This is a genomic window from Pseudomonas sp. FR229a (assembly GCF_030209115.1).
In the GTDB taxonomy this organism is placed as follows: Bacteria; Pseudomonadota; Gammaproteobacteria; order Pseudomonadales; family Pseudomonadaceae; genus Aquipseudomonas; species Aquipseudomonas moraviensis_A.
The window spans coordinates 168638-224708 of record NZ_JARVSP010000012.1 but is presented as its reverse complement, the minus strand read 5'-3'; the positions used below and the strand labels follow the sequence as shown (position 1 = coordinate 224708).

Annotated in this window: 58 protein-coding genes (2 of these 58 cut by a window edge); 49 read left to right on the top strand and 9 right to left on the bottom strand. The window is 60.3% G+C overall.

Going from position 1 to position 56071, the window contains the following annotated elements; all coding sequences use genetic code 11:
- Positions 1-71, top strand: the 3' end of a protein-coding gene (locus QRN33_RS11585) for a nucleotidyltransferase family protein (RefSeq protein WP_285408650.1). It extends 526 nt beyond the left edge of the window; 71 of the gene's 597 nt are visible here — the last part of the coding sequence; its start codon lies beyond the left edge, outside the window; it ends in the stop codon at positions 69-71.
- A 191-nt stretch (positions 72-262) separates the two neighbouring features.
- On the opposite strand, the gene rne is transcribed toward QRN33_RS11585, so the two are convergent.
- Positions 263-3550, bottom strand: coding sequence for a ribonuclease E (gene rne, locus QRN33_RS11580; RefSeq protein ID WP_285408649.1), 3288 nt, complete (start codon positions 3548-3550; stop codon positions 263-265).
- 699 nt (positions 3551-4249) lie between these two features.
- On the opposite strand from rne, the gene rluC reads away from it, so the two are divergent.
- Genes rluC through sppA form a run of 3 tightly spaced genes read left to right on the top strand, consistent with a single transcriptional unit; the run spans position 4250 to position 6872 of the window.
- Entirely contained in the window at positions 4250-5209 is a 960-nt protein-coding gene (gene rluC, locus QRN33_RS11575; protein ID WP_064361456.1) for a 23S rRNA pseudouridine(955/2504/2580) synthase RluC, read from the top strand.
- A complete protein-coding gene (locus tag QRN33_RS11570) occupies positions 5196-5858 on the top strand; it encodes an HAD-IA family hydrolase (RefSeq protein ID WP_083352208.1) in 663 nt (220 codons plus the stop codon). The genes rluC and QRN33_RS11570 overlap by 14 nt, the downstream gene beginning before the upstream one ends.
- A gap of 24 nt (positions 5859-5882) precedes the next feature.
- Positions 5883-6872, top strand: coding sequence for a signal peptide peptidase SppA (sppA, locus tag QRN33_RS11565; RefSeq protein WP_083352209.1), 990 nt, complete (start codon positions 5883-5885; stop codon positions 6870-6872).
- Positions 6873-6992: 120 nt separating this feature from the next.
- On the opposite strand, the gene QRN33_RS11560 is transcribed toward sppA, so the two are convergent.
- Positions 6993-7571: a Maf family protein gene (locus tag QRN33_RS11560; RefSeq protein WP_285408648.1), complete on the bottom strand. Its 579-nt coding sequence runs from the start codon at positions 7569-7571 to the stop codon at positions 6993-6995.
- A 105-nt stretch (positions 7572-7676) separates the two neighbouring features.
- On the opposite strand from QRN33_RS11560, the gene QRN33_RS11555 reads away from it, so the two are divergent.
- From QRN33_RS11555 to QRN33_RS11425, 27 genes are all read left to right on the top strand, one after another.
- Positions 7677-8204 carry a YceD family protein gene (locus tag QRN33_RS11555; protein WP_003204262.1) on the top strand — a complete coding sequence of 176 codons (528 nt, stop codon included), beginning with the start codon at positions 7677-7679 and terminating at the stop codon, positions 8202-8204.
- Positions 8205-8217: 13 nt separating this feature from the next.
- Positions 8218-8400, top strand: a complete 183-nt coding sequence (gene rpmF / locus QRN33_RS11550; RefSeq protein ID WP_003179396.1) for a 50S ribosomal protein L32 — start codon at positions 8218-8220, stop codon at positions 8398-8400.
- Between the two features lie 4 nt (positions 8401-8404).
- Positions 8405-9415, top strand: coding sequence for a phosphate acyltransferase PlsX (gene plsX / locus QRN33_RS11545; protein WP_285408647.1), 1011 nt, complete (start codon positions 8405-8407; stop codon positions 9413-9415).
- Between the two features lie 123 nt (positions 9416-9538).
- Positions 9539-10477, top strand: coding sequence for an ACP S-malonyltransferase (gene fabD, locus QRN33_RS11540; RefSeq protein ID WP_285408646.1), 939 nt, complete (start codon positions 9539-9541; stop codon positions 10475-10477).
- 16 nt (positions 10478-10493) lie between these two features.
- The gene (gene fabG, locus QRN33_RS11535; protein ID WP_016770989.1) at positions 10494-11237 is read left to right on the top strand and encodes a 3-oxoacyl-ACP reductase FabG; all 744 of its coding nucleotides are present in this window, start codon (positions 10494-10496) and stop codon (positions 11235-11237) included.
- Positions 11238-11433: 196 nt separating this feature from the next.
- A complete protein-coding gene (gene acpP, locus QRN33_RS11530; RefSeq protein ID WP_003175607.1) occupies positions 11434-11670 on the top strand; it encodes an acyl carrier protein in 237 nt (78 codons plus the stop codon).
- Between the two features lie 108 nt (positions 11671-11778).
- On the top strand, positions 11779-13023 hold the full coding sequence (gene fabF, locus QRN33_RS11525; RefSeq protein ID WP_285408645.1) for a beta-ketoacyl-ACP synthase II: 1245 nt from the start codon (positions 11779-11781) through the stop codon (positions 13021-13023).
- Positions 13023-13838: an aminodeoxychorismate lyase gene (pabC, locus tag QRN33_RS11520; RefSeq protein ID WP_064361461.1), complete on the top strand. Its 816-nt coding sequence runs from the start codon at positions 13023-13025 to the stop codon at positions 13836-13838. Before fabF ends, pabC begins: the two co-directional genes overlap by 1 nt.
- A gap of 3 nt (positions 13839-13841) precedes the next feature.
- Entirely contained in the window at positions 13842-15035 is a 1194-nt protein-coding gene (mltG, locus tag QRN33_RS11515; protein WP_285408644.1) for an endolytic transglycosylase MltG, read from the top strand.
- Between the two features lie 19 nt (positions 15036-15054).
- Positions 15055-15687: a dTMP kinase gene (gene tmk, locus QRN33_RS11510; protein ID WP_042610705.1), complete on the top strand. Its 633-nt coding sequence runs from the start codon at positions 15055-15057 to the stop codon at positions 15685-15687.
- Positions 15680-16663, top strand: coding sequence for a DNA polymerase III subunit delta' (locus tag QRN33_RS11505; RefSeq protein ID WP_285408643.1), 984 nt, complete (start codon positions 15680-15682; stop codon positions 16661-16663). Before tmk ends, QRN33_RS11505 begins: the two co-directional genes overlap by 8 nt.
- 42 nt (positions 16664-16705) lie before the next feature.
- Entirely contained in the window at positions 16706-17062 is a 357-nt protein-coding gene (locus tag QRN33_RS11500; protein WP_016770983.1) for a PilZ domain-containing protein, read from the top strand.
- A 15-nt stretch (positions 17063-17077) separates the two neighbouring features.
- Positions 17078-17869, top strand: a complete 792-nt coding sequence (locus QRN33_RS11495) for a TatD family hydrolase (RefSeq protein WP_285408642.1) — start codon at positions 17078-17080, stop codon at positions 17867-17869.
- 351 nt (positions 17870-18220) lie between these two features.
- On the top strand, positions 18221-18859 hold the full coding sequence (locus tag QRN33_RS11490; protein ID WP_016770981.1) for a TetR/AcrR family transcriptional regulator: 639 nt from the start codon (positions 18221-18223) through the stop codon (positions 18857-18859).
- 138 nt (positions 18860-18997) lie between these two features.
- Positions 18998-19966, top strand: coding sequence for a GTP 3',8-cyclase MoaA (locus QRN33_RS11485; protein ID WP_285408641.1), 969 nt, complete (start codon positions 18998-19000; stop codon positions 19964-19966).
- Positions 19967-20131: 165 nt separating this feature from the next.
- Complete coding sequence (locus QRN33_RS11480; protein WP_024013915.1) at positions 20132-20737, top strand: DUF4823 domain-containing protein; 606 nt, start codon at positions 20132-20134, stop codon at positions 20735-20737.
- Between the two features lie 14 nt (positions 20738-20751).
- On the top strand, positions 20752-21312 hold the full coding sequence (locus tag QRN33_RS11475) for a DUF1285 domain-containing protein (protein WP_285408640.1): 561 nt from the start codon (positions 20752-20754) through the stop codon (positions 21310-21312).
- Positions 21313-21503: 191 nt separating this feature from the next.
- Positions 21504-22220: a FadR/GntR family transcriptional regulator gene (locus QRN33_RS11470; RefSeq protein ID WP_285408639.1), complete on the top strand. Its 717-nt coding sequence runs from the start codon at positions 21504-21506 to the stop codon at positions 22218-22220.
- A 134-nt stretch (positions 22221-22354) separates the two neighbouring features.
- Complete coding sequence (locus tag QRN33_RS11465; RefSeq protein ID WP_285408638.1) at positions 22355-23230, top strand: SMP-30/gluconolactonase/LRE family protein; 876 nt, start codon at positions 22355-22357, stop codon at positions 23228-23230.
- A 269-nt stretch (positions 23231-23499) separates the two neighbouring features.
- Entirely contained in the window at positions 23500-24318 is an 819-nt protein-coding gene (locus tag QRN33_RS11460; RefSeq protein ID WP_285408637.1) for an SDR family oxidoreductase, read from the top strand.
- 278 nt (positions 24319-24596) lie between these two features.
- Complete coding sequence (locus tag QRN33_RS11455; protein WP_285408636.1) at positions 24597-25601, top strand: substrate-binding domain-containing protein; 1005 nt, start codon at positions 24597-24599, stop codon at positions 25599-25601.
- Positions 25602-25654: 53 nt separating this feature from the next.
- Complete coding sequence (gene araG, locus QRN33_RS11450) at positions 25655-27205, top strand: L-arabinose ABC transporter ATP-binding protein AraG (RefSeq protein ID WP_042610712.1); 1551 nt, start codon at positions 25655-25657, stop codon at positions 27203-27205.
- Between the two features lie 12 nt (positions 27206-27217).
- Positions 27218-28186, top strand: a complete 969-nt coding sequence (gene araH / locus QRN33_RS11445; RefSeq protein WP_039760239.1) for an L-arabinose ABC transporter permease AraH — start codon at positions 27218-27220, stop codon at positions 28184-28186.
- 404 nt (positions 28187-28590) lie between these two features.
- Positions 28591-29304 (top strand): GntR family transcriptional regulator, encoded by a 714-nt coding sequence (locus QRN33_RS11440; protein ID WP_042610713.1) that lies wholly within the window; start codon positions 28591-28593, stop codon positions 29302-29304.
- A complete protein-coding gene (locus QRN33_RS11435) occupies positions 29301-30299 on the top strand; it encodes an ADP-ribosylglycohydrolase family protein (RefSeq protein WP_285408633.1) in 999 nt (332 codons plus the stop codon). The genes QRN33_RS11440 and QRN33_RS11435 overlap by 4 nt, the downstream gene beginning before the upstream one ends.
- 202 nt (positions 30300-30501) lie before the next feature.
- Positions 30502-31968, top strand: a complete 1467-nt coding sequence (locus QRN33_RS11430; protein ID WP_042610715.1) for a purine-cytosine permease family protein — start codon at positions 30502-30504, stop codon at positions 31966-31968.
- Positions 31961-32890, top strand: a complete 930-nt coding sequence (locus QRN33_RS11425) for a PfkB family carbohydrate kinase (RefSeq protein WP_285408631.1) — start codon at positions 31961-31963, stop codon at positions 32888-32890. Before QRN33_RS11430 ends, QRN33_RS11425 begins: the two co-directional genes overlap by 8 nt.
- A 44-nt stretch (positions 32891-32934) precedes the next feature.
- On the opposite strand, the gene QRN33_RS11420 is transcribed toward QRN33_RS11425, so the two are convergent.
- The 4 genes from QRN33_RS11420 to QRN33_RS11405 all read right to left on the bottom strand — a co-directional run bounded on the left by QRN33_RS11420 (position 32935) and on the right by QRN33_RS11405 (position 34824).
- Positions 32935-33315 carry a Rho termination factor N-terminal domain-containing protein gene (locus tag QRN33_RS11420; protein WP_064361470.1) on the bottom strand — a complete coding sequence of 127 codons (381 nt, stop codon included), beginning with the start codon at positions 33313-33315 and terminating at the stop codon, positions 32935-32937.
- 104 nt (positions 33316-33419) lie between these two features.
- Complete coding sequence (locus QRN33_RS11415) at positions 33420-33674, bottom strand: hypothetical protein (RefSeq protein ID WP_041479421.1); 255 nt, start codon at positions 33672-33674, stop codon at positions 33420-33422.
- Positions 33675-33718: 44 nt separating this feature from the next.
- Complete coding sequence (locus tag QRN33_RS11410) at positions 33719-34063, bottom strand: hypothetical protein (protein WP_042610718.1); 345 nt, start codon at positions 34061-34063, stop codon at positions 33719-33721.
- A gap of 107 nt (positions 34064-34170) precedes the next feature.
- Positions 34171-34824 (bottom strand): HD domain-containing protein, encoded by a 654-nt coding sequence (locus QRN33_RS11405; RefSeq protein WP_065616835.1) that lies wholly within the window; start codon positions 34822-34824, stop codon positions 34171-34173.
- Between the two features lie 225 nt (positions 34825-35049).
- On the opposite strand from QRN33_RS11405, the gene QRN33_RS11400 reads away from it, so the two are divergent.
- From QRN33_RS11400 to QRN33_RS11375, 6 genes are all read left to right on the top strand, one after another.
- On the top strand, positions 35050-35532 hold the full coding sequence (locus QRN33_RS11400; RefSeq protein ID WP_042610720.1) for a GNAT family N-acetyltransferase: 483 nt from the start codon (positions 35050-35052) through the stop codon (positions 35530-35532).
- Positions 35533-35705: 173 nt separating this feature from the next.
- Positions 35706-36695 carry a 2-dehydro-3-deoxygalactonokinase gene (locus tag QRN33_RS11395; RefSeq protein ID WP_285408625.1) on the top strand — a complete coding sequence of 330 codons (990 nt, stop codon included), beginning with the start codon at positions 35706-35708 and terminating at the stop codon, positions 36693-36695.
- Positions 36696-36714: 19 nt separating this feature from the next.
- Positions 36715-37335: a 2-dehydro-3-deoxy-6-phosphogalactonate aldolase gene (locus QRN33_RS11390; protein ID WP_285408624.1), complete on the top strand. Its 621-nt coding sequence runs from the start codon at positions 36715-36717 to the stop codon at positions 37333-37335.
- Positions 37336-37397: 62 nt separating this feature from the next.
- The gene (gene dgoD / locus QRN33_RS11385; protein ID WP_016770960.1) at positions 37398-38546 is read left to right on the top strand and encodes a galactonate dehydratase; all 1149 of its coding nucleotides are present in this window, start codon (positions 37398-37400) and stop codon (positions 38544-38546) included.
- 171 nt (positions 38547-38717) lie between these two features.
- On the top strand, positions 38718-40028 hold the full coding sequence (locus QRN33_RS11380; RefSeq protein ID WP_064361478.1) for an MFS transporter: 1311 nt from the start codon (positions 38718-38720) through the stop codon (positions 40026-40028).
- A gap of 62 nt (positions 40029-40090) precedes the next feature.
- Positions 40091-40894: an IclR family transcriptional regulator gene (locus QRN33_RS11375; RefSeq protein WP_042610724.1), complete on the top strand. Its 804-nt coding sequence runs from the start codon at positions 40091-40093 to the stop codon at positions 40892-40894.
- Positions 40895-40905: 11 nt separating this feature from the next.
- Here the strand turns inward: QRN33_RS11375 and QRN33_RS11370 are convergent, their stop codons facing one another.
- On the bottom strand, positions 40906-41958 hold the full coding sequence (locus tag QRN33_RS11370) for an NAD(P)-dependent alcohol dehydrogenase (RefSeq protein WP_039760107.1): 1053 nt from the start codon (positions 41956-41958) through the stop codon (positions 40906-40908).
- 191 nt (positions 41959-42149) lie between these two features.
- Here QRN33_RS11370 and QRN33_RS11365 point away from each other — a divergent pair, with 191 nt between their 5' ends.
- Positions 42150-43040: an AraC family transcriptional regulator gene (locus QRN33_RS11365; RefSeq protein WP_016770956.1), complete on the top strand. Its 891-nt coding sequence runs from the start codon at positions 42150-42152 to the stop codon at positions 43038-43040.
- A gap of 184 nt (positions 43041-43224) precedes the next feature.
- Here QRN33_RS11365 and QRN33_RS11360 read toward each other — a convergent pair whose 3' ends face one another.
- Complete coding sequence (locus QRN33_RS11360; protein WP_064361479.1) at positions 43225-44889, bottom strand: electron transfer flavoprotein-ubiquinone oxidoreductase; 1665 nt, start codon at positions 44887-44889, stop codon at positions 43225-43227.
- A gap of 550 nt (positions 44890-45439) precedes the next feature.
- Between QRN33_RS11360 and QRN33_RS11355 the strand changes: the two genes are divergently transcribed.
- The 10 genes from QRN33_RS11355 to QRN33_RS11310 all read left to right on the top strand — a co-directional run bounded on the left by QRN33_RS11355 (position 45440) and on the right by QRN33_RS11310 (position 54870).
- Complete coding sequence (locus QRN33_RS11355) at positions 45440-46189, top strand: electron transfer flavoprotein subunit beta/FixA family protein (RefSeq protein ID WP_007908338.1); 750 nt, start codon at positions 45440-45442, stop codon at positions 46187-46189.
- Between the two features lie 2 nt (positions 46190-46191).
- Positions 46192-47121 carry an electron transfer flavoprotein subunit alpha/FixB family protein gene (locus QRN33_RS11350; RefSeq protein WP_042610727.1) on the top strand — a complete coding sequence of 310 codons (930 nt, stop codon included), beginning with the start codon at positions 46192-46194 and terminating at the stop codon, positions 47119-47121.
- Positions 47122-47202: 81 nt separating this feature from the next.
- Positions 47203-48024, top strand: coding sequence for a substrate-binding periplasmic protein (locus QRN33_RS11345; RefSeq protein ID WP_159245573.1), 822 nt, complete (start codon positions 47203-47205; stop codon positions 48022-48024).
- Positions 48025-48033: 9 nt separating this feature from the next.
- A complete protein-coding gene (locus QRN33_RS11340; protein ID WP_172667940.1) occupies positions 48034-48396 on the top strand; it encodes a DUF4398 domain-containing protein in 363 nt (120 codons plus the stop codon).
- Entirely contained in the window at positions 48393-49205 is an 813-nt protein-coding gene (locus QRN33_RS11335; RefSeq protein WP_285408614.1) for an OmpA family protein, read from the top strand. The genes QRN33_RS11340 and QRN33_RS11335 overlap by 4 nt, the downstream gene beginning before the upstream one ends.
- Positions 49206-49406: 201 nt before the next feature.
- On the top strand, positions 49407-50846 hold the full coding sequence (locus tag QRN33_RS11330) for an aminotransferase-like domain-containing protein (RefSeq protein WP_024013893.1): 1440 nt from the start codon (positions 49407-49409) through the stop codon (positions 50844-50846).
- Between the two features lie 78 nt (positions 50847-50924).
- Positions 50925-51398 (top strand): translation initiation factor 2, encoded by a 474-nt coding sequence (locus QRN33_RS11325; RefSeq protein WP_258638818.1) that lies wholly within the window; start codon positions 50925-50927, stop codon positions 51396-51398.
- 163 nt (positions 51399-51561) lie between these two features.
- Positions 51562-51816: a YkgJ family cysteine cluster protein gene (locus QRN33_RS11320; RefSeq protein WP_042610732.1), complete on the top strand. Its 255-nt coding sequence runs from the start codon at positions 51562-51564 to the stop codon at positions 51814-51816.
- A gap of 40 nt (positions 51817-51856) precedes the next feature.
- Positions 51857-52462 (top strand): START domain-containing protein, encoded by a 606-nt coding sequence (locus QRN33_RS11315; protein ID WP_285408609.1) that lies wholly within the window; start codon positions 51857-51859, stop codon positions 52460-52462.
- 314 nt (positions 52463-52776) lie between these two features.
- Complete coding sequence (locus QRN33_RS11310; RefSeq protein ID WP_065616846.1) at positions 52777-54870, top strand: LTA synthase family protein; 2094 nt, start codon at positions 52777-52779, stop codon at positions 54868-54870.
- Between the two features lie 72 nt (positions 54871-54942).
- On the opposite strand, the gene QRN33_RS11305 is transcribed toward QRN33_RS11310, so the two are convergent.
- Positions 54943-55095: a DUF3309 family protein gene (locus tag QRN33_RS11305; protein WP_003183939.1), complete on the bottom strand. Its 153-nt coding sequence runs from the start codon at positions 55093-55095 to the stop codon at positions 54943-54945.
- A gap of 331 nt (positions 55096-55426) precedes the next feature.
- Between QRN33_RS11305 and QRN33_RS11300 the strand changes: the two genes are divergently transcribed.
- Positions 55427-56071: the 5' portion of an SDR family oxidoreductase gene (locus QRN33_RS11300; RefSeq protein ID WP_281923300.1), read on the top strand. The gene runs 171 nt beyond the window's last position; 645 of the gene's 816 nt are visible here — the first part of the coding sequence; the start codon lies at positions 55427-55429; its stop codon lies beyond the right edge, outside the window.

Genomic DNA, 56071 nt, shown 5'->3' with positions numbered 1-56071 from the left:
TGGCGGTGGAAGATCCTGGTGTATTGTGGGATATCGATGTGCCTGAATCTTTGGTATTTCCTCATTCCTGAGCCATGCACAAATCCCCTGTAGGAGTGAGCCTGCTCGCGATAGCGGTCGTTCAGCTAAATGTGTGCTGACTGACACACCGCTATCGCGAGCAGGCTCACTCCTACAATGAACATCGGTGCGGCCTGAATCGCAGTCAATAAAAAGCCCCGCCAGGCTTTCACCTGGCGGGGCTTTTTAATGGCTTCAGGAATTACACGAGTGGTTTAGGCTCGTGCTGTTTTTCCTGGGCTTCTTCGCGCTGTTCAACCGCGTCCTGAACGGAGCGTGGTGCTTCAGCGATCACCGCTTCAACCGATGCTTCTTCCGCGATCGGGGCAGGGGCTGCCTCGACCACTTCAGCCGCAGCGGCTGGTTCGGCAGCCACTGGCGCCGCAGCGGCAGCCAGTTCGGCTTCCTTCTGCAGACGCTCGGCTTCACGCTTGCGACGACGCACTTCACGCGGGTCGTTTGGCGCGCGGCCGTTTGGCGTCAGGGCGCTGACCGGAGCCGGTGCTTCAACCACTGGGGCAGGCGCTTCGACTACGGCTGGTGCTTCTTCAACCTGAGCTTTCGCAACCGGTGCTTCGACAGCTGGTGCTTCAACCACTGGCTCTGGAGCCGGTTCGGCCGCTGCAACTACTGGCTCGGAAGCCATGGCCTGCGGCACTTCGACTTCAGCGACTGGCGCTGGCGCTTCGGTGACGGCTGGCTCGGCAACCCAGTTGAACGCAGTCTGCTCTTCGCGAACTTCACGCACGGTTTTGGTCACGTCTTCAGTGACGGTTTCAACCGCTGGCTCAGTGACGGCAGCTGGCGCTTCAACGGTAGCTTCTGGTTCAGCCGCCGCTTCAGCCTGAGGTTGGGCTTCGCGAACCGGGGCCACTTCGATTTCCGGTGCAGCGGTCACTTCCACAGGGGTGGTGGCTTCGACAATCGGCGCTTCGACTGGAGCAGTTTCCAGTGTGGCGGCGGTGGCGCGTTCAGCCTGCTCGTGGGCCTGGGCTTCAGCCGGCGCGCTGATGGTGCTGCTGGCAACGGCGGCGGTGACGGCCAGGCCAGCGGCCAGATCGGCAGTGCTTGGCTCACCAGCGTTTTCAGCGGACTCGGACTCTTCCGAACCTTCGATCACGTTGCCGTTGGCATCACGCTGACGCTCGCGACGGTTGCTGCGACGACGCTGACCACGGGAGCGACGACGTGGACGATCGCCTTCGGCGCTGTCCTGACCGTCTTCCGGCAGTTGCTCTTCGTTATGGGTGCTCACTTCTTCTTCAGCGACGGCAGCAGCGGCTTGTTCGGCGCGCGGTTGACGTTCTTCACGCGGCGGACGCGGAGCGCGTTCCTCGCGTGGCTGACGGGCCGGACGCTCTTCAGCCGACACGGCAGCGGTGGCTGCGGCTGCGACTGGCGCGGCGTCCAGTGGCTCGCGCAGTTCACGTACGCGTTCTTCACGCTCGCCACGCGGCTTGCGATCTTCACGCGGTGCGCGCGGTGCACGTTCTTCACGCGGGGCACGTGGTGCGCGCTCTTCGCGGGCAACCGGTGCTTCGCTGCGAGCTTCACGGGGCTCACGGACTTCACGTGGCTGACGCTCTTCACGCGGTTCGCGCGGCGCACGCTCTTCACGTGGAGCACGTTCTTCGCGCGGCTTGCGTTCTTCATCGCGGCGACCGTTACGGTTGCGGCTCTGCTGACGACCGTTGCGACGCTCTTCGTTACGCGCTGGACGCTCGGTGGCAGCCGGTTTCGCAGCGGCGACCGGTGCGGCTGGCTCTTCCTTGGTGGCGAACAGGCTGACCAGCGATTTCACCAGACCTTTGAACAGGCTCGGCTCAGGCGCGGCAACCGGTGCCGGAGCAGGGGCGGCAGGGGCAACTTCAGTCGGCACCGGCGCGTTGGCGCGGGGCGGCGCAGTCTTCACCGCAGCTTCCTGGCGAACCAAAGTACGGGTGGCAGCGGCTGGCTGGACTTCTTCGACTTCGGCAGCTGCCGCAGCGATTTCGTAGCTGGACTGGTTGGTTGCGGCTTCCGGGCTGTCATCACGCAGACGCTGAACTTCGAAGTGCGGCGTTTCGAGGTGATCGTTCGGCAGAATGACGATGCGGGCACGGGTGCGCAGTTCGATCTTGGTGATCGAGTTGCGTTTTTCGTTGAGCAGGAACGCGGCGACCGGGATCGGCACTTGCGCGCGAACTTCGGCGGTGCGGTCCTTCAGGGCTTCTTCTTCGATCAGGCGCAGGATGGCCAGCGACAGCGATTCAACGTCACGGATGATGCCGGTGCCGTTGCAACGCGGGCAGACGATGCCGCTGCTTTCGCCAAGCGATGGACGCAGGCGCTGACGGGACATTTCCAGCAGGCCGAAGCGCGAGATGCGACCGATCTGCACACGGGCGCGGTCGGCTTCCAGGCATTCACGGACTTTTTCTTCCACGGCGCGCTGGTTCTTGGCCGGGGTCATGTCGATGAAGTCGATGACGATCAGGCCGCCGATGTCGCGCAGGCGCAACTGACGGGCGATTTCTTCGGCGGCTTCAAGGTTGGTCTGCAGGGCGGTTTCTTCGATGTCGCTGCCTTTGGTGGCGCGCGCCGAGTTGATGTCGATGGACACCAGGGCTTCGGTCGGATCGATGACGATGGAGCCGCCGGAAGGCAGTTCCACGACGCGCTGGAACGCGGTCTCGATCTGGCTTTCGATCTGGAAACGGTTGAACAGCGGCACGCTGTCTTCGTACAGCTTGATCTTGCTGGCGTACTGCGGCATCACCTGGCGGATGAAGGTCAGGGCTTCGTCCTGGGCTTCAACGCTGTCGATCAGTACTTCGCCGATGTCCTGGCGCAGGTAATCGCGGATGGCGCGGATGATCACGTTGCTTTCCTGGTAGATCAGGAATGGCGCGGAGCGATCCAGCGAAGCTTCTTTGATGGCGGTCCACAGTTGCAGCAGGTAGTCGAGGTCCCACTGCATTTCTTCGCTGCTGCGGCCCAGGCCGGCAGTGCGCACGATCAGACCCATGTCGGCCGGAGCGACCAGGCCGTTCAGCGCTTCACGCAGTTCGTTGCGCTCTTCGCCTTCGATGCGACGGGAGATGCCGCCGGCACGCGGGTTGTTCGGCATCAGCACGAGGTAACGACCGGCCAGGCTGATGAAAGTGGTGAGGGCGGCGCCCTTATTGCCACGTTCTTCTTTCTCGACCTGAACGATGACTTCCTGGCCTTCGCTCAGGACGTCCTTGATGTTGACGCGGCCTTCGGGGGCTTTCTTGAAGTATTCGCGGGAGATTTCTTTGAGGGGCAGGAAGCCGTGGCGCTCGGAGCCGAAATCGACAAAGGCAGCCTCAAGGCTTGGTTCGATGCGAGTGATGCGGCCTTTATAGATGTTGGCCTTCTTCTGCTCGCGTGCACCGGATTCGATGTCCAGGTCGTAGAGGCGCTGGCCATCTACCAGTGCAACACGCAACTCTTCGGGTTGAGTTGCGTTAATCAGCATTCTTTTCATGTAGTACCGTCGGTTTCCGGGCTGCCGGAAACGGCGTTCGGCACACACGACTTCTCACGGTCGGTGTCAGGTGCGTCGGGAGTGGTTGGCCATTCCCGTGTCCAGCGATGTCCGGCCAATTGGGCCGATACCGCGACGTACGCGTCCTGCTTGCTGTGGCTACTTAAGCACTCAGTCAGGAGGAGGAATCAACCAGCGGCTGTGGACGAGATGAAGCGTCTTGATCAAAGCTTGTTGCTACACAGTCCGGCGGTTGTGCATCTCCACCCTACACGTATCCCTGATAATTCGGGTGCTGCCGCGCGCAGAATCCGCAGCGGGTTGGCATTTACCGTGAGCTCCGAAAGGGGAGGTCACGCATCATGGCTAATTCAGGCGATGTTTCCGAAACATTCGCTCGGGGTCATTCGCAGTCGACTGCACTTTGTGAACTGGCCTCGAATGTTGCCTGCCGGGCGAGTGAGAACTCTGCTCGGCGGTGTAATTCAGGCCTCATGTCACCTGCGCTCGTTACAACCGCAAACTCCACCGTTACGTAGCGAAAGCCCCGTAGGACGGCCTCGCGCCCTGGTGAATTGCGTTGGTCAGGGCCGGTCTTTGACCGTGGTTCCGCTGTCCAGGCCGCTTTTGGCGGCGTTCGCGACTATAGCAGCAATGATTAAGTGCTTCAATTCCATAAAAATTGTTATCATCCGCGGCATGACAACTACTGCCCCTTCGACTCCAGGCGTTCAACTGCTTGAAGTCTCGCCGGAGTATGCCGGCCAACGAATCGACAACTTTCTCCTCGCCCGGCTCAAAGGCGTGCCCAAGACCTTGATTTACCGCATTTTGCGCAAAGGCGAAGTGCGCGTGAACAAAGGTCGGATCAAGCCCGAATACAAGCTCCAGGCCGGCGATATCGTGCGCGTGCCGCCGGTTCGCGTGCCTGAGCGCGACGAGCCGGTGCCCCTGGCCCAAGGGCTGCTGCAGCGGCTGGAAGCGTCGATTGTCTACGAAGACAAAGCCCTGATCGTGATCAACAAGCCCGCCGGCATTGCGGTTCACGGCGGCAGCGGGCTGAATTTCGGGGTGATCGAAGCCTTTCGTCAGTTGCGTCCCGATGCCAAGGAGCTGGAACTGGTTCACCGTCTCGACCGTGACACCTCCGGCCTGCTGATGATCGCCAAGAAGCGCAGCATGTTGCGCCACTTGCACGAGCAACTGCGCGGCGACGGCGTCGACAAGCGCTACATGGCACTGGTCCGCGGCAACTGGGCAACATCGATCAAGCAAGTCCGTGCGCCATTGCTCAAGAGCAATCTGCGTTCCGGCGAGCGCATGGTTGAAGTCAACGATGAAGGCAAGGAGGCTCTGACCGTGTTCAAGGTGCTGCGCCGCTTCGGCGACTTTGCCACCATGGTCGAGGCCAAACCGGTTACCGGGCGTACCCACCAGATTCGTGTGCACACCCTGCACGCCGGGCATTGCATCGCCGGCGACAGCAAGTACGGCGACGACGATTTCACTAGGGAAATCCGCGATCTGGGTGGCAAGCGCTTGTTCCTGCACGCCTACATGCTGACTGTGCCGCTGCCCGATGGCGGCAAGCTGACCCTTCAGGCACCGGTTGACGAAATGTGGGCCAAGACCGTGGAGCGATTGAGTGCGCCCATCTGATTACAAGCTGCTGATTTTCGACTGGGACGGCACCCTCGCCGATTCCATTCACCGGATCGTCGAGGCCATGCATTCGGCGTCCGGCCGTTCCGGGTTCGAGCTGCGCGATGACTTCGCCGTAAAAGGCATCATCGGTCTCGGCTTGCCGGAAGCGATTCGCACCCTGTACCCCGAAATCAGCGACGCAGAACTGCTCGCGTTTCGCGAGTACTACGCCGATCACTACATCGCTGCCGAAGCCGTGCCTTCGCCGCTATTCGAAGGCGTGGTCGAGTCGATGGCGTCGTTTCGCGAACAGGGCTATCACCTGGCGGTGGCGACCGGCAAAAACCGGCGCGGACTGGATCGTGTGCTCAAGGCCAATGGCTGGGAAGATTATTTCGATATCACCCGTGCCGCCGATGAAACTGCCAGCAAGCCGCACCCTCTGATGCTTGAGCAGATCGTCAGCCACTGCGGCGTGCGCCCGGAGCAGGCGTTGATGGTCGGTGATTCGTCGTTCGATCTGCTGATGGCGCGCAATGCGGGAATGGATTCGGTGGCGGTCAGTTATGGCGCGCAATCGATCGAGTCCCTGCAGCAGTTTGAGCCGCGGCTGTCGATCGACCGTTTTTCTGAATTGCATGCCTGGCTGGGTCAGCGGGCTTAATACGTTTTTGCTGGGGTAGATGGCATGACCGACGAATGGAAAGCACCGGCCAAGGCAAGTGCCGACGACGGTGACGCGAAAAGCTGGAAGCTGTTGGAAAAAACTCTGCTGGCTGGTGTGCAGGAACAACGCCGTTCGCGGCGCTGGGGGATTTTCTTCAAGCTGCTGACGTTTGTTTATCTGTTTGTTGCGCTGCTGCTGTTCACGCCGCTGATGGACATGGAAAAAAGCGCCACCCGCGGCCCGAACTACACGGCGTTGATCGAGATCGACGGCGTAATCGCCGACAAGGAGCCAGCCAGCGCCGACAATATCGTGGGCAGCCTGCGCGCGGCGTTCGAAGACAAAAAGGTCAAGGGCGTGATCCTGCGCATCAACAGCCCGGGCGGCAGTCCGGTGCAGTCGGGTTATGTCTATGACGAGATCAAGCGTCTGCGTGCTCTGCACCCGGAGATCAAGCTCTACGCAGTGATTTCCGATCTAGGTGCCTCCGGTGCTTACTACATCGCCAGCGCGGCGGACCAGATTTACGCCGACAAGGCCAGTCTGGTGGGCTCGATCGGCGTGACAGCGGCGGGTTACGGTTTCGTCGGCACCATGGAAAAACTGGGTGTTGAGCGTCGCACCTACACCTCCGGCGAGCACAAGGCGTTTCTCGACCCGTTCCAGCCGCAAAAGCCTGAAGAAACCGCGTTCTGGCAAGGCGTGCTCGACACTACGCACAAGCAGTTCATCAACAGCGTCAAGCAGGGTCGTGGCGAACGCCTGAAAGACAAAGAACATCCGGAGCTGTTTTCCGGGCTGGTCTGGTCGGGTGAGCAGGCGCTGCCGCTGGGCCTGATCGACGGCCTGGGCAGTGCCAGTTCGGTGGCGCGTGATGTGATTGGCGAGAAGGAACTGGTGGACTTCACTGTGCAGGAATCGCCGTTCGATCGTTTCTCGAAGAAGCTTGGTGCCAGCGTGGCGGAGCAATTGGCGATGTGGATGGGTTTCCACGGGCCTTCGTTGCGGTAAATTGCCGGTAGATCAAAAGATCGCAGCCTGCGGCAGTTCTTACAGGATTAATGTTCACTCGCTTTTTTTTGCGGTGACGCCGATTCTGTAGGAGCTGCCGAAGGCTGCGATCTTTTGCTTTTAAGGGATTTGCACACCTTCGGCCAGCAACATATCGATCAGGCGAATCAGCGGCAGGCCGATCAGGCTGGTGGCGTCCGGACCTTCGGTCGATTGAAACAGGCTTACACCCAAGCCTTCGGCCTTGAAGCTGCCGGCGCAGTCGTACGGCTGCTCAATGCGCAGGTAGCGCTCGATGCGCGCCTGATCCAGCTGACGCATGTGCACGGTGAACGGCACGCAGTCGACCTGGCATTGCCCGGTCTGGCTGTTGAGCAGCGCCAGGCCGGTGAGGAAGGTCACGCTCGCGCCGCTGGCGGCCATCAGCTGATCGCGGGCCTTTTCGAAGGTGTGCGGCTTGCCGATGATCTGTTCGCCGAGGACGGCGACCTGATCCGAGCCAATGATCAGATGAGCAGGGTGGCTGTCCGCCAAGGCCCGGGCTTTTTCCTCGGCAAGACGTTTGACCAGGCCGAGCGCGGACTCGCCCGGGCGATGACTTTCATCGATGTCCGGTGAGCTGCAGACGAACGGCAGGTGCAGGCGGGCGAGCAATTGGCGGCGATAAGTCGAGCTTGAAGCGAGTAATAAAGGCAGCATGGACGTCTCCTGGGGCAGGTGCGGATTCTAGCGGAGGCGCGCAAGTGACGGACAGGGCACAATTTCCTTTGACATGGGTGGGTGCATCCCTATAATGCTGCGCCTATGTTGAATGACCCGATTCCACCTCACGTTGACCCGCGCAAATTGGCTGACCGTGGCACCACCCTTCAAGGTGAACTGCTGCTGGCCGATTTGAAGAGACTCTGCGACCCGCTTTCCGACGATGTCGGTACGGTGCAGGCCAAATTCGTTTTTGAACGAGATGAACGTAAGTCTGTGGTCATCCACAGCTTTATCGACACCGAAGTCAAAATGGTTTGCCAGCGTTGTCTTGAGCTGGTCACCCTGCCGATCCACAGCGAATGCAGTTACGCGGTGGTGAAGGAGGGTGCGAATACCCAGTCGTTGCCGAAAGGTTATGACGTGCTGGAACTGGGCGAAGATCCATTGGATCTGCAGTCACTGATCGAGGAGGAGCTTCTGCTCGCCTTGCCCATTGTGCCTGCTCATCATCCGGAAGAATGCCAGCAGCCGGCGGGAGCAGATGAGCCCGAACCGAGCGAGGACGAGGTAACGCGGTCCAACCCGTTCAGTGTATTGGCGCAGTTAAAGCGTGACCCAAACGTTTAGGAGTTAATCAATTATGGCTGTTCAGCAGAACAAAAAATCCCGCTCTGCCCGTGACATGCGCCGTTCGCACGACGCTCTCGAGGCTAGCACCCTGTCTGTAGAAAAAACCACCGGTGAAGTTCACCTGCGTCACCACGTATCGCCAGAAGGCGTATACCGTGGCCGTAAAGTGATCGACAAGGGCGCTGACGAGTAATCACTTGTCCGCTCAAGTCATCGCGATTGACGCAATGGGCGGGGACTTCGGTCCCCGCAGCATTGTTCAGGCCAGTCTCGCTTGCCTGTCTGCTACGCCCTCGTTGCACCTGACCCTCGTCGGTCAACCCTCCCTTCTTGAAGAACTGATCCACGGCCAATCGGCTGCCGATCGCGCGCGCCTGACGATTGTTGCGGCCAGCGAAGTCATCACCATGGACGAAAAACCTGCTCAGGCCCTGCGTGGCAAGCCGGATTCGTCGATGCGTGTCGCCCTCGAATTGCTCCGCGATGGCAAGGTGCAGGCCTGTGTCAGTGCCGGCAATACCGGGGCGTTGATGGCGTTGTCGCGTTTTGTCCTGAAGACGCTGCCCGGCATTGATCGTCCGGCCATGGTGGCGGCGATTCCGACGCAGACCGGTTATTGCCAGTTGCTCGATCTTGGCGCCAACGTCGATTGCAGTGCCGAGCACCTGTTGCAGTTCGCTGTGATGGGTTCGGTGGCTGCGCAGACCTTGGGGATTGCCCGTCCGCGTGTGGCGTTGCTGAACATCGGCACCGAAGACATCAAGGGCAATCAGCAGGTCAAGCTGGCGGCGACGCTGTTGCAGGCTGCGCGCGGGATCAACTACATCGGCTTCATCGAAGGCGACGGCTTGTATCGCGGCGAGGCCGATGTGGTGGTCTGTGACGGTTTCGTCGGCAATATTCTGCTCAAATCCAGCGAGGGGCTGGCGACGATGATCGCGGCGCGCATCGAGGCTCTGTTCAAGAAAAACCTGGCTTCTCGCGCTGTAGGTGCGCTCGCGATGCCGTTGATGAAGCGTCTGCAGGCCGATCTGGCCCCGGCGCGACATAATGGCGCAAGCTTTCTCGGCTTGCAGGGCATCGTCGTGAAAAGTCACGGATCGGCCGGGGTGCAGGGCTTTCAGAGTGCGATTCAGCGCGCGCTGATCGAGATTCAGGAGAACCTGCCCGAGCGCCTCCACGGTCGTCTGGAGGATCTGTTGTCTTAGGCGTTTTCGTCGGACAATGCTTAAATGTGACCGCCCGGTTCAAAGGGCCATCCAAACTGTCAGTTTCTCCCGTCCCGAGCGGGACGTTATTTTCCGACGACAAGATCATTAGGGGCTTGTTACATGTCTGCTTCCCTCGCATTCGTCTTTCCAGGACAGGGTTCGCAGTCCCTCGGCATGCTGGCCGAGCTGGGCGCGCAACATCCGCTGATCCTCGAAACATTTCAAGAAGCCTCTGCTGCGCTGGGCTATGACCTGTGGGCATTGACCCAGCAGGGGCCGGAAGAGCTGCTCAATCAAACTGATAAAACCCAGCCGGCCATTCTGACCGCATCGATCGCCCTGTGGCGTCTGTGGCTGGCTGAAGGTGGCGCGCGTCCGGCATTCGTCGCCGGTCATAGCCTGGGTGAGTACAGTGCCTTGGTCGCCGCCGGTAGCCTGACCCTGGCTGACGCGGTCAAGCTCGTCGAGCGCCGTGGCCAGTTGATGCAGGAAGCGGTGCCGGCCGGGCAGGGCGGCATGGCCGCGATTCTCGGTCTGGAAGATGCCGATGTGCTGGCAGCCTGCGCCGAAGCGGCGCAAGGCGAAGTCGTCAGCGCGGTGAACTTCAACTCGCCAGGCCAAGTGGTGATCGCCGGCGCCAAGGCAGCCGTCGAGCGCGCCATCGAAGGCTGCAAGGCCCGTGGTGCCAAACGCGCCATGCCGTTGCCGGTGAGCGTGCCATCGCACTGTGAACTGATGCGTCCGGCTGCCGAGCGCTTCGCTGAGTCGATCGCTGCCATCGACTGGCAGGCGCCGCAGATCCCGGTCGTCCAGAACGTCAGCGCACAAGTGCCGGCCGATCTGGAAACCCTCAAGCGTGATCTGTTGGAACAACTCTACAAGCCAGTGCGCTGGGTTGAATCGGTGCAGACCCTGGCGGGCAAGGACGCCACGAATCTGGTCGAATGCGGCCCGGGCAAAGTCCTGGCCGGCCTGAACAAACGTTGCGCCGAAGGCGTTTCGACTTCCAATCTCAATACCCCAGACGCCTTCGCTGCCGCTCGTGCAGCGCAGGCCTGAATCAGGAGAAACTTGCATGAGTCTGCAAGGTAAAGTTGCACTGGTCACCGGTGCAAGCCGCGGTATCGGCCAGGCCATCGCACTGGAACTGGGTCGTCAGGGCGCCATCGTTGTTGGCACCGCGACCTCCGCGTCGGGCGCCGAGCGCATTGCTGCGACCCTGAAGGAAAACGGCATTCAGGGTGCCGGTTTCGAACTCAACGTCACCAGCGACGAGTCGGTCAGCGCCGTGCTGGCGGGCATTCAGGAGCAGTTCGGTGCGCCGGTGGCGATTCTGGTCAATAATGCCGGTATCACCCGCGATAACCTGATGATGCGCATGAAAGACGACGAATGGTACGACGTGATCGATACCAACCTGAACAGTCTGTATCGCCTGTCCAAGGGCGTTCTGCGCGGCATGACCAAGGCACGTTGGGGTCGAATTATCAGTATTGGCTCGGTGGTGGGTGCCATGGGCAACGCCGGCCAAGTAAACTATGCAGCCGCCAAGGCCGGTCTGGAAGGTTTCAGCCGGGCGATGGCGCGTGAAGTCGGTTCGCGTTCGATTACGGTCAACTCGGTAACCCCAGGGTTCATCGACACCGATATGACCCGCGAGCTGCCTGAAGCACAGCGTGAAGCCTTGCAGACGCAGATTCCGCTGGGTCGTCTGGGACAAGCTCAAGAGATCGCGTCCGTGGTCGCTTTTCTTGCATCCGACGGTGCGGCATACGTTACCGGGGCTACAATCCCGGTGAACGGTGGGATGTACATGTAAGTAAAATGTGACGGATTGCTTCAAAAAAATGTCATACGAGCTGTCTAAAATCCGTTATAAAGCTGCAATCTATTTATAGGCAGAGGGTCGCAGGGTTTGAGGAGTGAAGCTTTCAGTTGAAAAGCTGAAAAGTCTTTCTATACACTTACCCACTGGCCAGCTGCCTGAATTTGTCCATTAGGAGTGAAAACAAGGTATGAGCACCATCGAAGAGCGCGTCAAGAAAATCGTTGCCGAGCAACTGGGTGTTAAAGAAGAAGAAGTGGTCAACACCGCTTCCTTCGTAGAAGACCTGGGTGCCGACTCCCTTGACACCGTTGAGCTGGTGATGGCTCTGGAAGAGGAATTCGAGACCGAAATCCCTGACGAAGAAGCTGAAAAGATCACTACTGTACAAGCTGCAATCGACTACGTTACCAGCCACCAGGCGTAATAGTTTGTAATCGTTGCTTGCTGTCATGGAAAAACCGCACTGCCATCATGGCGTGCGGTTTTTTCTTTAGGCCTGATGCAAAGTCGTCATTTGAAAAAGGAGAGTGCTGTGTCGCGTAGACGCGTCGTAGTCACCGGTATGGGTATGTTGTCGCCACTGGGCACGGATGTGCCGAGCAGTTGGCAGGGCATTATGGCTGGCCGCAGTGGCATTGGTCTGATCGAACACACCGACCTTTCTGCCTATTCGACCCGCTTTGGCGGTTCGGTCAAAGGCTTCAATGTCGAGGAGTACCTGTCGGTCAAGGAAGCGCGCAAGCTCGACCTGTTCATTCAGTACGGCCTCGCCGCAGGTTTTCAAGCCGTGCGCAACGCCGGTCTGGAAGTCACCGACGCCAACCGTGAGCGCATTGGCGTGGCCATGGGTTCGGGTATCGGCGGTCTGACCAACATCGAAGAAACCAGTCGCACCCTGCACGAGACCGGTCCGCGACGGATCTCGCCGTTCTTTGTGCCTGGCTCGATCATCAATATGATTTCCGGTTTCCTGTCGATCCATCTGGGCGCACAGGGACCCAACTACGCTATCGCCACCGCGTGCACCACCGGTACGCACTGTATCGGCATGGCCGCGCGCAACATCATGTATGACGAAGCCGACGTGATGATTGCCGGCGGTGCGGAAATGGCCGCTTGCGGCCTGGGCATGGGCGGCTTCGGCGCGTCCCGTGCGCTGTCGACCCGCAACGACGAGCCGACCCGCGCCAGTCGTCCATGGGACAAAGGCCGTGATGGCTTCGTCCTGTCCGACGGCGCCGGTGCGCTGGTTCTTGAAGAACTCGAACACGCCAAGGCGCGCGGCGCGACGATCTACGCCGAGCTGATCGGTTTCGGCACCAGTGGCGATGCGTTCCACATGACCTCGCCACCCGCCGACGGCGCCGGTGCCGCGCGCTGCATCACCAATGCCCTGCGCGATGCGAAGATCAATGTCGATCAAGTGCAGTACATCAACGCTCACGGAACTTCGACCCCGGCCGGTGACCTTGCCGAAGCCAACGCGATCAAGTCGGTGTTCGGCGATCACGCCTACAAGCTGGCGGTCAGCTCGACCAAGTCGATGACCGGTCACCTGCTGGGTGCAGCGGGCGCCGTCGAGGCGATCTTCAGCGTGCTGGCGATCAACAGCCAGGTAGCACCGCCCACCATCAACCTCGATGAGCCGGACGAAGGCTGCGATCTCGATTTCGTCGCGCACACTGCGCGCAACATGGATATCGATGTCGTGCTGTCCAACTCCTTCGGTTTTGGCGGCACCAACGGCACTCTGGCGTTCCGCCGGTTCGCGGGCTGATGGAGAGCTGGGTCGACGGTCAACCGGCTGACGCGCTGTCGCTGAAAGATCGCGGCCTGGCTTACGGCGATGGTCTGTTCGAGACCATTGCTGTGCGCAGTGGTCGGCCGATCCTGCTGGATCGGCACCTGACGCGTCTGGCCGAGGGCTGTATGCGTCTGGCCATCTCTACCGATATCGAGCTGATTCGCCACGAGCTGCTGAGCTATGCGACAGCGATGGGCGAGGGCGTGCTCAAGCTCATCCTCACTCGCGGTGACGGTCTGCGCGGTTATGCGCCCGACCCTGCGGCGCAGGGCCGACGCATTCTGCAAGGCAATCCGCCGGCGGCTTATCCCGCTGCCCATGCCGAGCACGGCATCCGCCTCTTTCCCTGCAACACCCGCTTGTCTACGCAGCCTTTGTTGGCTGGACTCAAACATCTGAATCGACTCGAGCAGGTGCTTGCCCGCGCCGAGTGGCAGGACAGCGAGCATGCCGAAGGCTTGATGCTCGATCAGGCCGGGCGCGTCGTCGAAGGCGTGTTCAGCAATATTTTCCTGGTGCGCGACGGTGGTCTGATCACGCCCGACTTGAAGCGCTGCGGCGTCGCTGGTGTGATGCGCGGGGAAATATTGTTTCAGGCCGAGTCACTGGCCATCCCTGCGCAAATCGCCGATATCAGCCTCGATCACCTGCAATGGGCTGATGAAGTGTTTGTCTGCAACAGCGTTTATGGCGTCTGGCCGGTACGCGCCTGTGCCGCACTGAGCTGGCCGGTTGGCCCGCTCACCCGTAAACTGCAAACCATTGCCCGCGCGCTACTGGATGCTTGATTCGTGAGACGTAAACTTTTGCTGCTGCTGGAAACCGGACTGGTTCTGGCAGGGCTGCTGTTGGGCGCCAGCGCCTGGAAAATTCATTCGGCACTGGAACAGCCCCTGAACATCACGCAGGAGCAACTGCTGGATGTGCCGAAAGGCTCCACTCCGACCCGTACCTTCCTTGAACTCGAGACCGATGGCGTCATCAAGGACGCGTTCTGGCTGCGCGTCTACTGGCGCTTCAACCTCGCCGGCACGCCGATTCACAGCGGCGAGTACCGCATGCAGCCGGGCATGACCGTCAACGGTCTGATCGATTCGTGGAAGCGCGGCGACGTGGTTCAGTACAGCCTGACCCTGGTCGAAGGCTGGACTTTCCATCAAGTGCGCGCCGCCCTGGCCAAGGACGACAAGCTCGAGCAGACCCTCAACGGTCTGAGCGACGGCGACGTCATGGCCAAGATTGGCCATAAGGGCTTGTTCCCTGAAGGCCGGTTCTTCCCGGACACCTATCGTTTCGTGCGCGGCATGTCCGATGCCGAGCTGCTGAAGAAGGCCTTTGACCGCCTCGACGAAGTGCTTGCCAAAGAGTGGGCGCAGCGTTCCGCCGATGTGCCTTACACCGAACCCTATCAAGCGCTGATCATGGCTTCACTGGTCGAGAAGGAAACCGGCGTACCGCAGGAACGCGGCCAGATTGCCGGCGTCTTTGTGCGGCGGATGGCGCTGGGCATGCAGTTGCAGACCGACCCGACGGTGATTTATGGCCTCGGTGATCGCTACACCGGCAAACTGACCCGCGCGCATTTGAAAGAGCCGACGCCTTACAACACGTACGTGATTCCCGGCTTGCCGCCGACGCCGATTGCGATGGTCGGACGCGAAGCGATTCACGCTGCGCTCAATCCGGTAGACGGCAGCAGCCTGTATTTCGTCGCTCGTGGCGATGGCAGCCATGTGTTTTCCGATGATCTGGATGCGCACAACAACGCAGTGCGCGAGTACCAGCTCAAACGCCGTGCCGATTACCGTTCCAGCCCGGCGCCAGTGAACGCGCCCGAAACGGCGCCGGCCACCGATGAGGCGATTCCGGCCGCTTCGCCGAACACCGCGCCCGAGGCGCTGCCCGAAGTGCCATCGAAAGCGCCGCCGCAAGATCCGGCGCCAGCCCAAGAACCGGACGCCGCTGCACCGCAGAACGCGCGATGACTTTGATGAAGGACTGCCTGTGACTGGCTTGTTTATTACCCTGGAAGGCCCGGAAGGCGCGGGCAAGAGCACCAATCGCGAATACCTCGCCGAGCGCCTGCGCGCCGCCGGTATCGAAGTGGTGCTCACCCGTGAGCCGGGTGGCACGCCACTGGCCGAGCGGATTCGCGAGGTGTTGCTGACACCGGCCGACGAAGTGATGCACCCGGACGCCGAGTTGTTGCTGGTATTCGCCGCACGCGCGCAGCATCTGGCAGAGGTGATTCGCCCGGCGCTGGCCCGTGGCGCGGTGGTGCTGTGTGATCGCTTCACCGATTCGACGTACGCCTATCAGGGCGGCGGTCGGGGTTTGTCGCTGGAGCGCATCGCCACTCTGGAGACTTTCGTGCAGGGCGACTTGCGTCCCGATCTGACGCTGATTTTCGATCTGCCCGTGGAAATCGGTCTGGCCCGTGCCAGTGCCCGTGGTCGACTGGACCGTTTCGAACTGGAAGGGCGGGCGTTTTTCGAAAGCGTGCGCAATGCGTTCCTGAAACGCGCCGAAGCCGACCCTTCGCGCTATGTGCGCATCGATGCCGGTCAGCCATTGGCCAAGGTCCAGCAATCGCTGGACACCTTGCTGCCGAATCTGCTGGAGCTGGCCCGTGGCTGAGGCCTATCCATGGCAGGACAACCTCTGGCAGCAACTGGCCGGACGCAGTCAGCACGCCCACGCGTATCTGCTGCACGGCCCTGCCGGGATCGGCAAACGTGCGCTTGCCGAACGTCTGATGGCCAGCCTGCTGTGCCAGCGGCCAACCCCCGAGGCCTGTGGCGAGTGCAAATCCTGCCTGCTGCTCAAGGCCGGCAGTCACCCGGACAATTACATTCTGCAGCCGGAAGAAGCGGACAAGGCGATCAAGGTCGATCAGGTTCGTGATCTGGTCAGTTTCGTCGTGCAGACCGCGCAGCTCGGCGGGCGCAAAGTGGTGCTGATCGAGCCGGTCGAGTCGATGAACATCAACGCTGCCAACGCCTTGCTGAAAAGCCTCGAAGAGCCCTCAGGGGATACCGTGCTGCTGTTGGTCAGCCATCAGCCGAGCCGTTTGTTGCCGACCATCAAGAGCCGTTGCGTGCAGCAGGCCTGCCCGCTGCCGGGTGAGGCGATGAGCCTGGAGTGGCTGGCTCAGGCGCTGCCGGATCGCGCCGAAGAAGAACGCGTCGAACTGCTGACCCTCGCCGCCGGCTCGCCGCTGATGGCGGTCAGCCTGCAAGCCCAGGGCGTGCGTGAACAGCGCGCGCTAGTGGTCGAAGGCGTGAAGAAGTTGCTCAAAGGGCAGCAATCGCCGACGCAGCTGGCGGAAGAGTGGAAAAGCATTCCGATGCTGCGTCTGTTCGACTGGTTCTGCGACTGGTCGAGCCTGATCCTGCGCTATCAGTTGACCCAGGACGAAGCCGGCCTTGGCCTGGCCGATATGCGCAAGGTTGTGCAATATCTGGCGCAGAAAAGCGCGCAGGGCAAAGTGCTGGAGATTCAGGACTGGATTCTCGCCCAACGGCAGAAAGTCCTGAGCAAGGCCAACCTCAATCCGGCGCTGTTGCTGGAAGCGTTGTTGGTGCAATGGGTGGGATTGCCTGGTCAAAGATAAGAATGTGTACCTAGACTCTGAAGATCAGCAGTGGAGGTGAACATGATTGAACCTGTCAGCCCGGGGCCGCGTAACGGCATCCTGTCCCTGACCATCAAGGACAAGTCGGTGCTTTACGCCGCGTATATGCCGTTCATCAAGAACGGTGGTCTGTTCATCCCGACCAACAAAAGCTACAGGTTGGGCGACGAGGTGTTCATGCTTTTGCACCTGATGGATGAAGCGGAAAAAATTCCGGTCGCCGGCAAGGTCGCCTGGATCACCCCCAAAGGCGCGCAAGGCAATCGCGCCGCCGGCGTCGGCGTGCAATTCAACGACGGCGACGACACCGCGCGCAGTCGCATCGAAACTCATCTGGCCGGAGCGCTGAAATCCGACCGTCCCACTCATACGATGTAAGTTGCAGTCTTTTTTATGCTCGTAGATTCCCATTGTCACCTTGATCGCCTCGACCTCGCCGCCCATGACGGCTCGCTGGATGCCGCACTTGCTGCGGCCCGTGAGCGCGGGGTCGGACATTTTCTGTGCATCGGCGTCAGTGCCGACAACGCCGCCGACGTCAAAGCCCTCGCCGAGCGTTATGCCGACGTCGACTGTTCGGTGGGCGTGCATCCGCTGGATGTGCATCCGGGCGCGGCACCGGCGCTTGACTGGTTGTTGCACGAACTCAACCACCCGAAAGTGGTGGCAATCGGCGAGACCGGCCTCGACTATCACTACGAGCCGGAAGCCGCCGAATTGCAGCAGGAGTCGTTTCGCCTGCATCTGCAGGCGGCGCAGCAGACCGGTAAGCCGGTGATCATCCACACTCGCGGCGCGCGTGCCGACACCCTCGAACTGCTGCGCGAAGCGGCGTTGCCCCAGGCCGGTGTGTTGCATTGTTTCACCGAAGACTGGGACATGGCGAAAGCGGCGCTGGACATGGGCTATTACATTTCCCTGTCAGGCATCGTTACGTTCCGCAACGCCGACGCGCTGCGCGATGTGGCGAGCAAAGTGCCGGCCGATCGCCTGCTGGTGGAAACCGATTCGCCGTATCTGGCGCCGATTCCTTATCGCGGCAAGCCGAACCTGCCGCAGTACGTGCGCGAAGTCGCGGAGTTTCTGGCGATGCTGCGTGGTGAGAACTACGAGCGCTTTGCCGAGCAGACCACAGAAAATTTCAAGCGTCTGTTCCCGCTGGCGAGTGTTAAATCTGCCCTGTGACGGCTGACCAAATCGCAGGCAAAAAAAACCCGGGTTCTGGGGGGTGAATCCGGGTTAAGACCATTAGGAGTAAAACAAAGGCACGCGGTCCGTTGGTACCTTTACCGGCGCGACACTTGGGGGAGATGTCGGCCGACAGTTCAAGTATTGATCAGTCTGGCGTTCAGTCCAGTGAGCCGGTCGGGGTTTTTAAACAAATTTGGAATACGTTTGCTTCAGTTGAGTTCTCATTGCACTCAAATCGTTCTCGACATGAACAAGAAACACAGATTTGGTCGATGAACCGTGCTTTTTTGTGCAAGTTAGGCATAATACGCGGCTTCGAATTTTGACCCTTCAGACCTTTTTCTTATGCATAAAGAACCTCGTAAGGTCCGTGAATTTCGTCGCCGCGAGCAGGAAATTCTCGATACCGCGCTCAAGCTGTTCCTCGACCAGGGTGAAGACAGTGTCACCGTCGAGATGATTGCTGATGCCGTGGGTATCGGCAAAGGCACGATCTACAAGCACTTCAAATCCAAGGCCGAGATCTACTTGCGCCTGATGCTCGATTACGAGCGCGATCTGAACGAGCTGCTGCATTCGGCCGATGTCGACAAGGACAAGGAAGCGCTGTCTCGCGCCTACTTCGAATTCCGCATGCGCGACCCGCAGCGCTATCGCCTGTTTGACCGCCTCGAAGAGAAAGTGGTCAAGGGCAATCAGGTGCCGGAGATGGTCGAGGAACTGCACAAGATCCGTGCCTCGAACTTCGAACGCCTGACCCTGCTCATCAAGGGTCGCATCAGCGAAGGCAAGCTCGAAGACGTGCCGCCTTACTTCCACTACTGCGCATCCTGGGCGTTGGTGCACGGCGCGGTGGCGCTGTATCACTCGCCGTTCTGGAGCAATGTGCTGGAAGATCAGGAAGGCTTCTTCCAGTTCCTGATGGACATCGGCGTGCGCATGGGCAACAAGCGCAAGCGCGACCCGGAAACGCCGAGCACTTGAGCCATTCAGCGATCTGATTGCGCCATGTTTTCGCTACATGGCGCAGTAGCGCAGGAATATACTCAGGCATAGGGCTTGCTAAAACCTGATTTCTCAGTCAAGTTTTGCGCGCTCGACTTTCTTTCGCCGGAGTGTTTCATGATCGTTGACCGTCAAGGCAGGCGTTTTCGCAATCTGCGCATCAGCCTGACCTCTGCCTGCAACTATGCCTGTACCTACTGCGTGCCTAACGGCAAGCGGTTGGTCGCTGCGCAGGATGAACTGTCGGCCGAAGCCATGGCGCGGGGCGTCGAATACCTGATCGAGGCGGCCGGCATCGAGCGCCTGCGCATCACCGGCGGCGAGCCGCTGGTCAGCCCCAAGCTCGAATCGTTCATGACTGCCGTCGGCCAGATGGGCCTCGACGACATCAGCCTGACCACCAACGGTCAACTTCTTGCGAAAAAACTGCCGCTGCTGGTGGATGCCGGTCTGCGTCGAATCAACGTTTCCCTCGATACTCTTGATGCCGCTGCTTTTCGCAGCATCGCTCGTGGCGGCGATCTGGCCAGCGTGCTCGATGGTATGGATAAGGCTGCCGCCGCCGGGATGAAGATCAAGGTCAACATGGTGCCGTTGCGCGGGCAGAACCTCGATCAGGTCATGCCGCTGCTCGATTATTGTCTGGAACGCGGCTTTGAACTGCGTTTCATCGAGTTGATGCGCATGGGCCACCTGGCCAAAGACTCGAACGCCTTCCTGCAGCAGTTCGTCAGCCTTGAGCAGTTGCTCGGTCTGATCGGCGAACGTTATGAATACGCCCAGACCGACGCGCCTGTGGATGCCACGGCCGTACGCTACGCGATTCCCGGTCGCGGCACCTTCGGCGTGATCGCCAATGAAAGCGTGCCGTTCTGCCGCACCTGTTCGCGCTTGCGCCTGTCGTCGACCGGTTGGCTGCATGGCTGCCTGTCGTCGAGCAACCGTCACTACGTCGGCGATTTGCTCGACAAGCCGCGGCATCAGGCGTTGCCGGCGCTGCAGGGTTTGCTGGTCAAGGCGTTGGGTGACAAGCAAGAGGTGGCTTTCTCTGGCGGCGCTACGGTCATGAAGATTATTGGCGGCTGATCTACCGCTTTCGCGAACAAGCTCGCTCCCACCTTGAAAATGCATTTCCCTGTGTGAGCGAGCCTGCTCGCGAATGCCTCTGTCACCGAATTGGCCGAGCTGGCGCAAAAGCTGCATCCAACGGCCATTCGCCGGTTTTCCGACACCGGCTTCTGGAGGAATAGGATGCGTAGCCTGGTTTTGCTGCTGGCCGTTTTGGCGCTTGGCGGCTGCATGAATGTCAGCGACATGGCCGAAGGCACTCGCTATCACATGAGCGATGCGGGACTTCTGGACCATAGCGACAGCCGCCGGGTGAACAATATCCGCATTCAGCCGGACTCGTTCATCTTCATCGCCCAGGGCGCATTCGCGCCGCCGGGTGGTTCCTATCCACGGCCGAATGTGGTCGCCGAAGAAGCCTTCAAGGGCTTCGTCGAATACTTCCCGATGGTCCGCCGCGCCCGTGCGCCGGAAGGCCTCGACCAGGCCATGGGCGAAGCCCGCGACGCCGGCGCGCATTACCTGCTCTACACACGTTTCGCCAAGGCAGACGACCGCATCGGCAACTCCGACGAGTGGCTGGATCAGGAAGCGGTGGATCGCCTCGGTATCGACGGCGGCGTGATTCAGATCATGTTGATCGAGACCAGCACCCAGTATTTGATTGATACTGCACGGATCAAGAGTCGTGGCGGTTTACTGACGTTCCATGACTCCAAACCCGAAGACCTCATCGGTCCGCCGCTGGCGCAGTACGCACGCAGCCTGCTGGGGATCGGCGACCAGTAATCAAGGAGTACGCCATGAGTGACCCGCAAACAGCCAATGACCTGCTGGGACAGATTCCCAAGACCAAAGGCCTGCCACCGGTGCATTTGTGGAACCCGGATTTCTGCGGCGACATCGACATGCGCATCGCCCGCGATGGCACCTGGTACTACCTGGGCACGCCGATCGGGCGCAAGCCCATGGTCAAATTGTTCTCCACCATCATCCGCCGCGATGGCGATGATTACTTCCTGATTACCCCGGTCGAGAAGGTCGGCATCAAGGTCGATGACGCGCCGTTTGTGGCGGTTGCGGTGGAAGTGCAAGGCGAGGGCGAGACGCAGCTTTTGCGCTTTACTACCAATGTCGAGGAAACCACCGAAGCGGGACCCGAGCATCCGATTCGCGTCGAGATTGATCCTGAGACCCAGGAGCCTGCGCCCTATGTGCATGTGCGCAGCAATCTGGAAGCGCTGATTCACCGCAATGTGTTTTATCAACTGGTGGAACTGGCGGTGAGCCGCGAGATCGATGGTCAGCGCTGGCTCGGCATGTGGAGCGGCGGCGAGTTCTTTCGCATCGGTCTCGAACCCTGAATAAATCCCCTGTAGGAGTGAGCCTGCTGGCGATGGCGGTATGACGGTTGATATTTGCATTGACTGGTACACCGCTATCGCGAGCAGGCTCACTCCTACATCTGTTTCGTGTTCCAGCGGAAAATCCCGGTTGACTGTTATTCGTATGATGATTAGCGTAGTCACCCATCGCGATTCGCCTTGAGGTGTCCATGTCCAGCAGCTTTCATGCGTCGACCGTTGACTGGCTGGGCAGCTGGATTGCCGCTGGCCAGGTCAAACCTGGGCAGACCATCAAGGTCGAGGCGGATCTGGGCGAGCAACTCGGTGTCAGCCGTACGGTGATTCGCGAAGCGATCAAAACCCTCGTCGCCAAAGGCATGCTCGAAGTCGGGCCGAAAGTCGGCACGCGGGTATTGCCGGTGCGGCGCTGGAATCTGTTCGATCCGCAAGTGGTGGGTTGGCTGTCGCGCAATGGCTTGCCGGAAAATTTCGTCGATGACTTGCTGGATTTGCGCCGCACCATTGAGCCGATGGCGGTGTGCTGGGCCTGTGAACGGGCGACCCCGGAGCAGATCGAAGCGGTGCAACTGGCCTTCAATGCGCTGGAGCGTGCGGTCGACAGTGGCATCGATTACAACCGCGCCGACCAGGCTTTCCACGAATGCATCCTGGCCGCCAGCCATAATCAGTTCATCGAACAAATGGTACCGGCCCTCGGCGCGTTGCTGGCGGTGTCGTTCGAAGTCTCCGCCGCCGACCCCGATGAACTGCGTCGCACCTTGCCGATCCATAAAGACATGGCCGACGCCATCGCCGCACGGGATTCGACCCGTGGCGTGTGGGCGTGCATGACCTTGATCGACAATGCCGATCTGGCGATAAAACGCTTTTACCCGAAAGTCATGGCCGACCGGAAAGCCAGCTGAACACCGAGATCCCCTGTAGGAGTGAGCCTGCTCGCGATAGCGGTGGTTCACTACCAATGATGTCGACTGATACACCGCTATCGCGAGCAGGCTCACTCCTACAATGCGAACAACAAGAACATGAAGGATTCCAGATGACCTGCACCGCCCTGACCCAACACCGCGCGCTACTCGGCGAAGGCCCGTTCTGGGATGCGCCGACCCAGGCGTTGTACTGGGTCGACATCGCTGGCAAACAAGCATTACGCCTGATTGGCCAGAACGTGCAGATCTGGCAAATGCCCGAGCACATCTCTGCCTTCATTCCCTGCGCCAGCGGCGATGCGCTGGTCACGTTGAGCAGCGGCGTGTATCGACTGGATCTCGATTCTCCCGGGCTCGAGCCACGCTTGACCCTGTTCTGCGTTGCCGACCCGCAACCGGGCAATCGGCCCAACGAAGCCCGCTGTGATGCGCTGGGCCGCTTGTGGCTCGGCACCATGCAGAACAACATCGGCGAGCACGGCGAGGATCTGCCGATCGTGCGGCGTTCCGGTGGCCTGTTCCGCGTCGATCCCGATCAGCGCGTCACGCCGCTGCTGCTCGGTCTGGGCATTCCCAACACCCTGCTGTGGAGCGACGACGGCACCACGCTGCTGTTCGGCGAAAGTCTCGACAGCACGCTCAATCGATATTTCATCCGCACCGACGGCAGTCTCGATGCGCCACAGGTTTTCTACTCATCCGATCAGCACGGCGGCCCCGACGGCTCAGCCATGGATGCCGAAGGCTATGTGTGGAATGCGCGCTGGGACGGCAGTTGCCTGTTGCGCCTGACGCCGGACGGGCAAGTGGATCGCAGAATCGATCTGCCGGTCAGTCGCCCGACCAGTTGCGTATTCGGTGGTGAAGACCTGAAAACCTTGTACATCACCAGTGCAAAAAGTCCGCTCAACCATCCACTTGATGGTGCGGTGCTGAGCATGGGCGTCGATGTTGCAGGAAAACTCTGTACGCGTTTTGCCGGTTAAATCCCAAAATATGGGATGCAAAATTATATATTGAGATTATTTGCGGGTCGGGTTTATAGTCGGCTCCAGCAGTAACACGCACTCACACTTAAAAGAACAAAACAGGTGAAGTGATGCAGCGAATTCTTGTCGCCCGCTTAGGCGGGATCCGCCTTTCGTCACGGCTCAATGCCGTTGGCGACGCTTGCCTGTTTCTTTTCCCAAGCCGTGAAAACCGGACATCGACCGATGCCCGGTTTTTTTGCGTCTGCGCGCGGGAGGCCTGAATCATGGTTGAAGCGCTCACATTGCCTGCCGTGCCGCCACCGCCAAAAGGCGAACGCCTGAAAAACAAGGTTGTGCTGCTGACTGGCGCCGCTCAGGGCATTGGCGAAGCGATCGTTGCCGCCTTCGCCTCACAGCAGGCCAGGCTGCTGATCAGCGATATCCAGGCTGACAAGGTCGAGCAGGTCGCCGCCCATTGGCGTGCACGAGGCCATGACGTGCACGCACTGAAGGTCGATGTGTCGAATCAGCAGGATCTGCATGCCCTTGCCAGACGCGCCGTGGAATTGCATGGCCGCATCGACGTGCTGGTCAACTGCGCTGGGGTCAATGTGTTCCGCGATCCGCTGCAGATGACCGAGGAAGACTGGCACCGTTGCTTCGCCATTGATCTGGATGGCGCCTGGTATGGCTGCAAAGCCGTGCTGCCGCAAATGATCGAGCAGGGCGTCGGCAGCATCATCAACATCGCCTCGACCCATTCCAGCCACATTATTCCTGGCTGCTTTCCGTACCCGGTGGCCAAGCACGGCTTGCTCGGCCTGACCCGCGCCCTCGGCATCGAATATGCGGCCAAAGGCATTCGCGTCAACGCCATCGCCCCGGGCTACATCGAAACCCAACTGAACGTCGATTACTGGAACGGCTTTGCCGATCCCCACGCCGAGCGGCAGCGCGCCTTCGACCTGCATCCGCCCAAGCGCATCGGCCAGCCGATCGAAGTGGCGATGACCGCAGTGTTTCTGGCCAGCGATGAAGCACCGTTTATCAACGCCTCGTGCATCACCATCGATGGTGGTCGCTCGGTGATGTACCACGACTGAACAGAACGGATTTCCAGCGCTGAACTACGCTTGAAATCCAATCATCATACGATATGACTATTTTCAAACAGCTTCGCAGCAGCACGTGTCACGCCACCACACCTGTGGCGAGGGAGGTCGCTCTCGCTCGGCTGCCTAGCAGTCGTAAATTCGGGCTATGCGGTGTGTCTGATTGACCGAGGTAACCGGTTTTAGGGCCGCTTCGCAGCCCAGCGGGAGCAAGCTCCCTCGCCACAAGCTGTTTAATTTGCTCAAAAAAAATAACAAGGAGTCATCTGATGAAACGTCGTTTCGGGATTCGTACCCTGTGCAGCACTGCCCTGGCGGTCACTGCGTTCAGCCTGAGCAGTGCGCTGCTCGCCGCCGACGCGGTGAAGATCGGTTTTCTGGTCAAGCAGGCCGAAGAACCGTGGTTCCAGACCGAATGGGCTTTTGCCGAGAAAGCCGCCAAGGACAAGGGCTTCGAACTGATCAAGATTGCTGTGCCCGATGGCGAAAAAACTCTTTCGGCCATCGACAGCCTGGCTGCCAACGGCGCCAAGGGCTTCGTGATTTGCCCGCCGGACGTGTCCCTCGGCCCGGCCATCATGGCCAAGGCCAAGATCAACGATCTGAAAGTGATTGCCGTCGACGACCGTTTCGTCGACGCCAACGGCAAATTCATGGAAGACGTGCCGTACCTGGGCATGGCCGCGTTCGAAGTCGGCCAGAAGCAGGGCGCCGCCATGGCTGCCGAAGCGAAAAAGCGTAACTGGGACTGGAAAGACACCTACGCGGTGGTCAATACCTACAACGAACTCGACACCGGCAAGAAACGCACCGACGGTTCGGTCGATGCCCTGAAGAAGGCCGGCATGCCGGAAGACCACATCCTCTTCGCCGCGCTGAAAACCCTCGACGTACCAGGCAGCATGGACGCCACCAACTCGGCGCTGGTGAAACTGCCGGGTGCGGCGAAAAACCTGATCATCGGCGGCATGAACGACAACACCGTGCTTGGCGGCGTGCGTGCTACCGAAGCGGCCGGGTTTGCCGCGAGCAACGTAATCGGCATCGGCATCAACGGCACCGACGCCATTGGAGAGTTGAAGAAACCTAACAGCGGCTTCTTCGGTTCGATGCTGCCTAGTCCGCACATCGAAGGCTACAAAACCGCCGAGATGATGTACGAGTGGATCACCACCGGCAAAGAACCGCCGAAGTACACCGCCATGGATGACGTCACCCTGATCACCCGCGAAAACTTCAAGCAAGAGCTGGAAAAAATCGGCTTGTGGAACTGAGGCAGCGACGGCCCGGGCAGCCGGGCCGTTTTTCGGTGTGAAGAGGTGGCTTTATGCACGCGCAAGTACAGACACAAGAACAACAACATGGCGCCAGCGGCAGCCTGCGTTTCAACGGGATCGGCAAGACCTTTCCCGGGGTAAAAGCGCTCGATGGCATCAGCTTCGTCGCCCACCCCGGCCAGGTTCATGCCTTGATGGGCGAGAATGGTGCGGGCAAGTCGACGCTGCTGAAAATCCTCGGTGGCGCCTATATTCCGAGCAGCGGCGAACTGCAGATCGGCGAGCAGGCGATGGCGTTCAAGTCGACTGCCGACAGCATTGGCAGCGGTGTCGCGGTGATTCACCAGGAACTGCATCTGGTTCCGGAAATGACCGTCGCCGAGAACCTGTTTCTCGGTCATCTGCCGGCCAGTTTCGGTTTGATCAATCGCAGCGAACTGCGCCAGAAAGCCTTGAATTGCCTGAAAGGCCTGGCCGACGAAATCGATCCGCAAACCAAAGTCGGGCGCTTGTCGCTGGGCCAGCGCCAATTGGTGGAAATCGCCAAAGCGTTGTCTCGTGGTGCTCACGTCATCGCTTTCGACGAACCGACCAGCAGCCTCTCGGCACGCGAGATCGATCGCTTGATGGCGATCATCGGGCGCCTGCGCGATGAGGGCAAAGTCGTGCTCTACGTGTCCCATCGCATGGAAGAAGTGTTCCGCATTTGCGACGCCGTGACGGTGTTCAAGGACGGCCGCTACGTGCGCACGTTTGAAGACATGAGCCAGCTGACCCACGATCAACTGGTGACCTGCATGGTCGGTCGCGACATTCAGGACATCTACGATTACCGCCATCGCCCCCGTGGCGCCGTGGCGTTGAAAGTCGACGGTTTACTTGGCCCGGGCCTGCGCGAGCCAATCAGTTTCGAAGCGCACAAGGGCGAAATCCTTGGCTTGTTCGGCCTGGTGGGGGCAGGGCGCACCGAGCTGTTTCGTCTGCTCAGTGGCCTGGAGCGCAACACCGCCGGACGCCTCGAATTGCGTGGTCACGAACTGAAACTGCGCTCGCCCCGTGACGCGATTGCCGCCGGCATTCTGCTTTGCCCGGAAGACCGCAAGAAGGAAGGCATTATCCCGCTGGCCAGCGTCGCCGAGAACATCAACATCAGTGCCCGTGGTGCGCATTCCGGGCTTGGCTGCCTGATCCGTGGCCTGTGGGAAAAGGGCAACGCCGACAAGCAGATCAAGGCCCTGAAAGTGAAAACCCCGCACGCCGGCCAGCAGATCAAGTTCCTTTCCGGCGGCAACCAGCAGAAGGCCATTCTCGGCCGCTGGCTGTCGATGCCGATGAAGGTTTTGCTGCTCGACGAACCGACCCGTGGCATCGACATCGGCGCCAAGGCCGAGATCTACCAGATCATCCACAACCTCGCCGCCGACGGCATTTCGGTGATCGTGGTGTCCAGCGATCTGATGGAAGTGATGGGCATTTCCGACCGCATCCTGGTGCTGTGCGAAGGCGCCCTGCGTGGCGAAGTCAGCCGCGACCAGGCCAATGAATCCAACCTGCTGCAACTGGCTTTGCCACGCCACCGCGCTGACGGCGTGGCGAACTGAGAGGTGACTATGATGACTACCCAAAACGAAACCCTGCCGACCGAGCGCAAACCGCTGGACCTGCGGCGCTTCCTTGATGACTGGGTCATGCTGCTGGCGGCGATCGGCATCTTTGTCGCCTGCACGCTGCTGATCGACAACTTCCTCTCGCCGCTGAACATGCGCGGTCTGGGCCTGGCGATTTCCACCACCGGCATCGCCGCGTGCACCATGCTTTACTGCCTGGCGTCGGGACACTTCGACCTCTCGGTTGGTTCGGTGATTGCCTGTGCCGGCGTGGTCGCGGCAGTGGTGATGCGTGACACCAACAGCGTGTTTCTCGGGGTCAGTGCGGCGCTGGTGATGGGCCTGATCGTCGGGCTGATCAACGGCATCGTGATTGCCAAGTTGCGCGTCAATGCGTTGATCACGACGCTGGCGACCATGCAGATCGTTCGCGGTCTGGCTTATATCTTTGCCAACGGCAAAGCGGTCGGCGTCTCGCAGGAATCCTTCTTCGTCTTCGGTAACGGCCAGTTGTTCGGCGTGCCGGTGCCGATCCTGATCACCATTGTCTGCTTCCTGTTTTTCGGCTGGCTGCTGAATTACACCACCTATGGGCGCAACACCATGGCCATCGGTGGCAACCAGGAAGCGGCACTGTTGGCGGGCGTCAACGTCGACCGCACCAAGATCATCATCTTCGCCGTGCACGGTGTGATCGGCGCGCTGGCGGGGGTGATCCTGGCCTCGCGGATGACTTCCGGGCAGCCAATGATTGGTCAGGGTTTTGAACTGACGGTGATCTCGGCTTGCGTGCTGGGCGGGGTTTCGCTGAGCGGCGGCATCGGCATGATCCGCCATGTGATTGCCGGGGTGTTGATTCTGGCGATCATCGAGAACGCGATGAACCTGAAGAACATCGATACGTTTTATCAGTATGTGATTCGGGGTTCGATCCTGTTGCTGGCCGTGGTCATTGACCGCCTGAAACAACGCTAACGTCAAGAACTACCCTCACCCCAGCCCTCTCCCGGAGGGAAAGGGGGCCGACCGAGGTGTCTTGCGGTCTACATCGACCTGGAAGGTTGGGTCGATTGTGGATTCGCTAAAGCAATATCAGGTCGGCGTATCTCCTGAGCATCCCTCTCCCTCTCCCTTTCCCTCCGGGAGAGGGAGAGGGGGCCGACCGAGGTGTCTTGCGTAATCCGTCGACCTGAAAGCTCTCGTCGATTATGGATTCGGCGAAGCACTTTCAGGTCGGCATACCTCTTGAGCATCCCCCATTCAGTCCCCTCTCCCTCCGGGAGAGGGCTAGGGTGAGGGTGCTTTTGACTTTCAACCTTCTGTCTCTTCCCCGAGATTTTCCTTGCTCGCCCGCACCCGTTTCGGTTATCAATTTGTACATGATTAGACAGGTACGATTCGACAAGAAACAAAGGGTGGTCGACGAGCTCGTCCGACGCATCGAAAGCGGCCTCATGGAGGACGGCTTTCTGTTGCCCGGCGAACATCAGTTGGCTCAAGAATTCCAGGTCAGCCGTGGCACCTTGCGTGAGGCGCTGGCCGAGCTGAAGCGGCGCAAGTACATCGCCACGCAAAGTGGGGTCGGTTCGATCGTGACCTTCGACGGTGTCGCGCTGGATCAGCGCAGCGGCTGGGCGCAGGCGCTGGCCGACAGCGGGGCGCTGATCAACACCGAAGTGTTGCGCCTCGAAGCCGTAACCCGACCTGATCTGCTGGTGCGTTTCGGCACCGATCAATTCATCACCCTCGACCGTCGCCGGCGCGCCACCGACGGTACGCTGGTGTCTCTGGAACGTGCATTGATGCCGGCCAACGGCGGCCTGGAAAGCCTGCCGCGTGTCGGTCTGATCGACAATTCTCTGACCATCACCCTGGCCGCCTACGGCTACATCGGCGAACGCGGCGATCAGTGGATCGGCGCCGAGCCGCTGAGTGCCGAAGACGCCGAGTTGCTCGGTCGCCCGGCCGGCACGGTGTTCCTCAAGGCGCTGCGCACCACCTACGACCGACAGAACCGTTTCATGGAGCAGGTCGAAAGCCTGCTCGATCCAGTGCACTTTCGTCTGCACCTGCAATTTGGAGAATCGAAATGACCGCGCTCAACCGTGCGCTTGGCGCTTTCTACGGTCTGGCCCTGGGTGATGCGCTGGGCATGCCGACGCAGTCGCTCGATCGTGAAACGATCAAGGCGCGCTTCGGCCAGATCACCGATCTGCAGGATGCCGGTCCCTTGCAACCGATCGCTGCGAACATGCCCAAGGGCTCAATCACCGATGACACCGAACAGGCGATTCTGGTCGGCGAGTTGCTGGTCGAAGGTCAGGGCCGCATCGAACCCGCCGTGCTTGCCCAACGCTTGATCGAATGGGAAGCACAGATGCAGGCCAAAGGCTCGCAGGACTTGCTCGGCCCGTCGACCAAACGCGCCATTGAAATGATCCTCGCCGGGCATTCCCCGGAAGAAGCCGGGCGCTACGGCACTACCAACGGCGCGGCGATGCGCATCACCCCGGTGGGAATAGCTGCGAACGTGGCCGATCCGCAGCGTTTCATTGCGGCGGTGGTGCAAGCCTGTCAGGTGACCCACAACACCACGTTGGGGATTTCCAGCGCGGCGGCGGTGGCGGCGGTGGTCTCGGCCGGGATCAATGGCGTCGATCTGGGCGAGGCGCTGAACCTCGGCCAGCAGATTGCCCAGCAAGCCGAAGTCCACGGGCACTGGGTCGCCGGTGGGCGCATCGCCTCACGGATCAGTTGGGCGCGCAGCATCAGTGTCGACAGTGACAAAACATTGCTCGCCGATCTGCTCTATGACGTGATCGGTACATCGGTGGCGTCGCAGGAGTCGGTGGTGGTTTCATTCGCGCTGGCGCAACAAGTGGCCATTGGCGAGATGAGCGCTTTTGATGCGGTGTGCATGGCCGCCAGCCTGGGTGGCGACACCGATACCATTGCGGCGATTCTCGGTGCCATGCTCGGGGCTTGCCTGGGGCTTGAGTGCTGGCCGGTACAGATGATCGAGACGGTGAAAGCGGTTAATCAACTCGAGCTCGAGCCATTGGTGCATGGGCTTTTGGCCTTGCGTTGACTGGCTGGCCTCTTCGCGAGCAGGCTCGCTCCCACAATTGGAATGCATTTCCTTGTGGGAGCGAGCCTGCTCGCGAAAGGGGCGGCGCATTTCTAAAGAATTCACACAGCAATGGATCGCACAGACAGGCCTCGGAAGGCCGGTTGTCTTGTCGTTTTGCATCATTGCCACAACCACAAAAAAGGCAAACAGGAGCATCTTCATGAGTTCATCAACCGCCGGGCAAAGCGTCGGGCAACTGGAAACCCGCGGCATCGAGCCGGTGCCGGAAGCCGAGTGCAACGGTCATCCGCTGCAGCTGTTCTGGGTCTGGTTTGCCGCCAATATTTCCATTCTCGGCCTGCCGCTGGGCGCCACGCTGGTGGCGTTTCGCGGGCTGGCGATCTGGCAGGCGATCATCGTCGCGATCCTCGGTGCCGCCGGTTCGTTTGCGGTGGTCGGCATCATTTCGATTGCCGGACGTCGTGGCCGCGCGCCGAGCCTGACGCTGTCGCGGGCGATCTTCGGCGTACGCGGCAACATCGGCCCGACACTGGTTTCGCTGATGTCGCGTCTGGGTTGGGAAACCGTCAACACCACCACCGCGGCGTTCGTACTGCTGTCGCTGTGTTCGATCCTGTTCGGCTCGCCGGTCGAGGCGAAGAGTGCGCCGGTACTGACGCTGATCTTTATCGCCATCTTCGTCCTGCTGACGTTGGCGGTGTCCGGGCTCGGCCACGCGACACTGCTGGTGATCCAGAAGTGGGCGACCTACGTGTTCGGTGCGCTGAACATTCTCGTCGGCGGCTTCCTCTGCGCGACCATCGACTGGAGTGCGGTGTTTAACGCCACGCCGGCGCCGCTGAGCGCGATGATCATCGGTATCGGCACCATGGCTGCCGGCACCGGCATCGGCTGGGCCAACGCCGGCGCCGACATGTCGCGCTATCAGCACCGCAGCGTCAAGGCTGTGCGTCTGGTGGCGTCGGCGGCATTCGGCGCGGGCATTCCGCTGGTGCTGCTGATCACCCTCGGCGGCTTGCTCTCGGTGGGCAACAATGACCTGGCTTCGGCGACTGACCCGATCGTGGCGATCCGCGACATGCTGCCCACCTGGATGGCCGTGCCGTACCTGATCACCGCGTTCGGCGGCCTGCTGCTGTCGAACAACCTGTCGGTGTACTCGGCCGGCCTGACCACGCTGACGCTGGGCCTCAAGGTCAAACGCGTCTACGCGGTGGTGGTCGACATCGTCGCGATCTTCGCCGGCTCGATCTACTTCATGCTGATCGCCGACAGTTTCTACGGCCCGTTCATCACCTTCATTTCCCTGCTGGCGGTGCCGATCACTGCGTGGGTGGGGATCTTCGTGGTCGACCTGATTCACCGTCACTACTACAGCCCCAAAGACCTGCTCGACGTCAGCCCGAGCAGCGCCTACTGGTATCGCGGCGGCATCGAGTGGCGCGCGTTCGGCGCCTGGGCGATTGCCATCGTGCTCGGCTTCAGCTTCACCACCATCGGCACCACGGCGGAAAACGTCTGGTTCAAGGGCTTTCTGTCCGACTCCTGGCTGGGCCACAACGGCCTCGGCTGGATCGTGACCTTCGTCGTCGCCGGTGGCCTTTACCTGATACTCGGCGGCGCGAAAGATCGCCGCGCCGCGCAACCCGAGAATGCTCATGCCTAAGATGTTGCACACCGGCCAGGTCATCATCGACCTGGTCATGGCCGTGGATAAATTGCCGCAGATTGGCGGCGACGTACTGGCGCAGTCGGCGGGATTCGAAGCCGGTGGCGGTTTCAACGTGATGGCGGCGGCGGTGCGTAACGGCTTGCCGGTGGCCTATCTCGGTCGCCATGGTAGCGGGCGCTTCGGCGATCTGGCACGCCAAGCGATGCAGGCGGAAGGTATCTGCATTGGCATCCGCGAACCGGCCGAGCGCGACACCGGGTTGTGTGTGGCGCTGACCGATGCCTCGGCCGAACGCAGTTTCATTTCCTACATCGGCGCCGAAGGCGAGGTGACCGAGGAGGATTTGAACAGCGTGCCGGCCGAGGCCGGCGATTACGTTTATCTGAGTGGTTACAGCCTGCTACACGAGGGCAAGGCGCAGGCGTTGCTCGACTGGACACTGGCGCTGCCGGGATCGGTCAATGTGGTGTTCGACCCGGGACCGCTGGTGGAATCGCCGGATGCGCCGATGATGCAAGCGTTGCTGCCGCGCATCGATGTGTGGACCAGCAACAGTGTCGAGGCGCTGCGCTTTACCGGCGCTGATGAGATTGGCGTGGCAATGGATCGTCTGGCGAAATTTTTGCCTGGAGATGTGCTGATGGTGGTGCGCGACGGGCCGCAGGGTTGCTGGATTCAACAGCGTGGCGAGCGTCGTCAGGTGCCGGGATTTGCTGTGAAAGCGCTGGACAGTAATGGCGCCGGCGATGCCCATGCCGGGGTGTTTGTTGCCGGATTGGCGCAGGGATTGGATGCACTGGAAGCGGCGCGGCGGGCGAATGCTGCGGCAGCGCTGGCGGTGACGCGCTGGGGGCCGGCGACATCGCCGGGGGCGGCTGAGGTTGATGAGTTTATCCGCGAGTCCTGTGGCGACTGATAAATGGCCATCGCGAGCAGGCTCGCTCCTACAGTGGGGGCGTTCTAGCCCGCTTTGCGTAACGCCTCGATCAACTCCTGCTTGCGCATCGACGAGCGCCCCGGAATATTCTTCGCCCGGGCTTCCTTCATCAGGCTGTCGACAGTCTGGGTGTCCTTCGAAGTTTCGCTGTTACGCGAATGCCCCTTGCGACTGGCCACCGCGCGGCGCGATGACTCTTTGCGTTCTTGCGACTTGGCGCTCGCAGGCTTTTTGCGCCCTGAGCCGCCGGACTTTTCACCGCCGCCGGATTGTTTATTCACCGTCGCCCAAGCGCGCGCCTCGGCTTCATCTTTTGACACGCCCTTTTTCTCGTAGCTGTCTTCGATGTGCTCGGCTTTGCGCTTCTGTTCTGTGGTGTATTTGTCTTTGCTTCCACGAGGCATGGGATTTCTCCTTGCGTCAGGATGTGGTGCGTTGCGCCGAGGGCTGCGAATCTCTCGAGACGAATCACACGTCCGAAGTCGAAAGTCCGCAGCCCCATCCAGCGTCAGCTATCGAGTTTCTTCGCCGCTTCAACCCCGGCTGAACTGAGCTTGATCGGCAGGTTCAGCGAGTGTTCGCCCGCTTCACTGCATGTCACATGACCGTGGTGAATCAGCCCGCGATCCTGCAGGGCGGCGAGGGCGCTGGCCACGACTTTCTCGCCCCGATAATTGTCCAGCACCTCCTTGCCCAGACCATTGGGATGCGCGTGGAGCAGACGGGTGAGGACTTCTTTTTCCAGGTCTTTGTCGACGTTCATGGTTACCTCTTCATGGGAGTGAATAGGGCGCTCGCGTCGGCGAACTACTGACCGGCACCTTCGGAACCGGAGCCACCGGTGGTGGTTTTCGAGCCGACACCCGGGCCGGCATTGTCAGGCGTGGCGGCCGGGGAGTCTGGCGTGTTCATGCCGCCCTGACGTCCAGGATCGCTGCCCTGAGTGCGCGGATCGGTACCGGTGGCTGGTGGCTGATTGATCAGCGGCACACCGGAGCCATCGGTGTTCACTCCGGGGGCACTGTTGATGGCGGGCGCACGTGGCGGGGTCGGATCGGTAGGGCCAGTGCCTGCTGCCGTGGACGAGGCGGCGAACACCGCGGGGCAGAGCAGGGCGCTGAAGACAAGAGCGGTCAACCTTGACGAGATCATAGGGCTTCTCCAGTGATTGGAATCCATACACTTGGTTGGTCAGCCCTGGTGTCGGATTGGTGCCTGATGATCGACGAACGGTCTTCACCCAGGTACGTCTTTGCTGTTCAGGCGATGCCGATCTCTTCCTTGAACTGCTCCATGAAAGCCTTCAGGCGGTGATGACGAATCTGTGCCAGACGCTGGCCGGTCGCGGTCTGAAAGCCGTCGGCCAGATGCAGCAGTTTGGTCTGGAAATGATCGAGGCAAAAACGTCTGTCGTCGTATTCGCGTTCATGCGCTTCGGGATCTTGCGGATCGTAGAGTGCCGAGCCCATGCGCCCGGCTACGTAGAAGGTTCGAGCAACGCCGAGCATGCCCAGCGAGTCGAGGCGATCGGCGTCCTGGACGATTTTCGCTTCGAGTGTCAGTGGGGTGATGTTGGCGGAAAAACTGTGGGCTTCGATGGCGTGGGCGACGTTGCTGATTTTCTCGCGGGGCCAGTTTTTTTCCTGCAGCACCGATGAAGCCTTGTCCGCGGCAAGACGTGAAGCCTGCGAGCGCAGAGCTGAGTTTTTCTCGACCGCTACGCAATCGTGCAGCAGCACAGCCGCAAGCAGCACCTCGAGATCGCCGCCTTCGGTTTCATGCAAGGTGCGTGCGTTGTGCCAGACCCGTTGCAGGTGGGCGAGGTCGTGGGCGCCGTCGTCCGAGGGTTCCAGTGCGTGCCGAATCAGCGCTGATGCCAGTGTTTCCATCGGCGCAAAACAGTTAACGGTCATAAGCATCCTTTCAGAATGTGCGGTATCAACTGTGGGAGCGAGCCTGCTCGCGAAGACATTATGTCAGTTGACTCGAGGCTGACTGGAAGGACGTTTTCGCGAGCAGGCTCGCTCCCACAGGGGCAGCAGTGTTCATCAAATTGGGCAGGTCAGGATGTTTTGCCATGTGACGAGCGCCGCTGCGCGCCTTAGTATGGCGCTTTAATTTGCACACAAGGCCCGTCCATGACGATCGAAATCCGCCCGGCGACCCCCAGCGATGCGCCGCAAATCCTCGCCTTCATCACCGAACTGGCAGATTTCGAGAAGGCCCGTCACGAAGTCATCGCCAGCGTCGCCGACATCGAACGCAGCCTGTTCGGCGACGGCGCCACCGCCCACGGCCTGATCTGCCTGCGCGACGGCTTGCCGATCGGTTTCGCGGTGTTCTTCTTCAGTTACTCGACCTGGCTGGGCAGCAACTGCCTGTACCTCGAAGACCTCTACATCACCCCCGAACAACGCGGCGGCGGCGCCGGTAAAACCCTGCTGCGCCACCTGGCGAAAATCGCCTGCGCCAACGACTGCGGCCGCTTCGAATGGAGTGTGCTGGAGTGGAACACCCCGGCCATCGAATTCTACAAATCCCTCGGCGCGCAACCGCAGGAGGAGTGGGTGCGGTATCGCATGGATGGCAAGGTGTTGCGCGAGTTCGCCGAAGGAAACTGAATTTCTTAAGTAAATCGCAGCCTTCGGCAGCTTCTGCTCACTCTGCAGGAACTGCTGCGATCTTTTTTTGCTTTCATCCCAAAATATGGGATTGATATTTATATATTGAGATTTTAGCTCGCCCGGGTTTATAGTCCGTCGCACTCACTGCCAAAAACAAAACAGGTGAAGCGATGCAGGCGCAATTGATCGCGCTCGATTGGGGGACAACCTCATTACGTGCTTACAAACTCGCGGCGGACGGTGTGGTGCTGGAGCAGCGTGCGCTGTCGTCCGGGATCATGCAGTTGCCCAAGACTCCGCGAATCATCCACGGTCGTGAATGCGCCGATGGTTTTGAACTGGCCTTCGACGAAGCCTGCGGTGACTGGCTCGACGCGCAGCCGGATCTGCCGGTGATCGCTTGCGGTATGGTCGGCAGTGCCCAAGGCTGGCGCGAAGCGGCTTACTGCGAGACGCCGGCGGACGTCGCCCATCTCGGAAACTCCCTACAGACCGTTATCAGTCTTCGCGGCACGCCAGTGCATATCGTCCCGGGCGTGATCCAGCGTTCGCGTCTGCCGAATGTGATGCGCGGCGAAGAAACCCAAGTCCTCGGCGTGCTGCAAAGTCTGCCGGCCGAGGCGGGTAACGATCTGTTGATCGGCCTGCCCGGCAGCCACTCGAAATGGGTGGAAGTGGTCGATGGCCGCATCACGCATTTCGACACATTCATGACTGGCGAAGTCTTCGCCGTACTCAGCGAACACAGCATTCTTGGCCGTACCCAACAGCCGAGCCTGACTTTCGACGCACAGGCATTTGACCGTGGCGTGCAGATCACGCTGTCGGCGGATGCCGAGCTCGGTGTGCTCTCGACCCTGTTCAGCGCCCGTACCCTCGGCCTCACTGGTGAACTGATCCCGACTGCTCAGGCGGATTATCTGTCCGGTCTGATGATCGGCCACGAGTTGGCCGCGCTCGCCAATGTGCAGCGGCGCCGGCGCAATCAAGCGAATCTTCCATCGATCGTGCTCATCGGCAATGCGCAACTGTGCACGCGTTATCGCCGTGCCCTCGACGCCTGCGGCTTTGCTCGGGTGACGCTGGCCGAGCAGGCGACCGAGCGTGGCCTGTGGCAACTGGCGCGTGCCGCCGGGCTGATCGATTCCTCATCCCGTTAACCCTGACTGGAGGCCTGACATGCTCAAGCAAGCACTGGCACAAAACGGTCTGATCGCGATTCTGCGTGGCCTGCAACCGCAGGAAGCGGCGGCTGTCGGAGAAGTCCTTTATTCCGCCGGATTTCGCGTCATCGAAGTACCGCTCAATTCCCCATCGCCGTACGACAGTATCCGCATTCTGCGTGATGCGCTGCCCGCCGATTGCCTGATCGGTGCCGGCACGGTGCTCACCCCCGAGCAGGCCGAGCAGGTCAAAGCTGCTGGCGGACAAGTGATCGTTATGCCCCACAGCGATGCCAAGGTGTTGCGCGCGGCGAAAGCGGCGGGGCTGTACCTGTCGCCGGGCGTGGCGACGCCGACCGAAGCCTTCGCCGCGCTGGCCGAGGGTGCGGACATTCTCAAGCTGTTCCCGGCCGAGCAGATGGGGCCGGCAGTCGTCAAAGCCTGGCTTGCGGTGTTGCCGGCCGGCACGGTGCTGGCGCCGGTCGGCGGCATTACCCCGGACAACATGCAGGCCTTTATCGACGCTGGCGTGAAAGGTTTCGGCCTCGGTTCCGGCCTGTTCAAACCGGGCATGACGCCCGAGCAGGTGGCGGTCAATGCCAAGGCCTACGTGGCTGCCTGGAAAGCCCTGCGTTAAAGACTTTTTGGCGCTGTGTGCGCTGCATCTAATAAAAGCTGCATTTACAAAAGAGAGCAGAGATGAAAATCACCAAACTCACGACCTTCATCGTTCCGCCGCGCTGGTGCTTCCTCAAGGTCGAAACCGACGAGGGCGTGACCGGTTGGGGCGAGCCTGTGGTCGAAGGGCGCGCGCACACGGTCGCCGCTGCGGTGGAAGAATTGTCCGACTACCTGATCGGTAAAGACCCACGCAACATCGAAGACATCTGGACCGTGCTCTATCGCGGCGGCTTCTACCGCGGCGGCGCGATCCACATGAGTGCGCTGGCCGGTATCGACCAGGCCCTGTGGGACATCAAGGGCAAGGCCCTCGGCGTCTCGGTCAGCGACCTGCTCGGTGGCCAGGTGCGCGACAAGATCCGTGTCTACTCGTGGATCGGCGGCGACCGCCCGGCTGACACCGCGCGTGCGGCGAAAGAGGCGGTGAGCCGTGGTTTCACTGCGGTGAAAATGAACGGCACCGAAGAGCTGCAGTTCCTCGACACGTTCGAAAAAGTCGATCTCGCCTTGGCCAACGTTGCCGCCGTGCGTGACGCGGTCGGGCCGAACGTCGGCATCGGCGTCGACTTCCATGGCCGCGTGCACAAGCCGATGGCCAAGGTGCTGATGAAGGAACTCGACCCTTACAAACTGATGTTCATCGAAGAGCCGGTACTCAGCGAAAACTACGAAGCGCTGAAAGAACTGGCGCCGCTGACCAGCACACCGATTGCCCTCGGCGAGCGGCTGTTCTCGCGCTGGGATTTCAAACGGGTGTTGAGCGAAGGCTACGTCGACATCATCCAGCCGGACGCGTCCCACGCCGGCGGCATCACCGAAACCCGCAAGATCGCCAACATGGCCGAAGCCTACGACGTCGCGTTGGCGCTGCATTGCCCGCTGGGGCCGATTGCGCTGGCGGCGTGTTTGCAACTCGACGCGGCTTGTTACAACGCGTTTATCCAGGAGCAGAGCCTGGGCATCCATTACAACGAGAGCAACGATTTGCTCGACTATGTGAAGGATCCGCGGGTGTTCGACTACGATCAGGGTTTCGTGAAAATTCCGAACGGCCCGGGGCTGGGCATCGAGATCAACGAGGAATACGTGATCGAACGCGCCGCCGTCGGCCACCGCTGGCGCAACCCGATCTGGCGCCATGCCGATGGCAGCTTTGCCGAGTGGTAAGTCGTCTGCGAAACACCACAATCCCAATGTAGGAGTGAGCCTGCTCGCGATTCGGTTTTACATCCGGAATGTTTGTGACTGACAGAACGCGATCGCGAGCAGGCTCACTCCTACAGGGATTTGTGCAAGGCCTCAGGCCGACCTCAATAAACATAAAAAGAGGCTCTCCTCATGCAAACGCACACCCTCTCCGGGCAGGCGTCTTTAGTCACGCCCAGCCGCAAGCGGTTTTTCATCATGGTGTTGCTGTTCATCACCGTGGTCATCAACTACCTCGACCGCAGTAACCTGTCGATTGCCGCACCGGCGCTGACCAGTGAGCTGGGCATTGATCCGGTACACGTCGGGCTGATCTTCTCCGCTTTCGGCTGGACTTATGCCGCGATGCAGATCCCCGGCGGCTGGCTGGTCGATCGCGTGCCGCCTCGGATCCTTTATAGCGTCGCGCTGCTGCTGTGGTCGGTGGCCACGGTGATGCTCGGTTTCGTCAGCAGCTTCATCGCACTGTTCGTGCTGCGCATGGCCGTCGGTGCACTGGAAGCGCCGGCCTATCCGATCAACAGCCGCGTGGTCACCACCTGGTTTCCCGAGCGCGAACGCGCCACGGCGATCGGTTTCTACACCTCCGGGCAGTTCGTCGGCCTGGCCTTCCTGACGCCAGTGCTGGCGTGGCTGCAACATGAATTCGGCTGGCACATGGTGTTCGTCGCCACCGGCGCCGTGGGTATTCTGTGGGCGCTGATCTGGTACGCGGTGTATCGCGAGCCGCGCGATTTCAAAGGCGCCAATGAGGCGGAAATCGATCTGATCCGCGAGGGTGGCGGGCTGGTCGATATCCAGGCTGACGCGGCCAAGGTCAAAGCCAGATTCAGCTGGACCGATCTGGGCATCGTCCTCAGCAAACGCAAGTTGTGGGGCATCTACCTCGGCCAGTTCTGCCTGAACTCGACCCTGTGGTTTTTCCTCACCTGGTTCCCGACCTACCTGGTGAAATATCGCGGCATGGACTTCATCAAGTCCGGCCTGCTCGCGTCGCTGCCGTTTCTCGCCGCGTTCGTGGGAGTGTTGTGTTCGGGATTCTTTTCCGACTTCCTCATTCGCCGTGGCTACACCGTGGGCTTCGCGCGCAAGTTGCCGATCATTGGCGGGCTGCTGATTTCGACATCGATCATCGGCGCCAACTTCGTCGAGTCGACGCCGCTGGTGATCGCCTTCCTCGCCCTGGCATTTTTCGGCAACGGTCTGGCGTCGATCACCTGGTCGCTGGTGTCGACGCTGGCGCCGGCGCGGTTGCTCGGCTTGACCGGCGGCGTGTTCAACTTCATCGGCAACCTCTCGGCGATCGCGACGCCAATCGTGATCGGCTTCCTCGCCAGCGGCGATTCGTTCGCGCCGGCGATTACCTACATCGCCGTGCTCGCGCTGGTCGGTGCCTTGTCCTACGTGCTGCTGGTGGGCAAGGTCGAGCGTATCGAGTTGTAGTGCTCTGCGTCGGGCGACCATAATGCCGCCCGTTCCTTCGCTCAACGGTAAAAAGGCTGGATATGCAGGAAGACGCCCCGGAAAAAACCAAGGACGCCGCGCCCACCGGCACCCAGACGCTGCTGCGCGGCCTCGGTGTAGTCCAAGCGGTGGCCAGCGGCGCACGTGATCTCAAGGAGATCGCCCGGCTGATCGGCACCACGCGCAGCACCACCCATCGGCTGGCCAGTTGCCTGGTCGACGAGCGTTATCTGCGCGTGGTGCCGCAAATCGGTTATCTGCTTGGGCCGAAGCTGATCGAACTGGGCTTTCAGGCCCGCGAAGAGTTGCCGCTGGTGACCCTGGCCGGGCCGTATCTGGACGAGTTGTCGGCGCTGACCGGCGATACCGTGCATCTGGGCATTCGCGAAGGCGACGAGGTGTTGTATCTGCTGAAGAATCCTGGGCGCAACGGCCCGGAAATGCGCTCTCGGGTCGGCCATCGCATGCCGCTGGTGCGCACCGGGATCGGCAAGGCATTGATGCTCGATGACTCGCCGCAGGACTGGCGGCGCCTGTACGACATCAGCCTGCCGGCGGGTGGCAAAAGTCAGTTCTGGCCGCAGCATCCCCAGCAGTCGTGGGAACAGCTGGAGCAGCGCATGGGCGAATACGTCACTGGTGGCTACGCGTTCGATCTGGAAGACAACGAACCGTCGATCCGCTGCGTGGCGGCGCCGATTCGCGATGCGAGCAAGGGCATTGTTGCCGCGATCAGCATCGCCAGCACCGTGCCGTACATGCCGCTGGAAAAAATGGCCGAGTTGATCCCCCTGCTCAAAGGGGTCACAACCCGGCTGTCGGCGGAGCTTGGCTTGAAGGTGTAAGCCGTGAAGGTTTAAGCCTTCAGCGTCGCCATGTCGATGACGAAACGGTACTTCACGTCACCGGCAATCATCCGCGCGTAGGCTTCGTTGATATTGCGGATGTCGAGCATTTCGATGTCGCAGGTGATGTTGTGCTCGGCGCAGAAATCCAGCACCTCCTGGGTTTCGGCGATACCGCCGATCAGCGAGCCGGCCAGTACGCGACGGCTCATCACCAGTTTGCCGGCGTGGACCGGCGGGTTCACCGGCTCGATCAGACCGACCAGAATGTGCACGCCATCGAAGCGCAAGGTGTCGAGGTACGGGTTGAGGTCGTGCTGGACCGGAATGGTGTCGAGCAGAAAGTCGAAATAACCGGCCGCGGCCTTCATCTGTTCGGCGTCGGTGGAGACAATGACGTGATCGGCACCCTGACGGCGACCTTCTTCAGCCTTGCTTGCCGAGCGGGTAAACAGCGTGACTTCCGCGCCCATGGCTTTGGCGAACTTGATGCCCATGTGACCGAGGCCACCCATGCCGAGAATCCCGACCTTGTCACCGGCCTTGACGCCGTAGTGCTTGAGCGGCGAGTAGGTGGTGATGCCGGCGCAGAGAATCGGTGCGGCGCTGGCCAGCGCCAGGCGTTCCGGGATGCGCACGACAAAGTGTTCGCTGACCACGATGCTGTCCGAATAACCGCCCATGGTGTTGCTGCCATCGACCCGGTCCGGGGTGGCGTAAGTCATGGTCGGGCCTTCGAGGCAATATTGCTCGAGGTTCGCCTGGCACGCTTCGCAGCTGCGGCAGGAGTCGACCATGCAGCCGACGCCGACCAGATCGCCTACTTTGTGACGGGTGACATTCGCACCGACAGCGGTGACTTTTCCGACGATCTCATGGCCGGGCATCAGCGGATAAACGGCGATGCCCCATTCGTTGCGCGCCTGATGGATGTCGGAGTGGCAGACGCCGCAGTAGAGGATTTCGATCGCCACGTCGTCCGCGCGCGGGCTGCGGCGTTCGAATTTCATCGGGGCGAGGGGAGTGGTGGCCGATTGGGCGGCATAGCCGATGGCGGTGTACATGAGTGACCTCGCAAAAACAGTGACAAGTGAGGCGGTGAATTCTGGGCGCCAGACGCGGGTGCGGCCATGACGATTTCTCCGGGTCTCATGCCTAATCCTCCGGGATGCGGGTTGCGGCGGTCGTATTGGCCAGCAGATCTGCGATCATGTTTTCATCCCCTTTTCCCTGAATTTTTACGAAGATCTATTCGATGCAGTTGACCCGTCATCTTGATGCCAATGCCCGCCTGGTTTCGCTGATCGAACCGCTGGCGCTGCGCGATGGCTACAGCCAGACCGGCCTGCCCGGTGTGCAGATTTTGCGCGCCAGTTGCGACGTCGCCCGTGGCCCGCATATTTACGAGCCGAGCCTGATGATCATCGCCCAGGGCAGCAAACTGGCGTTTCTCGGCCCACGCACCATGGAATACGGGGCCGGGCATTACCTGATCCAGGCGCTGCCGGTGCCGTTCGAATGCGAAACCTTTGCCTTGCCCGATGCGCCGTTGCTTGGGGTCTCGGTGGCGATCGATCGCGTACTGCTCGGCGAACTGGTGCTGGCCATGGGGCTGGCGCCGGGGCGGCATATTCCGGCGCAGACACCGGAGTCGATGACCTCGGTGGTGCTCGATGACGGCATGCGCGGTTGCGTCGAACGCCTGCTCAGCTGTCTGCACGATCCGCTGGAATGCCAGATTCTCGGCCCGGCGCGGGTCCGCGAATTATTGTTCGTCGCGCTGCGCGGGCCGCAAGCGGATGTGTTGCGCGCGCTGGTCGAGCAACAAGGGCAATTCGCCCGGGTGGCGGCTTCGATCAGCCATCTGCATGCGCACTACACCGAGCCGCTGAATGTCGAGACCCTCGCCGGTTGCGCGAACATGAGCGTGTCGACCTTCCACGAGCATTTCAAACGCAGCACGTTGTTGTCGCCGGTGCAGTATCTGAAGCGTTTGCGCTTGTTGAAGGCGCAGACGCTGCTGGTGGCGGAAGGGCTGGGGGTGGCACAGGTGGCGCATCGGGTGGGGTATCAGAGCACGTCGCAGTTCAGCCGCGAGTACAAGCGCTACTTCGAACGTAGCCCGGGCGATGAACGCGCTGCCTGAGCCGACGATAATCTCCTGTAGGAGTGAGCCTGCTCGCGATAGCGGTGTATCAGTTGCCGATGATGCTGACTGAAGCACCGCTTTCGCGAGCAGGCTCGCTCCCACAGTTGTGTTGTGGTGTCAGAGGAATTTTGGGCAACAAAAAGGCCCCCATTTCGGGAGCCTTGTTGTTCAGCGCGTCGACTTACATGTTCGGATAAGTCGGGCCGCCGGCACCTTCCGGCGCCACCCAGGTGATGTTCTGCGCAGGGTCCTTGATGTCACAGGTCTTGCAGTGCACGCAGTTCTGGGCGTTGATCTGGAAGCGCTTCTCGCCGTCTTCCTTGGTGATCACTTCGTATACGCCGGCCGGGCAGTAGCGCTGCGCCGGCTCGTCGTACAGCGGCAGGTTCTTGCTGATCGGGATGCTCGGGTCGGTCAGCTTCAAGTGGCACGGCTGTTCTTCTTCGTGGTTGGTACCGGAGATGAACACCGAGCTGAGTTTGTCGAAACTCAGTTTGCCGTCGGGTTTCGGATAGTCGATCTTCTTGCAGTCGGCCGCGAGCTTGAGGCAGGCGTAATCCGGCTTGGTGTCGCGCAGGGTGAACGGCAGTTTGCCGCCGAAGATGTTCTGGTCCAGCCAGTTGAAGCCGCCGCCGATGATCGCGCCGTACTTGTGAATCGCCGCGCCGAAGTTGCGGCTGGCGAACAGTTCTTCGTGCAGCCAGCTGTTCTTGAACGCGTCGACGTAAGTCGTCAGTTCGACGGTGCAATCCTGCTCGGCGAACAGCGCATCTGCCACCGATTCAGCCGCGAGCATGCCGGACTTCATCGCGGTGTGGCTGCCTTTGATCTTGGCGAAGTTCAGGGTGCCGAGGTCGCAACCGATCAGCGCGCCGCCCTTGAAGACCATTTTCGGCAGCGAGTTCAGGCCGCCCTTGGCGATGGCGCGGGCGCCGTAGCTGACGCGCTTGCCGCCTTCCAGGTATTGCTTGAGCACCGGGTGATGCTTGAGGCGCTGGAATTCGTCGAATGGCGACAGGTAAGTGTTGCTGTAGGACAGGTCGACGATCAGACCGACCACCACCTGATTGTTTTCCAGGTGATAGAGGAACGAGCCGCCGGTGTTCTCGGTGCCCATGATGTCCAGCGGCCAGCCGGCGGTGTGCACCACCAGGCCTGGCTGATGCTTGGCCGGGTCGATTTCCCAGATCTCTTTCAGACCGATGCCGTAATGCTGGACGTCGGCATCGCTGTCGAGGTTGTAGCGCTTGATCAGTTGCTTGCCGATGTGGCCACGGCAGCCTTCGGCGAACAGCGTGTATTTGCCACGCAATTCCATGCCCGGGGTGTACAGGCCTTCTTTCGGATGGCCTTCGCGATCGACGCCCAGATCACCGGTGATGATCCCGCGCACCACGCCGTTTTCATCGATCAGCGCTTCCTGAGCGGCGAAGCCCGGGTAGATTTCCACACCGAGGTTTTCGGCCTGTTGAGCCAGCCAGCGGCACAGGTTGCCGAGGGAGATAATGTAGTTGCCTTCGTTGTGCATGGTCTTGGGCACAAAGAAGTCGGGGATCTTCTGCGCGCTGTCGGCGTTTTTCAGCACGAAAATGTCATCGCGCGTGACTGGCGTGTTCAGCGGTGCGCCGAGTGCTTTCCAGTCCGGGAACAGTTCGTTCAATGCGCGCGGTTCGAACACCGCACCGGAGAGGATGTGCGCGCCGACTTCGGAGCCTTTTTCGACCACGCAGACGCTGATTTCCTTACCGGCGTCAGCGGCCTTCTGCTTCAAGCGGCAGGCGGCGGACAGACCAGCGGGGCCGGCACCGACGATGACGACGTCGAATTCCATGTATTCGCGTTCCACAGGCTATCTCCTACTCAAGGCTCAACAGTTTTTTTTCTGATTTGGAGGTTTGATGTCGCTTCCGTATTGCCTTTACGTTAACGTCAAAGGGAATATTGGCGAATCTACCTTTCTCTCTAGGCGGCGCATTATATCTACACCACTCCTAGCGTCCAATACAAACGTTTGTTTGAATCGCCTCCAGCCCTGATAAATCAAAGAAGCGCGGCTTATGACAGGGCATTTTGGCGTATTGACCAGAATGGGCGTTCCGGTCAAGATACGGGCGGTTTTGCGCTCGCCGTAGGCAGACTGGCGTTTTCAAGAGCACCTCTAAAGACAGGGCACAGGCAGTAGACGGTGATGCGCAGCGCAAGTCCGGCGCGCAGTTTACACAGCGTGGGAATGAATGACCCGGCAGTCACCCCTGACGAACGGTCATCACCCTTCGCCAAGTGAATCACCTCACATTCAAGCCGGCGTTTTTAGAGGTGCCCTTGTCGCCCGATGAGCATCATCCGCCAGGTTCGCCTAGGCGACTTTCTTTTCACCGGAGAGTAACGAGGAATCCATGAAGGTTCTTGTAGCTGTCAAACGCGTTGTGGATTACAACGTCAAGGTCCGCGTCAAGGCGGACAATTCCGGCGTCGACCTCGCCAACGTCAAGATGTCGATGAACCCATTCTGCGAAATCGCCGTGGAAGAAGCCGTTCGCCTGAAAGAGAAGGGCGTTGCGACTGAAATCGTCGTCGTCTCGATCGGCCCGACCACCGCTCAGGAGCAGCTGCGTACCGCACTGGCTCTGGGTGCCGACCGCGCCATCCTCGTCGAATCCGCTGAAGACCTGACTTCGCTGGCCGTGGCCAAGCTGCTCAAGGCCGTCGTCGACAAGGAACAGCCTCAGCTGGTGATCCTGGGCAAACAGGCGATCGACAGCGACAACAACCAGACCGGTCAGATGCTCGCTGCACTGAGCGGCTACGGTCAGGGCACGTTCGCTTCGAAAGTCGAAGTCTCCGGCGACAGCGTTGCCGTGACCCGCGAGATCGACGGCGGCGCGCAGACCGTTTCGCTGAAACTGCCGGCCATCGTCACCACCGATCTGCGTTTGAACGAGCCGCGCTATGCGTCTCTGCCAAACATCATGAAAGCCAAGAAGAAGCCTCTCGAAGTGCTGACTCCGGACGCTTTGGGCGTTTCCACCGCCTCCACCAACAAGACTCTGAAAGTCGAAGCGCCGGCAGCACGCAGCGCAGGCATCAAGGTCAAGTCGGTGGCTGAACTGGTCGAGAAACTGAAAAACGAAGCGAAGGTAATCTAAAAATGACTATCTTGGTAATCGCTGAACACGACAACAAAGTGCTGGCCCCGGCCACACTGAACACCGTGGCCGCCGCTGCCAAAATCGGCGGCGACATCCACGTTCTGGTGGCAGGTCAGGGCGCTGGCCCGGTGGCCGAAGCCGCGGCGAAAATCGCTGGCGTGAGCAAAGTCCTCAACGCTGACAACGCCGCCTACGCGCATCAGTTGCCGGAAAACATCGCGCCGCTGGTAGCCGAACTCGGCGCTGGCTACAGCCACATCCTGGCTGCCGCGACCTCCAACGGCAAAAACATCCTGCCGCGCGTTGCTGCTGCGCTGGACGTTGACCAGATCTCCGAGATCATCTCGGTGGAAAGCGCTGACACCTTCAAGCGTCCGATCTACGCCGGTAACGCCATCGCTACCGTGCAATCGACTGCTGCGATCAAAGTGATCACCGTGCGTGCCACCGGTTTCGACCCGGTTGCCGCTGAAGGTGGTTCGGCTGCCGTTGAAGCGGTTGGCGCTGCCCACGACGCCGGTACGTCGAGCTTCGTCAGCGAAGAGCTGGCCAAGTCCGATCGTCCTGAGCTGACCGCTGCAAAGATCGTCGTTTCCGGCGGTCGTGGCATGCAGAATGGCGACAACTTCAAACACCTGTACGCTCTGGCCGACAAGCTCGGCGCAGCTGTTGGCGCTTCCCGCGCTGCGGTCGACGCAGGTTTCGTACCGAACGACATGCAGGTCGGTCAGACCGGCAAGATCGTTGCGCCGCAGCTGTACATCGCCGTCGGTATCTCCGGCGCGATCCAGCATCTGGCCGGTATGAAAGACTCCAAGGTGATCGTTGCGATCAACAAGGACGAAGAAGCGCCGATCTTCCAGGTGGCCGATTACGGTCTGGTGGCTGATCTGTTCGAAGCAGTACCTGAGCTGGAGAAGCTGGTCTAATCCGGCGGCTTCACTTATAAAGAGCCCGGCCTGTTGGTCGGGCTTTTTTTTGTCTCGGATTTGAGTGGGGAGCGGTTTGCCATGGATCTGCGCTGCGGATGGTTGTTGGGATTGATGCTGTTGCCAGGTTTGGCCACGGCCGCTGGCAAGTGCGAGCGCCTGGTCGTCACCGGTAGCCCGGATGCGCCGCCGTACCTGTGGCAGGACCCGCAAAACCCCAAGCGCTTGATCGGTGCCAGTGCCGATCTGTTGCAGCAAGTGGCCAAGGACCTCGGCATCAAAGTCGACCTGCTGTATGCCGGTAAACGCTCGCAAGCGCTCGACGAAGTGCGCAGCGGGCGCATGGACATGCTCGCCGACGCGCCGCTGACCGTGAATGAGCTGGAAAACCTCGACTACATTCATCCGCCACTACTGGAAAACGACTATCTGGTGTGGACGCGCAAAGGCTCGACGCTGACCTATGCCGAGGCGGTCGATCTGAAAGGCCATGCCGGCGCGGTGTCGGAAAAGTCTCGGATGACCCAGGCATTCGGCACTTTCGCCGAACAGAATCTGACCCTGACGCGGACAGCCAACCTTACCCAGGCCCTACAGAAACTTCTGTTGGGCGAGGTGGAATATGTCCTCGCCGGACGTTACTCAGGCCTGGCCGCCGCGCAGACATTAGGCATGACCAGCGATCTGTTGGCGTTCGAGCAACCCATTGATCGTCCGGGGCTGTTCCTCGCGGTTTCCCATAACTCGGCCTGCAACGATCCGTGGTTGCGCGGACAGCTCGCCAAAAAGATGACAGAATTGCCCGCGTCCGGACTGACGGAAGCCGCGCTGCAACGCAACATCGAGCGCTGGAAGGCGCAACAGCAACAGCCGCCACAACCTGTCAGTGCCCCAAAACAGTAGGGATTCTTAGTGAGTATTCGACCTCTTTTCGCGGCTGTGGCCGTTCTGGCCCTGGCCGGGTGCGCAACCGATCCGGCACCCAGTGAACAAATGCGTTTGACCGAACAGGCCATCGTGCAGGCCAAGGCAGTCGGCGCCACCGCTGACGAAGTGCCGGAAATGCAACTGGCCGAAACCAAGTACAACCGCGCCAAAGGCAACATGGCGGACGAGTCCTATCGCAATGCGCGCATGCGTGCCGAGCAGGCCGAACTGGATGCACGTCTGGCCGAAGCCAAGGTGCTGACGAAAAAAAGCGAAGAGCAACTCAATGTGCTCAATACCCGCATTGTCCGCCTGCGCAAGCAGCTGCAACTGGGGGAAGCGCAATGAGCCTCAGATCCAACGCTATTGGCATTCTGCTGCTCGCCGGGTGCGCGAGCCTTTACGGCTGCGCCGGCCAGCACAGCGAGGCGGCGCTGCAACAGGCCGGGGCTGATTTCCAGAAGGTCAAGGAAGATTCCAACGTGCTGCGGATTGCGCCGAAAGACGTGATCCGCGCCGGCGAATCCCTGGCCCGCGCCGATCGTCTGTCGACTTATTGGGGCAGCGGTGCTGACGTTGTGCATTACGCCTACCTGAGCCAGCGCTACAGCGAAATCGCTCGCGAGCACACCAACCAGGCACTCAACGAGGAGCAGGCGGCCAGGCTCGAACTGGAGCGGCAGCGTCTGCAACTGGCCCTGCGCGAGTCGAAACTGCTCAGCGTGCAGCAGCAAGGCAAGTGGCTGGAGGAACAGATCGTGGCGCTGGCCACCACGCAGACCGATCGTGGTCTGGTGATGACTCTCGCTGATGTGTTGTTCGACACCGGCGAAGCGGAACTGAAAAACTCCGCCAACCGTGTCGTGTTGAAGATCGTTCAGTTCCTGCAACTGAACCCCAAGCGCGTGGTGCGCATCGATGGCTATACCGACAGCACGGGCGGCAAGCAGGAAAACCTCAAACTGTCCCGCGACCGCGCGCAATCGGTGGCTGACGTGCTGGTCGATCTGGGTGTCGATGAAAAACGCATTCAGGTCGAAGGGTACGGCGACCAGTTCCCGGTCGACGCCAACGCTTCCGAGCGCGGCAGGGCACAGAACCGCCGGGTGGAAATTGTTTTCTCCGACGAAAAAGGCCAGCTCGGCGCCGCCCGCTGAGGGTTGCGTCTCTGGGAAGCCCGGCCTGTCATGCAGTGCCGGGCTTTTTTACGTCTGTCGATTGCCGCGCAAAACCGTACAGATGGGGCAGACACCGCACTGTACGGTCGAGTAATCTGGCAACTGTCCCAGTACACTTCTAAACTGTTCCGGTATTGTTTCACACAAGAATAAAACGCCCGTGAAATCGAGTGCTGCGTCATGACCAATCTCTTGCTCTACCAACGTATTGCTCAGCAACTGGCCGAGGACATCCGCCGTGGTGTCTATCAACCCGGCGAGCGCGTGCCTTCGGTGCGCAAGATGAGTTCGCAGCTCAATGTCAGCCACGCGACGGTGTTGCAGGCCTATGCCAACCTCGAAGACCAGGGCCTGATCCGCGCGCGTCCGCAATCGGGTTATTACGTGCACCAGACCCCCGCGCTGACCGCGCCGACCCCGGACATCGCTCGGGTCGAGCGGCCGGGCCTGGTCACGCGCAGCAGCATCATCCAACAGGTATTGGTTGAGTCCCGACGTGAAGGCGTGTTTCCGCTGGGCGCTGCGGTACCGAGTGTCGATTATTTACCGGTGCGGGCACTGCATCAGCAGCTCGCCAAGGTCACCCGATTCCACAGTCCGCGGGCGTTCAGCTATATGTTCAGCCCCGGTTTCGAACCGCTGCGCCGCCAGGTCGCGATCCGCATGCGTGACGCCGGCGTGGTGGTCGATCCGTCGGAAGTGGTGATCACTCACGGCTGTGTCGATGCCCTGCAGATGTCATTGCGCGTGCTGACCCGGCCGGGCGATCTGATCGCTGCGGAATCACCGACCTATTACGGCCTGCTGCAACTGGCCGATCTGCTTGGCCTGAAAGTCATCGAAATTCCCAGCGACCCCGCTACCGGCATGAGTCTGGAAGCCTTGCAACTGGCCGCCAACCAATGGTCGATCAAGGCACTGGTGCTGACCACGCGATTGAGTAATCCGCTCGGCGGAACCATGCCGGAAGAGCGGCAGAAACAGTTGCTGCGGCTGGCCTCGGATTTCGACATTCAGATTGTCGAAGACGATATCTATGGCGAACTGATGTTCGAGCAAGGCCGCACCAAAGCGCTGAAAGCCTATGACCGGCTGGATCGGGTGATCTACTGCTCGAGCTTCTCCAAAACCTTGTCGCCAGGTGTGCGCATCGGCTGGATGATCGCTGGCAAGTACCAGCAGGAAATCCAGCGACTGCAAACCTTCAGCACCCATTCGGCGTGCAGCGTTACGCAAATGGCGATCGCCGCCTATCTGGAAAACGGCGGTTATGACCGGCATTTACGGTACATCCGCCAGGAATACCGAAAAAACCTCAGCGCGTTCCAGCTGGCGGTGCAGCAGCACTTCCCCGAGGGCACGCAAATGTCCCGGCCCACCGGCGGTTTCATCCTCTGGGTGAGCTTGCCGGGACGGGTCAACACCCAGGAATTGCATGTCCGCGCGCTGCAACAAGGCATCAGCATCGCGCCGGGGCTGATCTTCAGTAACACCGAGCAGTTCAACCACTGTATCCGCCTCAATTGCGGCATTCCGTGGAATCGCGAGGCGGAACGGGCACTGATGACGCTGGGTCTGCTGGCGACGCAACTGTGTCAGGAAACCGCTGGCGGTTTCTGAACGAGGGGGCAGGTGATGCTTGTCATGTGACGCACAACAGGCGAGCATGTGGCCCTCTGCCGTTAGTTCGTTGGGTCCATGAAAGCCATTGTTCCTGCCGCGTGGGTATTGTTGGGTTGGCTGATGATCGGTCAGGCGCCGGGTGTCATGGCGGCCGCAGCCCAGGAAAAACCGGCAGCGACGAGTACGACGAACAAAACCGTGAAAACCGCGGCTCCAGCAAAAAAAGCCCAGGCCAAAAAAAACGCCACAGTGAAGAAGCGCCGCCCGGTTGCCTCGAAATCGAAATCCGCCAGCGAAGTGGCGAAGACCAAATTGCCGCCGGCAAAACTCGATCTCAGCCTGCCCAAGGATATGGTTGAAGAGTTGAAGCCCAAGGGCACGGTGGAGCTGCCCAAGCGCGAGGCGATCCTGCCGCAGATGTTCGGTGAGAAGGACGCCGGTTTCCAGCTCAACGGCCGCTTGCTCAGCAACGAAATGCAGTTGCAACTGCGCAATGAAGCGCGACGCGATGTGGAAGGCGCCGCGCTGGATTTTGAATTCAAACAATAGAACGGGTCATCTGTGATGCGCAGACCAGACGCTTCGTCGGAGACTGCCCGGTCACTTTTACTTATCGTTGAAAACCCGCTTCCAGCAATTTGAAACAGCCGTTTTAGCGGTTACTCTGTTCCCCGTCTCTTTACACATCGCCCGTCCCGAGGATCTGTAGGTCATGAAATGCCGCGAAGGCTGTGGCGCTTGCTGCATTGCCCCCTCCATCAGTTCACCGATCCCCGGCATGCCCCAAGGCAAGCCCGCCGGCGAACGTTGCGTGCAACTGTCTGTCGATAACCTGTGCAGCATTTTCGGCCGTCCGGAACGTCCGCCTGTGTGCTCGGGTTTCGCTGCGGATGTCGAGGTCTGCGGCAGCAGCTCGGAAGAAGCGATCAGATTGATCGGCTGGTGGGAGCAGATGACGGCGGCGTGATGTGTTCACCAACGGAACTTCAACAATAAGGAATAACACTATGGGTTCGCTGCATCGTATCGCTGTGTTGTGTGGTCTGACTGCCGTACTTGCTACTTCGTTCGCCCAGGCGGAAGACTGGAAAGTCGCCAAGAACGAAGACGGTATCAAGGTTTCCCTGAGTGAAATACCCGGTTCGGACTACAAGTCCTATCAGGGCGTCGCGCTGATGAAGACCACCATCGCCAAACTGCGCGCCTTGCAGGAAGACGTCTCCGGCGCCTGCGCCTGGATTCACGAGTGCAAGAGCCAGAAACTGCTCAAGCATGAAGGCGATCTGAGCTGGACCTATTCGCAATTCAATACACCATGGCCGGTGACCCCGCGTGATTCGGTGTTGAAGATCACCACTGTTGAAGGTGCCGATGGCAGCCTGACGCGGAATCTTGAAGGCGTTCCGACCTATCTGCCGGAAGAAAAAGGCTTCGTACGGGTTCAGCAAGTCAAAGGCTTCTGGAAGTTCGTGCCTAAAGGCGATCAGGTCGAAGTGACCTATCAAGTACACACCGAGCCAGGTGGCAGCGTACCGGCGATGGTTGCCAACAAGTTCGTCGTCGATGCGCCATTCAATACGCTGAAAGCGCTGAAAGAACGCGCCGAGAAATAATCTTCGCGCTCTAAGCAAAACGCCCCGACCGGTTCGGGGCGTTTTGTTTTGTCTCTAAATTGTATTTCCAGATATGCGTTGCACGAAATTTTCACAAAGCCTTCAAGACAATTCGCCCGCACTTGTTGCCTGCTACAGCGCTGTCAGCCCTTTGAATGAAAGTCTCGAAGAGCAGGGCAGTAATCAATGGCAATGGTGTGAACGATCGTGCAACATTTGCGCACCGCGCACGCCCCGGGGTCTGGAATGACCAATAGAGGGCCTGGCGCCGCTGTATTTTTGCAACTTCAACTTCCAATGGGTCCTAAAACGACATGGCAAACCCGGACGCCCTGAATCAGCAGCGATCTTCTGCTCGCCTGCTGCAACCGACCGTCAAATCGCATCTGGCCTACACGCTGCTGTGCGCACTGGTCATGATGGTCATGTTTTCCGCGCTGCGCCTGGCGCTGCTGGTCTACAACCGCGAGATGATCCTCGACACCCCGGCCGCGACCTTCCTCGAAGCGTTCGTCAACGGTCTGCGTTTCGACCTGCGCCTTGTGGTGTACCTGTGCATTCCGCTGGTGCTGGCGCTGTTCAGCGCCCGGGCCATGGCCGCGCGCGGCTTCTTTCGCCTGTGGCTGACCATCGCTTCGAGCATCGCGCTGTTCCTCGGCCTGATGGAGATGGACTTCTACCGCGAGTTTCACCAGCGCCTCAACGGTCTGGTGTTCCAATACGTGAGAGAAGATCCGAAAACCGTGATGAGCATGCTCTGGTACGGTTTCCCGGTGGTGCGCTACCTGCTGGCGTGGGTCATCGGCACGGTCATTCTTACCCTGGCATTCAAAGGCGCCGACCGCGCCACCCGCCCGCGCGGGCCGTTCAGCGGCGGCAGCGTCAGCTCCCGTCAGGTTGCGCCGTGGTACACCCGCCTGGCGGTGTTTGTGGTCTGCCTGCTGATCTGCGTGGTTGCCGCCCGTGGCACCCTGCGTCAAGGCCCGCCAATGCGCTGGGGTGACGTGTACACCACTGATTCCAACTTCGCCAACCAGCTCGGTCTCAACGCCACGCTGTCGCTGATCGAGGCCGCCAAGTCGCGCATGGGCGAAGATCGCGACAACATCTGGAAAGCCACGCTGCCGCAGGAACAGGCGCAGAAAATCGTGCGTGACATGCTGCTGATGCCTGACGACAAACTGGTCGACGCCGATATTGCCGCCGTGCGCCGCGATTACATGCCGCCAGCCGACAAGACCCTGCCGATCAAGAATGTTGTCGTGATCCTGATGGAAAGCATGGCCGGTCACTCGGTTGGCGCCCTGGGTGCTCCGGGTAACATCACGCCTTACCTGGACAAGCTGTCCAAGGAAGGCCTGCTGTTCGACCGTTTCTTCTCCAACGGTACGCACACCCACCAGGGCATGTTTGCGACCATGGCCTGCTTCCCGAACCTGCCCGGCTTCGAATACCTGATGCAGACCCCGGAAGGCAGCCACAAGCTGTCCGGCCTGCCGCAGGTGCTCAGTGCCCGCGACTACGACGACGTGTACGTCTACAACGGCGACTTCGCCTGGGACAACCAGTCGGGATTCTTCAGCAACCAGGGCATGACCAACTTCGTTGGCCGTAACGACTTCGTCAATCCGGTGTTCTCCGATCCGACCTGGGGCGTGTCCGACCAGGACATGTTCGATCGTGGCCTGCAGGAGCTCAAGGCGCGGGAAAACGGCAAGCCGTTCTACGCCCTGCTGCAAACCCTGTCCAACCACACGCCGTACGCCTTGCCGACACCGTTGCCGGTCGAGCGCGTGACTGACCGTGGCAGCCTCAACGAACACCTGACCGCCATGCGTTACTCCGACTGGGCGCTCGGCCAGTTCTTCGAGAAGGCGCGCAAAGAGAAGTACTTCAACGAAACCCTGTTCGTCATCGTCGGCGACCACGGCTTCGGCAACGAGCGCCAGATCACTGAAATGGATCTGGGCCGCTTCAACGTGCCGATGCTGATGATCGCCCCGGGCATTCAGCAGAAGTTCGGTGCCCGTGACCACACCGTGGGCACGCAGATCGACATCGTGCCGACCATCATGGGCCGTCTCGGTGGTGAAGTGCGTCACCAGTGCTGGGGCCGTGACCTGCTCAACCTGCCGGAGGGCGACACCGGTTTCGGTGTGATCAAGCCATCGGGCAGCGAGCAGACCACCGCCATCGTCACCGCTGACCAGATTCTGGTGCTGCCGCGCGACAAGGACATGGGCCCGAAAATCTGGCAATACCAGCTCGGTGCCACTCCGCACGCCGAAGTTGTGCCAAATGCGCCGCGTACTGCCGAACTCAAACTCAAACTCGAGGCGTTCCTGCAAACCGCGACCAAAAGCCTGCTCGATAACACCGCCGGTGTGATTCACGGCAAGCCGGATTGATGACTCGTTGAAGTCCACGCAATAAAAAAGAGGCCCTTGAAAAAGGGCCTCTTTTTTTACAGCTTCAAATCGTCATATCTTGCCGAGTAACAACAGCACCAGCAGCACGACCAACACCACGCCGATAATGCCCGACGGGCCATAACCCCAACTTCTGGAGTGCGGGAAGACCGGCAGACCACCGATCAGCAACAGGATCAGGATGATGATTAGAATTGTGCCCATGGGTGATTTCCTTGTTCAGAGTCTGGAAGAGTCTTGACGCTCAGTGGGCAGCTGGATAGCAACTAAATTCCAGCCGGCTTACATGTTCGGACTTGCGCGAATGAAAAAAAATTCAATGTTTTTTTAATGTATTTGGATTGCTCTGTTATTTCCTTTCCAGCGAAAAAAACTCAGCCTCGTTGCAATCGTCAGCTCCTACAGGATTGGATGGCGAAGTTGGCGGGGGCTGCAATCTTTTGATCCTCCATTCAGCAACTGGATGGAGCGTGGGCCGACGCAGTTCCTTCGCTACACTCGGCGCATCTCTCCCGGAACAACAAGGCTGTCCGCTATGCAAAATCGCATGATGATCACTGGTGCAGGCTCCGGCCTGGGTCGCGAAATCGCGCTGCGCTGGGCCCGTGAAGGCTGGCGGCTGGCCTTGTCCGATGTCAGTGAATCCGGCCTGCAGGAGACCCTCAAACTGGTGCGCGAGGCGGGCGGCGACGGTTTCATCCAGCGCTGCGATGTGCGTGATTACAGCCAGCTCACCGCGTTCGCCCAAGCCTGTGAAGAGAAGTTCGGCGGCATCGACATCATCGTCAACAATGCCGGAGTCGCCTCGGGTGGGTTCTTCAGCGAACTGTCCCTGGAAGACTGGGACTGGCAGATCGCGATCAACCTGATGGGCGTGGTCAAAGGCTGCAAGGCGTTCCTGCCGCTGCTGGAACAGAGCAAGGGCAAGATCATCAACATCGCTTCCATGGCCGCGCTGATGCAAGGTCCGGCGATGAGCAACTACAACGTCGCCAAGGCGGGTGTGGTGGCATTGTCGGAAAGTCTGCTGATCGAACTGGCGCAGCAGGAAGTGGCGGTGCACGTGGTCTGCCCATCGTTCTTCCAGACCAACTTGCTCGATTCCTTCCGCGGCCCGACCCCGGCAATGAAAGCGCAGGTCGGCAAGTTGCTGGAAAGTTCGCCGATCAGTGCGGCCGAT

Excerpts from the sequence above, each read along its gene's own strand:
- QRN33_RS11345 (WP_159245573.1), top strand. The coding sequence starts at position 47,203 with ATGGATCTGCGCTGCGGATGGTTGTTGGGATTGATGCTGTTGCCAGGT.
- QRN33_RS11420 (WP_064361470.1), bottom strand. The coding sequence starts at position 33,315 with ATGCCTCGTGGAAGCAAAGACAAATACACCACAGAACAGAAGCGCAAA.
- QRN33_RS11350 (WP_042610727.1), top strand. The coding sequence starts at position 46,192 with ATGACTATCTTGGTAATCGCTGAACACGACAACAAAGTGCTGGCCCCG.
- fabG (WP_016770989.1), top strand. The coding sequence starts at position 10,494 with ATGAGTCTGCAAGGTAAAGTTGCACTGGTCACCGGTGCAAGCCGCGGT.
- QRN33_RS11425 (WP_285408631.1), top strand. The coding sequence starts at position 31,961 with ATGCCTAAGATGTTGCACACCGGCCAGGTCATCATCGACCTGGTCATG.
- pabC (WP_064361461.1), top strand. The coding sequence starts at position 13,023 with ATGGAGAGCTGGGTCGACGGTCAACCGGCTGACGCGCTGTCGCTGAAA.
- fabD (WP_285408646.1), top strand. The coding sequence starts at position 9,539 with ATGTCTGCTTCCCTCGCATTCGTCTTTCCAGGACAGGGTTCGCAGTCC.
- QRN33_RS11410 (WP_042610718.1), bottom strand. The coding sequence starts at position 34,063 with ATGATCTCGTCAAGGTTGACCGCTCTTGTCTTCAGCGCCCTGCTCTGC.
- QRN33_RS11490 (WP_016770981.1), top strand. The coding sequence starts at position 18,221 with ATGCATAAAGAACCTCGTAAGGTCCGTGAATTTCGTCGCCGCGAGCAG.
- QRN33_RS11380 (WP_064361478.1), top strand. The coding sequence starts at position 38,718 with ATGCAAACGCACACCCTCTCCGGGCAGGCGTCTTTAGTCACGCCCAGC.
- QRN33_RS11395 (WP_285408625.1), top strand. The coding sequence starts at position 35,706 with ATGCAGGCGCAATTGATCGCGCTCGATTGGGGGACAACCTCATTACGT.
- QRN33_RS11435 (WP_285408633.1), top strand. The coding sequence starts at position 29,301 with ATGACCGCGCTCAACCGTGCGCTTGGCGCTTTCTACGGTCTGGCCCTG.
- acpP (WP_003175607.1), top strand. The coding sequence starts at position 11,434 with ATGAGCACCATCGAAGAGCGCGTCAAGAAAATCGTTGCCGAGCAACTG.
- QRN33_RS11375 (WP_042610724.1), top strand. The coding sequence starts at position 40,091 with ATGCAGGAAGACGCCCCGGAAAAAACCAAGGACGCCGCGCCCACCGGC.
- QRN33_RS11475 (WP_285408640.1), top strand. The coding sequence starts at position 20,752 with ATGAGTGACCCGCAAACAGCCAATGACCTGCTGGGACAGATTCCCAAG.
- araH (WP_039760239.1), top strand. The coding sequence starts at position 27,218 with ATGACTACCCAAAACGAAACCCTGCCGACCGAGCGCAAACCGCTGGAC.
- QRN33_RS11355 (WP_007908338.1), top strand. The coding sequence starts at position 45,440 with ATGAAGGTTCTTGTAGCTGTCAAACGCGTTGTGGATTACAACGTCAAG.
- QRN33_RS11405 (WP_065616835.1), bottom strand. The coding sequence starts at position 34,824 with ATGACCGTTAACTGTTTTGCGCCGATGGAAACACTGGCATCAGCGCTG.
- QRN33_RS11485 (WP_285408641.1), top strand. The coding sequence starts at position 18,998 with ATGATCGTTGACCGTCAAGGCAGGCGTTTTCGCAATCTGCGCATCAGC.
- QRN33_RS11370 (WP_039760107.1), bottom strand. The coding sequence starts at position 41,958 with ATGTACACCGCCATCGGCTATGCCGCCCAATCGGCCACCACTCCCCTC.
- QRN33_RS11325 (WP_258638818.1), top strand. The coding sequence starts at position 50,925 with ATGAAAGCCATTGTTCCTGCCGCGTGGGTATTGTTGGGTTGGCTGATG.
- QRN33_RS11480 (WP_024013915.1), top strand. The coding sequence starts at position 20,132 with ATGCGTAGCCTGGTTTTGCTGCTGGCCGTTTTGGCGCTTGGCGGCTGC.
- QRN33_RS11310 (WP_065616846.1), top strand. The coding sequence starts at position 52,777 with ATGGCAAACCCGGACGCCCTGAATCAGCAGCGATCTTCTGCTCGCCTG.
- QRN33_RS11320 (WP_042610732.1), top strand. The coding sequence starts at position 51,562 with ATGAAATGCCGCGAAGGCTGTGGCGCTTGCTGCATTGCCCCCTCCATC.
- rne (WP_285408649.1), bottom strand. The coding sequence starts at position 3,550 with ATGAAAAGAATGCTGATTAACGCAACTCAACCCGAAGAGTTGCGTGTT.
- rpmF (WP_003179396.1), top strand. The coding sequence starts at position 8,218 with ATGGCTGTTCAGCAGAACAAAAAATCCCGCTCTGCCCGTGACATGCGC.
- rluC (WP_064361456.1), top strand. The coding sequence starts at position 4,250 with ATGACAACTACTGCCCCTTCGACTCCAGGCGTTCAACTGCTTGAAGTC.
- QRN33_RS11560 (WP_285408648.1), bottom strand. The coding sequence starts at position 7,571 with ATGCTGCCTTTATTACTCGCTTCAAGCTCGACTTATCGCCGCCAATTG.
- QRN33_RS11495 (WP_285408642.1), top strand. The coding sequence starts at position 17,078 with ATGCTCGTAGATTCCCATTGTCACCTTGATCGCCTCGACCTCGCCGCC.
- QRN33_RS11335 (WP_285408614.1), top strand. The coding sequence starts at position 48,393 with ATGAGCCTCAGATCCAACGCTATTGGCATTCTGCTGCTCGCCGGGTGC.
- QRN33_RS11440 (WP_042610713.1), top strand. The coding sequence starts at position 28,591 with ATGATTAGACAGGTACGATTCGACAAGAAACAAAGGGTGGTCGACGAG.
- QRN33_RS11390 (WP_285408624.1), top strand. The coding sequence starts at position 36,715 with ATGCTCAAGCAAGCACTGGCACAAAACGGTCTGATCGCGATTCTGCGT.
- QRN33_RS11470 (WP_285408639.1), top strand. The coding sequence starts at position 21,504 with ATGTCCAGCAGCTTTCATGCGTCGACCGTTGACTGGCTGGGCAGCTGG.
- QRN33_RS11455 (WP_285408636.1), top strand. The coding sequence starts at position 24,597 with ATGAAACGTCGTTTCGGGATTCGTACCCTGTGCAGCACTGCCCTGGCG.
- QRN33_RS11415 (WP_041479421.1), bottom strand. The coding sequence starts at position 33,674 with ATGAACGTCGACAAAGACCTGGAAAAAGAAGTCCTCACCCGTCTGCTC.
- sppA (WP_083352209.1), top strand. The coding sequence starts at position 5,883 with ATGACCGACGAATGGAAAGCACCGGCCAAGGCAAGTGCCGACGACGGT.
- QRN33_RS11500 (WP_016770983.1), top strand. The coding sequence starts at position 16,706 with ATGATTGAACCTGTCAGCCCGGGGCCGCGTAACGGCATCCTGTCCCTG.
- QRN33_RS11430 (WP_042610715.1), top strand. The coding sequence starts at position 30,502 with ATGAGTTCATCAACCGCCGGGCAAAGCGTCGGGCAACTGGAAACCCGC.
- QRN33_RS11315 (WP_285408609.1), top strand. The coding sequence starts at position 51,857 with ATGGGTTCGCTGCATCGTATCGCTGTGTTGTGTGGTCTGACTGCCGTA.
- QRN33_RS11365 (WP_016770956.1), top strand. The coding sequence starts at position 42,150 with ATGCAGTTGACCCGTCATCTTGATGCCAATGCCCGCCTGGTTTCGCTG.
- araG (WP_042610712.1), top strand. The coding sequence starts at position 25,655 with ATGCACGCGCAAGTACAGACACAAGAACAACAACATGGCGCCAGCGGC.
- dgoD (WP_016770960.1), top strand. The coding sequence starts at position 37,398 with ATGAAAATCACCAAACTCACGACCTTCATCGTTCCGCCGCGCTGGTGC.
- QRN33_RS11305 (WP_003183939.1), bottom strand. The coding sequence starts at position 55,095 with ATGGGCACAATTCTAATCATCATCCTGATCCTGTTGCTGATCGGTGGT.
- QRN33_RS11400 (WP_042610720.1), top strand. The coding sequence starts at position 35,050 with ATGACGATCGAAATCCGCCCGGCGACCCCCAGCGATGCGCCGCAAATC.
- QRN33_RS11460 (WP_285408637.1), top strand. The coding sequence starts at position 23,500 with ATGGTTGAAGCGCTCACATTGCCTGCCGTGCCGCCACCGCCAAAAGGC.
- QRN33_RS11330 (WP_024013893.1), top strand. The coding sequence starts at position 49,407 with ATGACCAATCTCTTGCTCTACCAACGTATTGCTCAGCAACTGGCCGAG.
- QRN33_RS11555 (WP_003204262.1), top strand. The coding sequence starts at position 7,677 with ATGTTGAATGACCCGATTCCACCTCACGTTGACCCGCGCAAATTGGCT.
- QRN33_RS11465 (WP_285408638.1), top strand. The coding sequence starts at position 22,355 with ATGACCTGCACCGCCCTGACCCAACACCGCGCGCTACTCGGCGAAGGC.